General features: G+C 33.5%; 56 protein-coding genes, 2 tRNA genes, 1 rRNA gene and 1 pseudogene. 28 read left to right on the top strand and 32 right to left on the bottom strand.

What is annotated here, in order from left to right; genetic code table 11:
* Positions 1-1,387: ribosomal RNA gene (locus ACKI32_RS07685) — 16S ribosomal RNA — on the bottom strand; the annotation flags it as partial.
* 639 nt (positions 1,388-2,026) lie between these two features.
* Between ACKI32_RS07685 and mer the strand changes: the two genes are divergently transcribed.
* The 4 genes from mer to ACKI32_RS07665 all read left to right on the top strand — a co-directional run bounded on the left by mer (position 2,027) and on the right by ACKI32_RS07665 (position 6,017).
* Positions 2,027-2,986, top strand: coding sequence for a 5,10-methylenetetrahydromethanopterin reductase (mer, locus tag ACKI32_RS07680; RefSeq protein ID WP_407415111.1), 960 nt, complete (start codon positions 2,027-2,029; stop codon positions 2,984-2,986).
* Between the two features lie 137 nt (positions 2,987-3,123).
* Positions 3,124-4,206 (top strand): archaeosine biosynthesis radical SAM protein RaSEA, encoded by a 1,083-nt coding sequence (locus tag ACKI32_RS07675; protein WP_407415115.1) that lies wholly within the window; start codon positions 3,124-3,126, stop codon positions 4,204-4,206.
* Positions 4,207-4,245: 39 nt separating this feature from the next.
* Positions 4,246-4,728, top strand: coding sequence for a DUF308 domain-containing protein (locus ACKI32_RS07670; RefSeq protein ID WP_407415109.1), 483 nt, complete (start codon positions 4,246-4,248; stop codon positions 4,726-4,728).
* Between the two features lie 20 nt (positions 4,729-4,748).
* Positions 4,749-6,017, top strand: coding sequence for an adenylyltransferase/cytidyltransferase family protein (locus ACKI32_RS07665; protein ID WP_407415107.1), 1,269 nt, complete (start codon positions 4,749-4,751; stop codon positions 6,015-6,017).
* Here ACKI32_RS07665 and ACKI32_RS07660 read toward each other — a convergent pair.
* Genes ACKI32_RS07660 through ACKI32_RS07635 form a run of 6 tightly spaced genes read right to left on the bottom strand, consistent with a single transcriptional unit; the run spans position 6,007 to position 10,766 of the window.
* Positions 6,007-6,741, bottom strand: a complete 735-nt coding sequence (locus tag ACKI32_RS07660) for an NAD(P)-binding domain-containing protein (protein ID WP_407415105.1) — start codon at positions 6,739-6,741, stop codon at positions 6,007-6,009. The two genes, ACKI32_RS07665 and ACKI32_RS07660, sit on opposite strands and share 11 nt — an antisense overlap.
* A gap of 12 nt (positions 6,742-6,753) precedes the next feature.
* A complete protein-coding gene (locus tag ACKI32_RS07655) occupies positions 6,754-7,614 on the bottom strand; it encodes a damage-control phosphatase ARMT1 family protein (protein WP_407415103.1) in 861 nt (286 codons plus the stop codon).
* Between the two features lie 2 nt (positions 7,615-7,616).
* Positions 7,617-7,820: a MoaD/ThiS family protein gene (locus ACKI32_RS07650; RefSeq protein ID WP_407415101.1), complete on the bottom strand. Its 204-nt coding sequence runs from the start codon at positions 7,818-7,820 to the stop codon at positions 7,617-7,619.
* A gap of 4 nt (positions 7,821-7,824) precedes the next feature.
* Positions 7,825-8,742, bottom strand: coding sequence for a TIGR00269 family protein (locus ACKI32_RS07645; RefSeq protein WP_407415099.1), 918 nt, complete (start codon positions 8,740-8,742; stop codon positions 7,825-7,827).
* 10 nt (positions 8,743-8,752) lie between these two features.
* The gene (locus ACKI32_RS07640; protein ID WP_407415097.1) at positions 8,753-9,910 is read right to left on the bottom strand and encodes a VWA domain-containing protein; all 1,158 of its coding nucleotides are present in this window, start codon (positions 9,908-9,910) and stop codon (positions 8,753-8,755) included.
* A 1-nt stretch (position 9,911) separates the two neighbouring features.
* Entirely contained in the window at positions 9,912-10,766 is an 855-nt protein-coding gene (locus ACKI32_RS07635; protein ID WP_407415095.1) for an AAA family ATPase, read from the bottom strand.
* Between the two features lie 114 nt (positions 10,767-10,880).
* Here ACKI32_RS07635 and ACKI32_RS07630 point away from each other — a divergent pair, with 114 nt between their 5' ends.
* Complete coding sequence (locus tag ACKI32_RS07630) at positions 10,881-11,306, top strand: hypothetical protein (protein WP_407415093.1); 426 nt, start codon at positions 10,881-10,883, stop codon at positions 11,304-11,306.
* A 52-nt stretch (positions 11,307-11,358) separates the two neighbouring features.
* Here the strand turns inward: ACKI32_RS07630 and ACKI32_RS07625 are convergent, their stop codons facing one another.
* Positions 11,359-12,969 carry a dihydropteroate synthase-like protein gene (locus ACKI32_RS07625; RefSeq protein ID WP_407415091.1) on the bottom strand — a complete coding sequence of 537 codons (1,611 nt, stop codon included), beginning with the start codon at positions 12,967-12,969 and terminating at the stop codon, positions 11,359-11,361.
* A gap of 281 nt (positions 12,970-13,250) precedes the next feature.
* Between ACKI32_RS07625 and ACKI32_RS07620 the strand changes: the two genes are divergently transcribed.
* From ACKI32_RS07620 to ACKI32_RS07590, 7 genes are read left to right on the top strand one after another with little or no spacing between them, the layout of a single operon-like run.
* Positions 13,251-13,772 carry a pyruvate ferredoxin oxidoreductase subunit gamma gene (locus ACKI32_RS07620; RefSeq protein WP_407415089.1) on the top strand — a complete coding sequence of 174 codons (522 nt, stop codon included), beginning with the start codon at positions 13,251-13,253 and terminating at the stop codon, positions 13,770-13,772.
* Between the two features lie 14 nt (positions 13,773-13,786).
* Complete coding sequence (porD, locus tag ACKI32_RS07615; protein ID WP_407415087.1) at positions 13,787-14,029, top strand: pyruvate synthase subunit PorD; 243 nt, start codon at positions 13,787-13,789, stop codon at positions 14,027-14,029.
* A 13-nt stretch (positions 14,030-14,042) separates the two neighbouring features.
* The gene (gene porA, locus ACKI32_RS07610) at positions 14,043-15,188 is read left to right on the top strand and encodes a pyruvate synthase subunit PorA (RefSeq protein WP_407415085.1); all 1,146 of its coding nucleotides are present in this window, start codon (positions 14,043-14,045) and stop codon (positions 15,186-15,188) included.
* A 2-nt stretch (positions 15,189-15,190) separates the two neighbouring features.
* The gene (porB, locus tag ACKI32_RS07605; RefSeq protein ID WP_407415083.1) at positions 15,191-16,060 is read left to right on the top strand and encodes a pyruvate synthase subunit PorB; all 870 of its coding nucleotides are present in this window, start codon (positions 15,191-15,193) and stop codon (positions 16,058-16,060) included.
* A gap of 10 nt (positions 16,061-16,070) precedes the next feature.
* Positions 16,071-16,571 (top strand): 4Fe-4S dicluster domain-containing protein, encoded by a 501-nt coding sequence (locus ACKI32_RS07600; RefSeq protein WP_407415081.1) that lies wholly within the window; start codon positions 16,071-16,073, stop codon positions 16,569-16,571.
* A 9-nt stretch (positions 16,572-16,580) separates the two neighbouring features.
* The gene (locus tag ACKI32_RS07595) at positions 16,581-16,820 is read left to right on the top strand and encodes a 4Fe-4S binding protein (RefSeq protein ID WP_407415079.1); all 240 of its coding nucleotides are present in this window, start codon (positions 16,581-16,583) and stop codon (positions 16,818-16,820) included.
* Between the two features lie 51 nt (positions 16,821-16,871).
* Entirely contained in the window at positions 16,872-17,714 is an 843-nt protein-coding gene (locus ACKI32_RS07590) for a fumarate hydratase (protein WP_407415077.1), read from the top strand.
* On the opposite strand, the gene pstB is transcribed toward ACKI32_RS07590, so the two are convergent.
* The 8 genes from pstB to ACKI32_RS07550 all read right to left on the bottom strand — a co-directional run bounded on the left by pstB (position 17,711) and on the right by ACKI32_RS07550 (position 23,138).
* The gene (gene pstB / locus ACKI32_RS07585; RefSeq protein WP_407415075.1) at positions 17,711-18,460 is read right to left on the bottom strand and encodes a phosphate ABC transporter ATP-binding protein PstB; all 750 of its coding nucleotides are present in this window, start codon (positions 18,458-18,460) and stop codon (positions 17,711-17,713) included. The genes ACKI32_RS07590 and pstB overlap by 4 nt on opposite strands.
* Positions 18,457-19,299, bottom strand: coding sequence for a phosphate ABC transporter permease PstA (pstA, locus tag ACKI32_RS07580; RefSeq protein WP_407415073.1), 843 nt, complete (start codon positions 19,297-19,299; stop codon positions 18,457-18,459). Before pstA ends, pstB begins: the two co-directional genes overlap by 4 nt.
* The gene (gene pstC, locus ACKI32_RS07575; RefSeq protein ID WP_407415071.1) at positions 19,299-20,159 is read right to left on the bottom strand and encodes a phosphate ABC transporter permease subunit PstC; all 861 of its coding nucleotides are present in this window, start codon (positions 20,157-20,159) and stop codon (positions 19,299-19,301) included. Before pstC ends, pstA begins: the two co-directional genes overlap by 1 nt.
* Positions 20,160-20,164: 5 nt before the next feature.
* Positions 20,165-20,953 carry a phosphate ABC transporter substrate-binding protein gene (locus ACKI32_RS07570; protein WP_407415069.1) on the bottom strand — a complete coding sequence of 263 codons (789 nt, stop codon included), beginning with the start codon at positions 20,951-20,953 and terminating at the stop codon, positions 20,165-20,167.
* Positions 20,954-21,055: 102 nt separating this feature from the next.
* Positions 21,056-21,937 (bottom strand): PhoU domain-containing protein, encoded by an 882-nt coding sequence (locus ACKI32_RS07565; RefSeq protein ID WP_407415067.1) that lies wholly within the window; start codon positions 21,935-21,937, stop codon positions 21,056-21,058.
* 8 nt (positions 21,938-21,945) lie between these two features.
* The gene (locus ACKI32_RS07560; protein WP_407415065.1) at positions 21,946-22,821 is read right to left on the bottom strand and encodes a hypothetical protein; all 876 of its coding nucleotides are present in this window, start codon (positions 22,819-22,821) and stop codon (positions 21,946-21,948) included.
* Between the two features lie 133 nt (positions 22,822-22,954).
* Positions 22,955-23,027 (bottom strand) — tRNA-Thr (locus ACKI32_RS07555).
* A 28-nt stretch (positions 23,028-23,055) separates the two neighbouring features.
* Positions 23,056-23,138 (bottom strand) — tRNA-Leu (locus ACKI32_RS07550).
* A 177-nt stretch (positions 23,139-23,315) separates the two neighbouring features.
* On the opposite strand from ACKI32_RS07550, the gene ACKI32_RS07545 reads away from it, so the two are divergent.
* The 7 genes from ACKI32_RS07545 to ACKI32_RS07515 all read left to right on the top strand — a co-directional run bounded on the left by ACKI32_RS07545 (position 23,316) and on the right by ACKI32_RS07515 (position 28,498).
* A complete protein-coding gene (locus ACKI32_RS07545) occupies positions 23,316-23,483 on the top strand; it encodes a 4Fe-4S binding protein (protein WP_407415063.1) in 168 nt (55 codons plus the stop codon).
* 8 nt (positions 23,484-23,491) lie between these two features.
* A complete protein-coding gene (locus ACKI32_RS07540; protein ID WP_407415061.1) occupies positions 23,492-24,265 on the top strand; it encodes an adhesin in 774 nt (257 codons plus the stop codon).
* 12 nt (positions 24,266-24,277) lie between these two features.
* Positions 24,278-25,558 carry an oligosaccharide repeat unit polymerase family protein gene (locus ACKI32_RS07535; protein WP_407415059.1) on the top strand — a complete coding sequence of 427 codons (1,281 nt, stop codon included), beginning with the start codon at positions 24,278-24,280 and terminating at the stop codon, positions 25,556-25,558.
* Positions 25,559-25,819: 261 nt separating this feature from the next.
* Positions 25,820-26,452, top strand: a complete 633-nt coding sequence (gene cbiM / locus ACKI32_RS07530; protein ID WP_407415057.1) for a cobalt transporter CbiM — start codon at positions 25,820-25,822, stop codon at positions 26,450-26,452.
* A 1-nt stretch (position 26,453) separates the two neighbouring features.
* On the top strand, positions 26,454-26,759 hold the full coding sequence (locus ACKI32_RS07525; RefSeq protein WP_407415055.1) for a PDGLE domain-containing protein: 306 nt from the start codon (positions 26,454-26,456) through the stop codon (positions 26,757-26,759).
* A gap of 60 nt (positions 26,760-26,819) precedes the next feature.
* Entirely contained in the window at positions 26,820-27,650 is an 831-nt protein-coding gene (cbiQ, locus tag ACKI32_RS07520) for a cobalt ECF transporter T component CbiQ (RefSeq protein ID WP_407415053.1), read from the top strand.
* An 8-nt stretch (positions 27,651-27,658) separates the two neighbouring features.
* Positions 27,659-28,498 (top strand): energy-coupling factor ABC transporter ATP-binding protein, encoded by an 840-nt coding sequence (locus ACKI32_RS07515; protein ID WP_407415051.1) that lies wholly within the window; start codon positions 27,659-27,661, stop codon positions 28,496-28,498.
* Here ACKI32_RS07515 and ACKI32_RS07510 read toward each other — a convergent pair.
* The 4 genes from ACKI32_RS07510 to ACKI32_RS07495 all read right to left on the bottom strand — a co-directional run bounded on the left by ACKI32_RS07510 (position 28,495) and on the right by ACKI32_RS07495 (position 32,218).
* On the bottom strand, positions 28,495-28,695 hold the full coding sequence (locus tag ACKI32_RS07510) for a hypothetical protein (protein WP_407415049.1): 201 nt from the start codon (positions 28,693-28,695) through the stop codon (positions 28,495-28,497). The genes ACKI32_RS07515 and ACKI32_RS07510 overlap by 4 nt on opposite strands.
* Before the next feature lie 48 nt (positions 28,696-28,743).
* Complete coding sequence (locus ACKI32_RS07505; protein WP_407415113.1) at positions 28,744-28,974, bottom strand: ferrous iron transport protein A; 231 nt, start codon at positions 28,972-28,974, stop codon at positions 28,744-28,746.
* A gap of 179 nt (positions 28,975-29,153) precedes the next feature.
* Positions 29,154-31,172, bottom strand: a complete 2,019-nt coding sequence (gene feoB, locus ACKI32_RS07500) for a ferrous iron transport protein B (RefSeq protein WP_407415047.1) — start codon at positions 31,170-31,172, stop codon at positions 29,154-29,156.
* Positions 31,173-31,717: 545 nt separating this feature from the next.
* Positions 31,718-32,218 (bottom strand): hypothetical protein, encoded by a 501-nt coding sequence (locus ACKI32_RS07495; RefSeq protein ID WP_407415045.1) that lies wholly within the window; start codon positions 32,216-32,218, stop codon positions 31,718-31,720.
* 186 nt (positions 32,219-32,404) lie between these two features.
* On the opposite strand from ACKI32_RS07495, the gene ACKI32_RS07490 reads away from it, so the two are divergent.
* Both ACKI32_RS07490 and ACKI32_RS07485 read left to right on the top strand, forming a co-directional pair.
* Positions 32,405-33,658: a tripartite tricarboxylate transporter permease gene (locus ACKI32_RS07490; RefSeq protein WP_407415043.1), complete on the top strand. Its 1,254-nt coding sequence runs from the start codon at positions 32,405-32,407 to the stop codon at positions 33,656-33,658.
* A gap of 9 nt (positions 33,659-33,667) precedes the next feature.
* Positions 33,668-33,802, top strand: a complete 135-nt coding sequence (locus ACKI32_RS07485) for a hypothetical protein (protein WP_407415041.1) — start codon at positions 33,668-33,670, stop codon at positions 33,800-33,802.
* Here ACKI32_RS07485 and ACKI32_RS07480 read toward each other — a convergent pair whose 3' ends face one another.
* Positions 33,803-34,696, bottom strand: a complete 894-nt coding sequence (locus ACKI32_RS07480; protein ID WP_407415039.1) for a 50S ribosomal protein L11 methyltransferase — start codon at positions 34,694-34,696, stop codon at positions 33,803-33,805.
* Between the two features lie 128 nt (positions 34,697-34,824).
* Between ACKI32_RS07480 and ACKI32_RS07475 the strand changes: the two genes are divergently transcribed.
* Together ACKI32_RS07475 and ACKI32_RS07470 are read left to right on the top strand one after the other, a co-directional pair.
* A complete protein-coding gene (locus ACKI32_RS07475) occupies positions 34,825-36,228 on the top strand; it encodes a CpaF family protein (RefSeq protein WP_407415037.1) in 1,404 nt (467 codons plus the stop codon).
* 8 nt (positions 36,229-36,236) lie between these two features.
* Positions 36,237-37,148 (top strand): type II secretion system F family protein, encoded by a 912-nt coding sequence (locus tag ACKI32_RS07470; protein WP_407415035.1) that lies wholly within the window; start codon positions 36,237-36,239, stop codon positions 37,146-37,148.
* Positions 37,149-37,164: 16 nt separating this feature from the next.
* Here the strand turns inward: ACKI32_RS07470 and ACKI32_RS07465 are convergent, their stop codons facing one another.
* Positions 37,165-37,881 carry a DUF4012 domain-containing protein gene (locus ACKI32_RS07465; protein ID WP_407415033.1) on the bottom strand — a complete coding sequence of 239 codons (717 nt, stop codon included), beginning with the start codon at positions 37,879-37,881 and terminating at the stop codon, positions 37,165-37,167.
* Positions 37,882-38,633: 752 nt separating this feature from the next.
* Between ACKI32_RS07465 and ACKI32_RS07460 the strand changes: the two genes are divergently transcribed.
* Positions 38,634-42,737 carry an Ig-like domain repeat protein gene (locus ACKI32_RS07460; RefSeq protein WP_407415031.1) on the top strand — a complete coding sequence of 1,368 codons (4,104 nt, stop codon included), beginning with the start codon at positions 38,634-38,636 and terminating at the stop codon, positions 42,735-42,737.
* Between the two features lie 207 nt (positions 42,738-42,944).
* On the opposite strand, the gene ACKI32_RS07455 is transcribed toward ACKI32_RS07460, so the two are convergent.
* Genes ACKI32_RS07455 through ACKI32_RS07435 form a run of 5 tightly spaced genes read right to left on the bottom strand, consistent with a single transcriptional unit; the run spans position 42,945 to position 45,291 of the window.
* Positions 42,945-43,214 carry an elongation factor 1-beta gene (locus ACKI32_RS07455; protein WP_407415029.1) on the bottom strand — a complete coding sequence of 90 codons (270 nt, stop codon included), beginning with the start codon at positions 43,212-43,214 and terminating at the stop codon, positions 42,945-42,947.
* Between the two features lie 22 nt (positions 43,215-43,236).
* Positions 43,237-43,398 (bottom strand): zinc finger domain-containing protein, encoded by a 162-nt coding sequence (locus ACKI32_RS07450; RefSeq protein ID WP_116670085.1) that lies wholly within the window; start codon positions 43,396-43,398, stop codon positions 43,237-43,239.
* Between the two features lies 1 nt (position 43,399).
* Positions 43,400-44,068, bottom strand: coding sequence for a delta 1-pyrroline-5-carboxylate synthetase (locus ACKI32_RS07445; protein ID WP_407415027.1), 669 nt, complete (start codon positions 44,066-44,068; stop codon positions 43,400-43,402).
* 44 nt (positions 44,069-44,112) lie between these two features.
* On the bottom strand, positions 44,113-44,451 hold the full coding sequence (gene pth2, locus ACKI32_RS07440; protein WP_407415025.1) for an aminoacyl-tRNA hydrolase: 339 nt from the start codon (positions 44,449-44,451) through the stop codon (positions 44,113-44,115).
* 6 nt (positions 44,452-44,457) lie between these two features.
* Positions 44,458-45,291, bottom strand: coding sequence for a hypothetical protein (locus ACKI32_RS07435; protein WP_407415023.1), 834 nt, complete (start codon positions 45,289-45,291; stop codon positions 44,458-44,460).
* Between the two features lie 229 nt (positions 45,292-45,520).
* Between ACKI32_RS07435 and ACKI32_RS07430 the strand changes: the two genes are divergently transcribed.
* The 3 genes from ACKI32_RS07430 to ACKI32_RS07420 all read left to right on the top strand — a co-directional run bounded on the left by ACKI32_RS07430 (position 45,521) and on the right by ACKI32_RS07420 (position 48,638).
* The gene (locus tag ACKI32_RS07430; protein ID WP_407415021.1) at positions 45,521-47,299 is read left to right on the top strand and encodes a ribosome biogenesis/translation initiation ATPase RLI; all 1,779 of its coding nucleotides are present in this window, start codon (positions 45,521-45,523) and stop codon (positions 47,297-47,299) included.
* Positions 47,300-47,311: 12 nt separating this feature from the next.
* Entirely contained in the window at positions 47,312-47,626 is a 315-nt protein-coding gene (locus ACKI32_RS07425; RefSeq protein WP_407415019.1) for a hypothetical protein, read from the top strand.
* 190 nt (positions 47,627-47,816) lie between these two features.
* The gene (locus ACKI32_RS07420; protein WP_407415017.1) at positions 47,817-48,638 is read left to right on the top strand and encodes a nicotianamine synthase family protein; all 822 of its coding nucleotides are present in this window, start codon (positions 47,817-47,819) and stop codon (positions 48,636-48,638) included.
* A gap of 1,116 nt (positions 48,639-49,754) precedes the next feature.
* Here ACKI32_RS07420 and ACKI32_RS07415 read toward each other — a convergent pair.
* The 5 genes from ACKI32_RS07415 to hmdC all read right to left on the bottom strand — a co-directional run bounded on the left by ACKI32_RS07415 (position 49,755) and on the right by hmdC (position 54,646).
* Positions 49,755-50,159: a hydrogenase iron-sulfur subunit gene (locus ACKI32_RS07415; protein WP_407415014.1), complete on the bottom strand. Its 405-nt coding sequence runs from the start codon at positions 50,157-50,159 to the stop codon at positions 49,755-49,757.
* Positions 50,160-50,168: 9 nt separating this feature from the next.
* Positions 50,169-51,308: a Coenzyme F420 hydrogenase/dehydrogenase, beta subunit C-terminal domain gene (locus ACKI32_RS07410; RefSeq protein WP_407415012.1), complete on the bottom strand. Its 1,140-nt coding sequence runs from the start codon at positions 51,306-51,308 to the stop codon at positions 50,169-50,171.
* Between the two features lie 4 nt (positions 51,309-51,312).
* A complete protein-coding gene (locus ACKI32_RS07405; protein WP_407415010.1) occupies positions 51,313-52,323 on the bottom strand; it encodes a molybdopterin-dependent oxidoreductase in 1,011 nt (336 codons plus the stop codon).
* Positions 52,324-52,338: 15 nt separating this feature from the next.
* Positions 52,339-52,689 (bottom strand): pilus assembly protein, encoded by a 351-nt coding sequence (locus ACKI32_RS07400; protein ID WP_407415008.1) that lies wholly within the window; start codon positions 52,687-52,689, stop codon positions 52,339-52,341.
* Positions 52,690-53,149: 460 nt separating this feature from the next.
* Positions 53,150-54,646, bottom strand: a complete 1,497-nt coding sequence (hmdC, locus tag ACKI32_RS07395) for a 5,10-methenyltetrahydromethanopterin hydrogenase cofactor biosynthesis protein HmdC (RefSeq protein WP_407415006.1) — start codon at positions 54,644-54,646, stop codon at positions 53,150-53,152.
* A gap of 374 nt (positions 54,647-55,020) precedes the next feature.
* Here hmdC and ACKI32_RS07390 point away from each other — a divergent pair.
* Positions 55,021-55,176 (top strand): annotated as a pseudogene (locus tag ACKI32_RS07390) (5,10-methenyltetrahydromethanopterin hydrogenase); the annotation flags it as partial.

Genomic DNA, 55,176 nt, shown 5'->3' with positions numbered 1-55,176 from the left:
TACATCCTCATCCAAGCCCTTTTTGGGTGGTGTGACGGGCGGTGTGTGCAAGGAGCAGGGACGTATTCACCGCGCAATAGTGATACGCGATTACTACGCATTCCAGCTTCATGAGAACGAGTTACAGTCCTCAATCCGAACTACGACTAAGTTTAGAGGATTACCTCCACCTTTCGGTGTCGGAACCCATTGTCTCAGCCATTGTAGCCCGCGTGTTGCCCAGAGGATTCGGGGCATACGGACCTACCGTCGTCCACTCCTTCCTCCTATTTATCATAGGCGGTCCCCTTAGTGTGCCCATCATCCAAAAAAAGGATAAGCTGGTAACTAAGGGCGTGGGTCTCGCTCGTTGCCTGACTTAACAGGACGCCTCACGGTACGAGCTGACGGCGGCCATGCACCTCCTCTCAGCTAGTCAAGCAAAGTCATCAACCTGGCTATCATACAGCTGTCGCCTCTGGTGAGATGTCCGGCGTTGAATCCAATTAAACCGCAGGCTCCACGCGTTGTGGTGCTCCCCCGCCAATTCCTTTAAGTTTCAGTCTTGCGACCGTACTTCCCAGGCGGCGGACTTAACAGCTTCCCTTCGGCACTGGAGCAGCTCAAAGCCACCCCAACACCAAGTCCGCATCGTTTACAGTTAGGACTACCCGGGTATCTAATCCGGTTCGCGCCCCTAACTTTCGTCCCTCACCGTCAGAACCGTTCCAGTTAGACGCCTTCGCAACAGGCGGTCCTCCCAGGATTACAGAATTTCACCTCTACCCTGGGAGTACCTCTAACCTCTCCCGGTCTCAAGTCTAATAGTATCTCCAGCAATTCCCACAGTTAAGCTACAGGATTTCACCAGAGACTTATTAAACCGGCTACGGACGCTTTAGGCCCAATAAAAATTGCTACCACTAGAGCTGCCGGTGTTACCGCGGCGGCTGGCACCGGTCTTGCCCAGCTCTTATTCCAAAAGCTTTTTACACTAATGAAAAGCCATCCCGTTAAGAATGGCACTTGGGATCCCCCCGTCGCGATTTCTCACATTGCGGAGGTTTCGCGCCTGCTGCACCCCGTAGGGCCTGGAACCTTGTCTCAGGTTCCATCTCCGGGCTCTTGCTCTCACAACCCGTACCGATCAACGGCTTGGTAAGCCATTACCTAACCAACTACCTAATCGGCCGCAGACCCATCCTTAGGCGAAAAAACATTTAAACAAAAAACCATTACAGGAAAAATTGCCTATCCAGTATTATCCTCAGTTTCCCAAGGTTATCCCAGTCCTAAGGGTAGGTTATCCACGTGTTACTGAGCCGTACGCCACGAGCCTAAACTCGTTCGACTTGCATGGCTTAATCGAATCCCAATAGCAGTAGCATCTGCCAGGATCAAACAGAATTGAACACATAACAGAGTACTAAATTGAAGTACACATAAAAAAAATATAGACGAGTATTAATACACTATAGAATTTGATATAAAAGTTTCTATAATCAAATTTCACCACATCTACAAAACTTACATCATACCCGAAAAGCTCAGGTACTCACAAAGCACATTCATGATATTAAAATTTAATTAATACAATAAATATGAATAAATTATAGCTATATGCGGAAAAGCAGTCATCATAGTCGAAATTGTAAATACAATATGACTTAAACCAACGCCATAAAACACATAGCACATCTTATAGAGACAGAAATATTATTAACAAATTTAATTAAAATATATTGCAATTAATATTAATAATTATAAAAAAAGTATATCAATAAATATATTTTTAAAATATTGTTTATTTAAATATATTACAAAATATTACTCCCATACAATTAAAATTTATGATAAAATTTATAATGAATTATCATTATCCTAATGACGAACAATCGAGTATTACTCAAAATAAAATATTTAATACCTATTATTTTTACATAAATCTGAAAGTGACAAATCATGATTAATATATAAAACTTTCTATCTAATTCAAATAATAATTACTTTATATATTGCTAACCTAAATTTAAATTGGTGATAAAATATGAAGTTCGGTATAGAATTCGTACCAAATCAACCTTTAGATGAAATTGTAAAATTAGTAAAATTAGCAGAAGATGTCGGTTTTGAATACGCATGGATCACAGACCACTACAACAATAAAAACGTATACGAAACCTTAGCATTACTTGCAGCAAACACTGAAACCATTAAAATGGGTCCTGGTGTAACCAACCCATACGTAAGAAGTCCTGCAATTTCTGCTTCTGCAATCGCAACTATTGACGAAATCTCAAACGGAAGAGCAACTTTCGGTATCGGTCCTGGTGACAAAGCAACTTTCGACGCTTTAGGAATTGAATGGACCAAACCTGTATCCACTATTAAAGCAGCTATCGCAGATATCAACGCTTTATTAGCAGGAGACAAAACCGAAGGTGGAGCACAATTAGGTGGAGTAAAAGCTATCCAAGAACACATTCCAATCTATATGGGTGCACAAGGACCTAAAATGTTAGAAACCGCTGGAGAAATCGCTGATGGTGTATTAATTAACGCTTCCAATCCTAAAGATTACGAAGCAGCTATGCCTATGATCAAAACAGGTCTCGCAAAAGCTGGAGACAAAGATTTCGATGTTGGTGCATACACTGCAACTTCCATCGGACCTGACTCAGACGCAGCTAAAAACGCAGCTAAAATTGTAGTTGCATTTATTGCAGCAGGTTCCCCACCTCCAGTTATTGAAAGACACGGATTACCTGACGGATTCAACACTCAAATGGGTGAATTCTTAGCTAAAGGTGACTTCGGTGGAGCTATTGGTGCTGTAACCGATGAAGCACTCGACGCATTCTCCGTATGTGGTACCCCTGACGAGTTCATTCCAAAAATCGAAGGCTTAGCTGAAATGGGTGTAACTCAATACGTAGCAGGTTCCCCTGTTGGTAAAAACGTAGAAGAATCCATTAAATTATTAGGAGACGTAATTGCAAGTTTCTAAACTTGCTTACTTTTCTTTTTTTATTTTTTTAAACCATTATACACAACTTAACAACAACTATTTTTCAAGGGCAATTTTTAATTATAAAAAATATCTAATAATATAATATTACATTTATTATATTGCAGGTATTTATGATGGAAATTGAAAAATTAACAAAAGACATAAGGCAAAGAGCTTTTGAGAGAAAAGATCCAAAAACCCCAGAACAAGTTGGAGCCAGTTGGTATAACGATGATTTAACTTACGATGGTGTTTCAAAGACATTGTTCATAATCCTACCAACACCAGGCTGTGCATGGGCTCTTGGAGATAGTGGTGGATGTACAATGTGCAGTTACGTTTCAGATTGTACACTTGAACCAATAGACACAGAAACAATTTTAAAAATATTTAACGAACATCTATCAAGACATCCAATAGCTGAAGAAGATAAAATTTCAGTGAAATTATTTGCATCTGGAAGTTTTCTAAACCCCTATGAACTTCCAAAAGACGCCCGTGATGAAATACTAAAAACATTGATGAATTTAGGCAATGTAACTGAAATCATTGTTGAATCACGACCTGAATATGTGAAAGAAGAAGTATTGGATGAAATTTTTGATATAATAGGCAATACCCTATTTGAAGTTAGCATCGGTCTTGAAACATCAAATGATTACACAAGGCTTAAAAAAATCAATAAAGGGTTTACCCGTGACGATTTTGAAAATGCAGTTAAATTAATGCAAAACCTAAAAGAAACTAAAGGATACAATATTAAATCAAAGGCATATATCTTTGTAAAACCAATTCTTGTAAGTGAATCCCAAGCAATTGAAGAAGCGATTGAAACTGCAAGATACTGCGATTCAATAAATGTGGATAGGCTATCATTTTGTCCTGCAACAATACATGGTGGAACTGTAATTGAAAGATTTTGGAGAAAAGGAGCTTATCAACCGCCTTGGATTTGGTCATGTGTTGAGATAATAAATACTGTGCGTGGCGAATTAGACCTGCCTGCACTCATGGACACCTCCGGTTTTGGTTCAAGACGAGGCCCATACAACTGTAAGAAATGTAACAAAGACTTAAAGCACATGATAATAGCTAACAATTTAACTCAAAAACCAATTGAATATGAATGCGAATGTAAAGGCAAATGGTTAGCTGAAATAAACAATAGTGAAATGAATAACTCAACAGTTGAGATAAAACATATCCCATTATATTAATATAATTTAAAAACATTAATTAAATACTAGGAGGAAAATATGAAAACTAAATTCATTAGTTTATTAGCTATACTTCTTGGATTAATACTCATTATATTTCCAATATTAGGATTTATTGGCGTTAGTTCCCTGATTGGTTTGTCAGTGTTGTTGATGTCTATTTATTTACTTGTTGTTGGAGTAAGTATAATAGATTATAATGCCCGTGGAGCAATACTTGACTTGATTTTAGGAATGTTGCTATTATTCTTAAGTATTGGTTTGATATTCAATCCAGCATTACTTGGATTTTTAAGTGAAATTACCCTATATCTTGCAGGAATAATGTTAATTATTGTTTCTGTTGCTTCCCTAATCAACAACCGCAACTCAAGATATGGATTTTATGTAGGAATAGCTGGAATTATTCTAGGATTATTATATATTATTATTGGAACTTATCTCTCAAATCCAATTATTCTTGGTGCATTAATCGGAATATGGTTAGTGATAAATGGTGTTTTAAAATTAATGGATAGTTAATCTATCCCTTTCTTTTTTTGGTGTTAATATTGATTGGAATTAGTGCAGATTTTGATCCTGTGCATAAGGGTCATGAAAAATTAATTAAAGAGGCTCGAAAGTTAGCCGATAGCGAAGATAAACAGGTTGTTGTATATCTAAATAAAGGTTTCAGTGCAAACCATGCTCCATTTTTTGTTAATTTCGAAGCCCGCCGTGAAATGGCACTTGCATTAGGTGCGGATGATGTAAAATCATTTGAAGGCCTTCATCACAGATTAGTTTTATCTTATAGCGTGCCAATCAGGCTAAAACAAATGATTGATGATGGAGTGACTGATTACATTACCTCCGCCAGCATTTCCCTAGATGAGATTAAATCAAAGGCACAGAAGTTCATTGATGAAGGAAATTTCGTTGGAATGCCAAAAAGTTACACCAATAGAAATGAAATTCGTTGGTATGCCATTAATGAGTTTTTAGGCTCCAAAGTAAAATATCATGTTGTAAAAGAATTCAATAAAGAGAAATATTCCGGCAGATTAATAAGACAATCAATTATTGACAATGACATGACAATTACTCCGGAAACTGAAAAATTACTTCCAAAGACAACCGTTGAAATTTTAAATCGTGAAATTGATGCAGGCAGAGTCCCCGGAGAGAGAAACTGGGCAGATATCTATAAAAGAATGAACACCTACTCAAGAGGAAATCTTGAAAAAATAGCTTATCTTAATGGAAACACCATAAATGAAATCATTAAAAGAAGGGTTTACAGAGACCCCGAATCCATTTGGGCCGTTTTCAGAAGATCTGATTACGGGCCAGTAATGACCAGATTGGCCATAAGTGCAATCGAAATGGAAGTTACAAAAAAAGAAGTTATGGAGTTAATGAAAGGCTATGAAAGTGAAGGCGTAATTCCAGATAATCAGAAAGTTCAAAAAGTAATCGATAGGGCGTGGTATGTTGCAAGTAGCGATATGGATGCTCGTGAAGCTAATGAAATCTTTAGAAGCAAAGATATTGAAGTTGATGCTCCGCTAAGCCTTGAAGCGGGATTGAACCTAACTAAATTCGAAACCAAAATTACAAAAGAGGGCCTCGATACTGATTTATATGTTGACAAGAATGGAAAAATTTCTGTTCAATTTAAAAGTGAAGGTAAAAAAATCAAAACTAATTTAAGACTTCCTGCAGTTGAAGTCACATACTTGAGATACATTATGGATTCTCATTTTATTCCAGTTACCGGAAGTATAAAAAAAGCAAAAAAAGGTTTCAAAGTTAAAGTGGTTATCGGTTGAGCTTTTTTAATGCTGCTTTAACCATGATTAACTCTTCATCGCCAAAATAATTTATAATTTCTTCCAATTCTTCTGATTTTCTTTTAGAATTATTTATTGTGTTGGTTATTCTTGAAATAGCTTTATCTTTAAATTCACTGCCTTCAGTTAATGATAAGATATCAAAGAATTCATCTTCCAGATTGCTGTTTTTTGCGATTTCACTTGATTCTATTAATAGTGCAGATAATGTCTTTGTATATGTGCTTCTAAGCATTTTCAACTTGGATGCATCACCTATCTTATCGCTGACTTTTTTCATTTGGATAAAATCACTTAAAAATAGTAATTCGTCTGATGATTTACCTGCAAAATATAAGATTGGATTATCAGAGTCTATTTTTCCAATTATTGCTCCATCAACAAAATTATCTGTGTATTTGCTAATTTCAAAAGTGGTGTCTGGAGAAATATTGTTTAAATCAAGATAAATTCCTTTTGTGTATTTTCCATACTTTTTAGCCACATTTAATGCTGATTTTGGAGAATTGGCCGATATTAAAATATCTGATTTTTCTACAACTTGTTTAAATGTGTCCAACACATCAATATCTTCTTTTTTAATGTTTTCGATTGTTTTAGGTGACCTGCCCTCTAAAGAGGTGATGAATGCAATATCATCTGATTTGATTAATCTCATTAGATTCTTTGAAACTTTTCCAAAACCTATAAAACCAATAATCATGATACCACATAGTTATTTTTTAAATAAAAGCATATCGTGTAAATTAACACCTATGTCTCTTGAAATTGTGTTACACTTAGCACATAATAAGAAGTAAATATCTTTTTTGGATAAATCGATTTCTGTTAGGCCTTCATAATTTCCCATTCCTTTTGAGATTATGAATTTGTGATTGTTGAATATTTCTCTAAATTCGTCTGAAATTTCACTATCAACATAACCTACTGTTCCACATCCGATTTCTACAATTTCACCAAATTCATCCAAACCGGCATCTAGTGCTTCACTCATGCAGGCATCATTTAAAATTGGCTCTGATTTAACGGCAATTGTAATATCCAAATCATATTCCTTGATTTTTTCTAAAAGCAGTTTATCAAATACTATCTCGCCTGTGTTATCTACCAAGTACAATACTTTATCATTAGTTTTTAGAGAATTTTCAAATTCTTCAATGTCTTTAACGGCCAAATCTTTATTAAGTGAGCTTTTGATTACACTTTCAATATCATCATCTAGTGTAAATGCTCCAAAGTCCAAGATGTTTCCTATAATGGCTATTTTCACATGGTTTTCTAAGCTATTATCATCTTTTAAAATTTCTTTTACATCTGGAAGATATTTAAGGGCAAGTTTGTTTCCTTCAATTTTTTCCTTATAATAAGGATCCTTGCAACCTGTTTTTTCTTTAATCATCTGATGCATAATAGAACCAGTTTTATTGGAGTTGATGCCTCCTTTAAATCTGTTGCTTAGATACTGAAAGATTTCTTCCATAATCTCCATTTTTAGATTTTCATCATCTGTAGCTAAATCCAAAGCTTCTCTTGCTTGCCTTAGGTAACATGGCCCACATTCATAACTTACTTTCAAAATTAACCACCATAAATTATTTGGACTAATTGAATCTCATCGCCGTCTTGAATTACAGTATCCTCAATTACAAGTTCCCCGTTTTGTTTTGATACAATTGTTTGAGCGGACAATTCTAATTGATTAAGCAAATCTTTAATTGTATAATTATCATTAGGGATTTCTTTTTCTTCGTTTATATCTTTAAATTTCAATAAAAATGTCATTTAATCACAATCCTAATTCTTCTAAAAAGGAACATGCCTTGCATAGTTCATTTGCTGAAGGTTCACCACATCTACTACACCTTCCATGAGAATAATCTTTTTTTAGTTCCTTTTTCAATATATTTTTAACCTTATCATAGCCTCTGAGCGTAGAGTATTTTATTGTAGGGTGCTTTTCTGCAAGCTGGTTTATGACTTCTGATACTTCTCCTCTAAATGATTGCATTGCATAAGGACAGCTGTCAAAGTGAACTTCAAGTTCTTTTGCAACCACATATAATCCAATTTCACGTTCTGGAATTTCACGAAGTGGTTTGATTTTGACTGTGAATTCTTCAGCTTTAGATTCTGTTTTTGCACCTAATTTAGTTAGATTATCAGTATTTCCCTCCAAATAGTTCATCATTATTGCCTGAACTTCATCATCTAAATTGTGGCCTGTTGCAATTTTTGTTGCTCCCATTTCACGGGCAGCCTTATTAATAATCGTTCTTCTAAATACTCCGCAGTATGTGCAGGAACCCTTATGGTTATCCCTCTGCATTATCTCATCCAATGTGATGCCGTATTCATCTTTTAGTGATACTACTTTGTGCTCTATCCCTAATCGCTCAGCATGTCTTTTTGCTATATCCACACCATCTTGGCGATAATTGGCTATTCCTTCATCAACTGTTACGGCACAAATGTCAATGACATTCATTTCACGAAAAGTGTTTAACACTTCAAGAACTGTCACACTATCCTTTCCACCTGAAAGGGCAACTAAAACTTTATCTCCCTTATCAAGCAGTTTTTCTTTTCTAACTGTTTTAATAGCTTTCCTTTCAATGGATTCTATAAAGCAGTCCTTACAGAGCAATTGTCCTGATTGCTCTTTTTTAATAATAACTTTAGGATTTCCACATTTACTACATTGCATATTATACTACCTACATTTGCTCCACAAAATGAGCCAATTGGTTTAGAGTGTTCACTTCAAATACCTGTGCTCCAGCTTCTCTGTAAAGTGAAACACAACTATCTACAACATCCCACTTATTTCTATCTTCGGGATTTAAAATTATTACTTTTTTAGCATCCCTTGCCATCTCTTCAATTAAATCCACACTGGCGGGAACCCCATTTACTTTGGGACCTGCCCAGTCTCGGCAATCGGATAATATGATTATATAAGATTTATTGTTAATTCTTGCTTTTTCTTGAAACATCTTAAATGCACTATACATGTCTGATGTTCCATGCACCATCATGTTTTTAACACGCAGATCTTTTACCTTGACAAATGAATCAATAAGATACTCTTCTTTTAGTGCAGAAGTTGTTTCAATTACCTTATTGTCAAATTCAAAAGTTCTTGACTTTTTAAATGCTGTCTGGGCTGAAAACATTAACATGAAAAACCAGCTGCTAATCCATTCACATGACCCGCTTATATCATTTAAAAATAAATGTTCATTCTTATGAGGTCTTGGCTTTGATTTTACAAGTTCAAATGGAACTCCACCATATTTTAAATTAGCCCTAATAGTTCTTCTGATGTCAATCTTATTGGAGTGAGTTAAGACTTTACGTCTTGATCTTTTATTGGCTATTCTTTTACCTAATCTCTGACAAATTTCAAGCATTCTTGGGTCGAAACGATTTAATGTTGTTAAATCTTTGTTCATTAGTTCCCCATCTCTTTCGAGTTTTTTAGCTTCTTCTAAAAGAGGTTGACCTGAAAGCATTTTCAGCTTTTCATTGTCTATTTTTTCTTTCCTTATTTTGCTGGCCATGTTTGATTGCTTTTTAATAATGTATTTATTTGATTTGGGGCCAGCTCCCCTATATGCATTATTTTTATTAACTTCCTTCATTATGTCGTCTTCAGGAGTTTCTACTTTGAAAACTTCCTCAAAAACCTTATTGAATCTAGGAATATCATATCTGTCTTTAACATAAATTGCCATTAATGCAGTTTTAAGTAAGTTTCTATCCTCTTCGCCCAGAGCCATATAAATTTTTACAGCCGATTGGGTGCTTCTTATACTTACAGGTAATCCTTTTTCCCTTAGTTGAGAAGACAAAGTGGCTATTTTAGAAATCATCTTATCTTTTGTTGAAAATATCTTTTTTAACTCTTTTTTTATCACTTTCTGTTTTAATAGCTACACCAACACTTTCCTCTAGAGATTTGTCAATGTCCTTAGTTCCGAGATTAGTTACTGATTTAACCCAATCCACAGTTCCTCTGACTGACGGTTTTTTCATTAAGTTAAGGTTACGTATCTGATGAACTAATTTAACAACATAGGATACTGTCTCATCATCTGCTTCAGGGATTTTGGATTTGACAATCTGAATTTCCCTTTCAACAGTAGGATATGGAATATATAAAAACAAGCATCTGTCTTTTGTCTCATCAAGTAGTGACCTTTGTGAGTTTGATGTCAAAACAACTATCAAATCATTTTGAAGTTGGAATGTTCCCAAATCATTGATTGTGATTTCTTGTTCTCCCAATGCCTGAAGTAAAAAGCTTTCAACTTCCTCATCTGCTTTATCTATTTCATCAATTAACAATACAGAATCTTTTTCATTTAAAAATGCGTTAAGTAGTGGCCTTCTTATGAAAAATTCTTCATCAAAAATTTTATCTTCACGATTAGAATCTTGTCTGGCTGCTTCTAAGTGCAACAATTGTTTTTGATAATTCCATTCGCCAACAATTTGTTCAAATGTGATTCCTTCATAGCATTGTATCCTAAAAAAGTCCCTATCAAAAGTTTTTGCAATAACTTTTGCAAGTTCTGTTTTTCCAACACCCGGAGGACCCTCAATAAGCATTGGTTTTCCAAGTAATAAGGATAAATATAATGTTATTGATATCTCATTATTTGAAACGTATTCCCCTTTTAAAAGAACCTCATCGATATCTTTAATCGTAATATCTTCAACTTGCATTTAGTAACCTTCTCGAAATTTTGTCATTAGATTATGATTTTAACATAAATTTATATAAATTTTATGTAACAATTATAAATAAGATATGTCAATATTATAATAAGGAGGTAAATTATGGAGACTGAAGATGCAATTATTCTTGCATTGGTAATTCTTATAGTAATTGCAGGTGCAGTTGCTTTCTTTGTAACTACAAATGGAATTACATTTACACAACAAGAACCTGTGGTTAATAATACAAACAATACCACTGCTAATTTGAATGTTACTAATACAACTGATGATGACTCAGATACCAGCCATGACACTGGAATTTCCGCACCTTCCGGCAGTTCTAGTTACTCTGGTAGCAGTTATTCAAATTATAATTATAACTCAAATTCAAATAGTAACAGCAATGCTGATAGTGGTAGTACAACACCTGACAGCGGCGGTTCCACCCCAGATAGTGGTGGATCAACACCTGACAGCGGCGGTTCCACCCCAGATAGTGGTGGATCAAGCGATGGTGGCTCAAGTGAAGGTGGAAGTAACGAATAACCGCAGTTGGAAAATAAATTAAAAATATGGCTTGAATCTTAATTCAATGCCATTACTCTATTTTTTTAAATTCTTCAGGTTTTTTAAATAAGTCGAAGTCTTGAACGTAGTCTTTACCTGTAATCATAGCAATTTCTGCTTTTTGAAGTTCAGAACCCAAATATGCTGCGTGTTCCATTCTTGTAACTAATTCTTTTGTGATGATTTCCTCATAGATTTCTTTTGCAGAATTCCCCTCGATTACAAGGTCCGCTTTGTTTTTCTTAAAATGAGTGGCGATGATTTTGCTTTCACTTACTGTTGTTCCATAATCAACACTGATTTTGAAGCTGCCTGCCTTATCCCTTATGAATTTTAATGGTTTTTCAAGGGTTGTTTTTGGAACATCCCCCACATCATTTAATATTATGTCGCTTCTTTTGTGTTTATCTTTAAAGACAACCATGTTTATTCCCAAATCCTTTGGGATTGATTTTCTGTTTTTTGCAAGAAACATCATTTTAGATGCTGTTGCCAGTTCAAAAACACTGCCTCTTGTTTTTCCACTTTCTTCAGGAGTAAATAAAATACTTGCACCGAGTTCCATACCAATTCCTGCCAAGAGTACATTTACCCCACCAGAATCCGCATCCATTAACTCAGTTACGTTTCCAACACCGAAAAACATCGGCGCCGGATTGACTTCATGAAAGTCATGGCATGCTATAATGGATTCAACAATACTTGAACTGTTAACCGGATCTAAAATTAAATCCGCAACATACCTTAATCCTTCAGTATCTTTAATTAACTGATGCATTGATTCAACTCTTTCGCGTGGAGATTTAGGTGAAATACCCTGTGAAAAATTAGTTGGAAGAAGAACTGCAGGAATATCTTTTTCTTTTAGGACATCTAAAACTTCACCATGATTTCCCAAATCAAGACTCAAAACGAAATCTATTCCGTTTTCTGCTGCAACCTTAATTTCTTTTGCATTTAAGGTGTCTATACTTAATGGCCTATCACCTACAATTGGGCGTAAAGTTTCAATCAATTCCGGTATTTTGTCTGAGAAATCTTCCCCGGCAGCCATTCCAATATCAATCATATCTGCACCAGAATCAACGAAATATTGGCATTTATTAATCAATTCCTCTTTTGATAAAAATGGGGCGTTTGCTATTTCTGACAATACCCTCATTGGGAAATCTTCTCCAACTGGAAGATTTCTAATTAGAATGTTATTTGGTTTTTTGAGAAGTTCATTAATTGTTTTTGTGTCATTTTCAAAGTCTTCTATGAACTTGAAAGCTTCTTTTCTTTTTTCCTCTTCAATTAATTTATCTGCAGGTTTATCTTCTGATAACTGTATGTTTTCAATTAGGTTTAAAACCATTGCAAGGTCTGCTCCATCAGTTGAACCTTTAAAAGTAGGAATTCCAAGTTCCTTTGTGATTTCTCTTGTTCCTTTCTTAATCAATCCCGGAACTAAAATCATGTCAATTTCATCCATCTGATTTGAAAAATTAGTTTTAACTTCTTTAATAATTTGTCTTGGAGTTAAAAATGCAGCTACTTGAGTATTATCTGCAATATGGACAATAATATCTTCATTTGAATCTGCAACTACTTCCTTAATTAAAGGATATGCCAATTCACCAGTGACAATTAAAACTTTCATAATAAACCTCTCACTTATTATATTAATTTATTATATCTATTATTATATTTTATTGAAAAAAATTCGAATTTTTTAAATGCCCTAATTTTCAAAAAACTTATAATAATCGTATAATAATTGAATAGAAATATTAAAAACACTTATAAAAAAATCTACAAAAAATAAATAATTAAAACAAAATAATTTAAACAAAATTATTCAAAAACCTAAAAGCAACATAAAATTTATATATTTTGGAATTTATAATGATTATACATGATAAATATATGGAGGAAAAATTAATGATTGAAATTCGTTTTCATGGAAGAGGCGGACAAGGAGCCGTAACTGCTGCTGAAATTTTGGCAAAAGCAGCATTCAAAGACGGCAATTATTCCCAAGCTTTTCCATTCTTTGGAGTTGAACGTAGAGGAGCTCCAGTAATGGCTTTCACAAGAATTGATGATAAGCCAATTGATTTAAGATATCAAGTATATAATCCGGACTACGTATTAGTTTTAGATGATGGATTATTAAATGTAGTAGATGTATTTTCAGGAATTAAAGACAATACTGAAGTTACCATCAACACTACTGAATTCAAAGGCAGTGGAGAACATGAAGTGTACAGTATTGATGCAACTGGAATTGCATTAGATATGTTAGGCCGTAACATTGTAAATACTATTATTTTAGGATATTTTGCTAAGAAAACCCAAGCTGTAAGTATTGAATCACTTCTTGAAGTAATTAAAGAAACTTTCCCTGGAAAAGTTGGAGAGTTAAACGTGGAAGCTACTAAAAAAGCTTACGATATGGGATAAAAAGGGTGATTATAATGGTAAGTATAGGATGTGTAATTAAAACCCCAGGTAATAGTAGAAATAATAAAACTGGAAGCTGGAGAACATTCAAACCTATCTTAGATAAAGAAAAATGTATTGATTGTGATAATTGTATACTATTTTGTCCAGATGCCAGTGTAAACAAAGAACATGATATTGATTACGATTACTGTAAAGGATGTGGAATTTGTGCACACGAATGTCCTTCCGATGCAATCGAAATGGTAAAAGAATAAAGAGAGTGATTAAATGGTAAAAGAAGTAATGACCTCAAATAAAGCAGTTGCAGAAGCTGTAAGATTAGCTAAACCACAAGTTATTCCTGTTTATCCAATTACTCCACAAACCACAATTTCAGAATACTTAGCACAATATGTTGCTGATGAAAAAATTGATGCTAAATATGTTAAAGTAGAATCAGAACACAGTGCAATAAGTGCTGCTGTTGGAGCAAGTGGTGCTGGAGTAAGAGTATTTACAGCAACATCTTCACAAGGATTAATGTTAATGCACGAAATTTTATATGCCGCTGCAGGTATGAGAACCCCATTCGTTTTAGCTGATGCAAACAGAGCAATTTCAGCACCGTTAAATATTTGGAATGACCAACAAGACTCAATTGCACAAAGAGATGCTGGATGGTTACAAATTTATGTTGAAAACGCACAAGAAGCATTAGATACAACTTTAATGGCTTATAAAGTTTCAGAAAATCCTAATGTATTACTTCCATCAATGGTATGTTTAGATGGATTTATTTTAACACACACAGTTGAACCTGTAGAAATTCCAGATCAAGAAAGTGTAGACAAGTTCTTACCTCCATATGTTCCAGAACATGCATATCTTGATCCTAAAGAACCAATGTCCATTGGTAACTTTGCAGATCCAGATTATTACACTGAAGCAAGATATGCAATGGAAGTTGCAATGAATAACTCAATAGAAGTTATCCAAAAAACTTGTGATGAATTTGCAGAAATCTTTGGAAGAAAATATGGTCTTGTTGACGCATACAAAACAGAAGATGCAGAAATAATATTTGTTGCAATGGGTTCACTTTGTAGTACAATTAGAGTTATTGTAGATCAATTAAGAGAAAAAGGCGAAAAAGTAGGTTTACTTAAAATTAGAGCTTACAGACCATTCCCTGTTGAAGCAATCAAAGAAGCAGTAGCAAACTGTGATAAAATTGCAGTTATTGATAAAAACTTCTCATTCGGAATTGGTGGGGCATTATATGCTGATATGAAAGTTAAAATCGATAAAGAAATTTACGGATTTATTGCCGGTTTAGGTGGAAGAGACATTACACCAGATTCCATCATTGAAGCATATGAAAAAACAAAAGTACCTGAAAAAGATGTCACATGGATTGGACTTAAGGAGGAATAGATATGGTAGATATACCTGATAAAGATTTATTAGCACCAGGACACAGAGGTTGTGCTGGTTGTGGAGCATCTATTGCTGTAAAATTAGCTCTTAATGCATTAGGCGAAAACACTGTAGCTATTTCTGCTACCGGTTGTCTTGAAGTTATGACTACACCATACCCAGAAACTTCCTGGGAAGTTCCTTTCATACACGTTGCATTTGAAAACTCAGGAGCAGTTGCATCTGGTGTAGAAAGTGCATTAAGAATTCAAGGAAAAGATGATGTAAATGTAGTTGCTTTCGGTGGTGACGGAGGAACTGTAGATATCGGTTTACAGTCCTTATCTGGAGCTATGGAAAGAGGACATAACATGACCTACATCTGTTATGATAACGAAGCATACATGAACACTGGTATTCAAAGAAGTGGAGCAACTCCATACGGTGCAAGTACAACTACTTCACCAAAAGGTGTGGCTAGTTTCGGAGAAGACAAACCTAAAAAGAATATGCCAATGATTATGGCTGCTCACGGAATTCCTTATGTAGCTACCGCATCAATAGCATTCCCTGAAGATTATGTTAACAAAGTGAAAAAAGCAGCTGAAACCAAAGGCCCTGCTTATATCCATTTACAACAACCATGTACAACTGGTTGGGGATATCCTTCAGAAAAAACTATTGAAATGGGCAGATTAGCTGTTGAAACTGGATCTTGGATTTTATATGAAATCGTGGATGGTAAATTTGAAATCACTTACAGACCAGAGGAAAGAAAACCTGTAAAAGAATATTTAGCACCACAAAAAAGATTCAAACACTTAGATGAAGAGCACATTGAAAAAATCCAAAAATATGTCGACGCAGAATGTAAAGAATTAGGTTTATAGGAGGAAGACAATGGAAAGTATTGTTGTAAACAACAATTTATGTGATGGATGTCTTAACTGTTCAAACATGTGCGAATCCATCCATAAGTCTAGTAGAATAAAAATTATAGAACATGATTCTTCCTTTTATGCTATCGTATGTCAACATTGTGAAAGTGCACCATGTATAAAAATCTGTCCAACAGATGCAATTACCGACGATGGAGTCAATACTGAAAAATGTATTGGTTGTGGATTATGTGTAATGGTTTGTCCGTTCGGTGCAATGACTTTCCAATCAAAAGTTGCTGAAAAATGTGACCTCTGTGCCGACAGAGAAGAAGGACCTGCATGTATCAAAGCATGTACCAAAAGAGCTATCAGCGTTGCTGATCCTGAAAAAATCAGAGCTAAAAACCAAGAAAAATACTTGGCCAAAATGGCAGGATTATATGAACCTGATAGTGGTAAAGGTGGCTTTGTCCATGTAATTACAAGTCAAGCAAGAGCAAGACTTGTTTTAGACGAATGATTAAGAATTATGTATAAAACAGGAAATTGTACAACTTGTACAACCTGCGGAAGTTGTCAACAAACACCAAATGTTGACACTCCTTTTTTATTTTGTATGCACTGCCAACCATCAGATGCGCCATGTTTAGCCGCTTGTAGTGAGGGAGCTATTGAAGTTTTAGGTGGAGCCATAACTCTCAATAGTGAAAAATGCACAAAATGTGGAGACTGTGTTGAAGTCTGCCCCATCAACGTAATCAAAATTTAAATATTTTGAAATCAAAAAATAAGAATAACTAAATTTTATAAGGGTTATATTTTGATTACTAAAGATGTTATTAAAGATACTGTTTATGAACTTTACAAACAAGCCGTTATCGTTTTAGGAGACGATGTAAAAAAATCATTGGAAGATGCTCTTAAACGAGAAGAACATGAACTTGCAATATTAAATATCAAAGCTATTTTAAAAAATATTGAACTTGCAGAAGAAAAAGGTATTCCAATGTGTCAAGATACAGGTTTGCCCATTGTTTTTGTGAAATTAGGTAATGTCGAAGTTGAAAATTTACGTGAAGGAATTGAAGAGGGAATTAAAAAGGCTACAACAGACATTCCAATAAGGCCAAACATTGTAGATCCTCTAACACGTGAAAATACCAACATTAACGTTGGAGACTACATCCCTCCAATCGACATTGAACTAATTGATGAAGATTACTTGGAAATTACTATTTTACCAAAAGGATTTGGTTCAGAAAACAACAATGCAATGAAAATGGCACTTCCAGCTGAGGGAATTGAAGGAATTAAAGAGTTTGTTGTTGAATCTGTTCTTAAAGCAAAAGGAAAACCATGCCCCCCAACAGTTGTTGGAGTTGGTATTGGTGGAACCTCCGATTTGTGTTTAAAACTGGGTAAAAAAGCATTGCTTGGAAAAATAGGTGAAAGGAACCCTGACCCACAAATAGCTAAATTAGAAGAAGAAATATTGACCGAAATCAACAACTCAGGAATCGGTCCAATGGGTCTCGGTGGAAAAACAACAACATTGGATGTGAAAATCCTAAAAGCCCACACACATACTGCAGGCCTTCCAATCGGAGTTTGCATACAATGCTGGGCAGACAGGCATGCCACAACAAGGATTTATGACGATTAGCCAAATCTTCCCAAAATATAATCCCTTGTTTTTTCCATTTTTGGATTTGAAAATAGATTCTGTGTCTTTCCGCTTTCTATTACCTCACCATCTAAGAAAAATGATGTGAAATCAGATGCTCTTTTGGCCTGTTGCATATTATGAGTAACTAAAACAATCGTATAATCCTTTTTAAGGTTGTCAATTAACTCTTCGATTTTTAGGGTAGATATCGGGTCAAGTGCAGAGCATGGCTCATCCATTAAAATAATATCCGGATTGACTGCAATTGTACGGGCAATGCACAATCTCTGCTGTTGACCACCGGATAAACTTAATGCACTGGAATTTAAAATATCCTTAACTTCATCCCATAATGCCGCTTGTTTTAAACTTTTTTTAACTGTGTCAAAAATCTTCACTTTATCTTTTAGCCCATGGATTTTGAGCCCATAGGCAACATTTTCGAAAATGGACTTTGGAAAGGGATTTGCCTTTTGAAAAACCATCCCTACATTCTTTCTTAAATCAACAACATCAACATCATCTGCATAGATGTCCTCACCATCGATATAAATGGTTCCTTCTTTGTGAAATTCTTTAGAAAAATCATTCATCCGATTGATTGATTTTAAAAAAGTGGACTTACCGCATCCTGAAGGACCTATCAATGCAGTTACTGTATTTTTTGGAATTTCTATGTTTATATTTCTCAGAATTTGATTATTTAAAAAATTAACATTAAAGTCTTTAACAGATATCTTCAATTTAAGCACCCCACGGTCTTTTTTTGATAGTAGTTAACGGTGAAGTTTGATATTAATGTAATAGCCAGAACAATGACAAGCAAAACTGTTGCTGTTCCATATGCATTTGGCATGGATATGCCTTCACTTGCCAAAACATACAAATGCAAAGGTAATGGCCTTCCAGTATCCAATATGGATATCGGAATGTCAAGTGATGAACCTACAACATACATTACTGCAGCCGCTTCTGAAATTGTTCTTGTAATGGCCAAAATAATGCCAGTTAATATTCCTGGAAGAGCAATAGGCAACAATACTGTTGTAATGCATTGCCATTTACTAGCCCCTATCCCATAACATGCCTCTTCATACATCTTTGGAATTGATTGGAATGTAACCTCTGAAACTTGAAATATTGTTGGAATTGCCATTAATGACAATACTATTCCTGCAGATAGTATTGACCATCCCATTTTTAGGAAAAACACCAAAAATGCAAGGCCAAAAAGACCAAAGACTATTGATGGAACTGAAGATAAAATCTGTGATATGAACCTAATCGAATTAATTAGATTCCCATTAGATGCATATTGTGAGACATAAATCGCACACCCAAGGCCAACAGGAATTGATATTATCGAAGTTATGACAATCAGATAAATGGTTGATAAAATCATTGGAAATATTCCCCCATCACTTCCGGAATCTTGTGGCAATCCAAATACGAATTCCAAATCAACAATAGAGATGCCATTAATTAATATAAATCCTACAATAAGAGTTAAAACAGATAAAGTTATAATTGCTGATGATACAAACATGGATTTTGTTAGTTTTTGAATAAGCTTTGCACGCATCAAATTACCTCCTTTAAGGCACATTTATTTTGAACATAGGTTGAAACAATCATCAGACACATAATTACAATAAATAAAATTATTGCTGTTGCAAACAACGCATTATAATGTATTTCCGTTGCATATCCCATTTCCAAGGCTATATTTGATGTCAATGTTCTAATCGGACTAATTATTGATGAAGGCATCGACGAAACATTTCCTGCCAGCATCAAAATGGCCAATGTCTCTCCGATTGCTCTTGCAATGCCCAATATGATTGCAGTTATTATTCCAGGTAGCGCAACAGGAAAAATAATGCTTTTGATACATTGCCATTGTGTTGAGCCCAGTCCTAAAGAAGCCTCCCTATAATAGTTTGGAACGGACTTTATTGCGTCCTGAGATAGTGAGATTATTGTTGGAGTTATCATCAAAGCCAACACTATCGATGCTGTTAGAATTGAAAATCCGCTTCCTCCAAAGACGTTTCGGATAATTGGAGCTATTAATGTCAAACCAAAAAATCCATAGATTACTGATGGAATTCCTGCTAATGTTTGGATAATCGGCATAAAATAATTTTTTAATCTAACTGAAGCTATCTCTTCTAGAAATATTGCACAAAATAATGATAGTGGAACTGCAATTATCAGCGCAATAGCTGTAATGACAATAGATCCAACAATCATCGGAAATATCCCAAATTGATTATTATCCGGAGCCCAATTTGTGTTGAATATGAAATTAAAAACTCCATAATAATCAAATGCCGGAATAGCTTCAATGACGACAAATGTTACCACCAAACAGATTATCAAAACCATCAAAAGAGTTATTGAAAATAATCCCTTTTCAATCAAATATTCTTTTTTAGACATTTCAATCAAATTTTGTAAATCTTTTCTTTTTCAAATATTTCTACAGATTCATCGCTTAATGTCCAATTTATAAATTCCATTGTCTGTGTGCTCGGTGTTTTATTAGTTAAAAGCAAAAACGGTCTTTGAAGTCCATATGATCCCTCTTGAAGTGATTCTTCAGATAAGTTAACTCCATCAATACTTATCGGTTTAATGTTTTTATCCAAATGGCTAAAAGACACAAAACTTATTGCATTTTTATCTTGAATAACGCTTTGTTTAACGGCCCCGGCAGAGTTTTGAATTATTGCATCTTTTTTAATCTTTGAATTGTTCATTATTATATCTTTAAATGCATCAAGTGTTCCGGAACCTTCCTCTCTTACAATCACATTTATCTTACCAGACTGGTTTGAAATCTCATCCCAATTTTTAATTTCACCTGAAAAAATATCTTTTATCTCATCACAGGACAAATCAGTTATCTCATTGTTCGGATTGACAACGACAACTATTCCTTCAATTCCTATTTCATATACGTTTAAATCGTTGCAATTTACTTCTTTTGAAGACATTCCTATGTCTGCAAGGGAGTTTTCACTGCACTTAATTCCTAAACTAGAACCCCCACCCTGAACATTAATATCAACATTATTGTGGGTTTTTTTATATTCTTCCACTAATTCTTCACATACCGGCTGGACGGACGTTGATCCAACCACGTCCAATTGAAAATTGGCTTCTCCGGAGGGAATTAGTAAAATTAATGCAATAACCATTACTACTAAGGAAAATAAATACCTTTTTCTCATAGTATCACCGTAGAGGTTAATTGTAAAGAAGTAGTATATAAAGTTTGCTTTTTAGGAATTATATTTCATAAAAAGTGAATTAATAATTAAAAAAAAATAAAGTTATCTGAAAGACCTAGGAGTGGTAGGTCTTGGAATGTTTTCATGAAACTCGATGGCCACATCCATCATTTCAACTGAAATATCCCCCATTCTTTCAAATGCCTTAATAACCCTAAACAGGTAGATGAAATAATTTGAACGTTCCTTTTCATCGAATGAATTTTCAGCCATCTGTGTAGCAATCAAATTTATGGCCTTTCCCTGAAGAATATGAATTGACTCTTCCAGTTCCATCAAATCATCCTTCAAATCTGTTTCTCCTTCAATAAATGCTTTTATTGCCAAACGTATCATTTTTTGAGCGGTTTTATACATCTTCTTTAATTTCTTCAAGATGTCTGGCTCAATTTCATAGACATCATTAATTACAAATTTTGCAATGTGTCCGCAATAATCTCCTATACGTTCCAAATCATAAGCGATTTCATTATAAAGCAAGGATTTTGAAAATTCAGAATGTTGATTGATGTTAACTATGGTTTCGACGGAAGTTCTGATTTTTTCAACCATGTTGTTAGTGGTATAATCCATCTCCAAAGCCTTTTTAGCCATATCTTCATCATACTCCAATACAGCATTGAATGATGTTTCAAGTTGAGAGTGAACATGTTTGGCCATATTGTCCAACATATCATTTACAAAAGCGTTTCCGGTAGTGTTTCTAGCACTTGAATAATCAGATGAAGAAACAATTTCCTCATATGTTTTTAAGTCAATCATGTATGCTCTTTTAACAGTACCGTCTTTAACTAGAGGTTGTAATAGTTGAGTTACGTATCTGCGAGTAATTCCTAACTTTTCTGCGATTTCATCCTGAGTAGATGGATTTTCATATAAAATAAAATCCAAAATCTCTTTTAATGTTTTATCCTTTTTACTCATACTACCAACTATTTTTTATAATCATCTAAGATATCATTGGATTCGAAGTGAATATTTTCACTGGACTTGTTAATTCCCAATTGAGGTTTTTCCTCACTGCTCACATGATTTTTAAATTTAACTTTGGAATCGTTTTGAGGCTTTTTAACTCTTTTATGATTATTGACACGAATGTTTTGTCTTTTTTCTGCATAATCAAAATCATTGTGCTTTTTGGAGTGATAACTTTTATGGATGTTTTCTTTAGATAAGTTTTCATTAACCATTGTACTTTTAATTACTCTAAATTCTTTTTCTGATTCTCTGGCAGACTTTAAAATTCCCACAATCACAAATAAGATTAGAGCAAGTGCAACAATAGCTATTGGCAAGTCAAAATAGACAAATATAGGACTATATAAATCTGTAACTTGAGTTCCGAAATCTACAAAACCACGTGCTAGAAATATTATCCCAACAAATGCAATAATAGCACCATAAGATTTTTTAATGAAGTCTGGCTTTACAACAAATGGATATGCACTTATAACCAACATTGCAACTCCTAAAAGCTTGTATAGGTTGTTACTTGCAAAGTCTTGAAGTGAAAGATACACTGTTAGGAATTTGTCAGGCACCAAATCAAATCCAGACAATAAAGCGAAAATAAATAACAATTGAATTAAAGCTATTACTGCAAGAGGGAATATATATGCGATTTCCCACTCGAAATTAGTGCTGAAGGTCGCTTTTTCAACAGGTTTTTCTAATGCTTCAGAAAGCATATTATATAACACTGAAGAAGTAACTGAACCAATAATTGTACCTGCAACGCCTAAAACTGATGTTAAAACAGCAACGAATGCAGAAATACAACCAACAAGTATTAGCTTCTTATAATTCACATTTTCACCTTTTAAAAATTTGATATAAACACGAAATAATTCTATGAATATTATTGATTTTCAAATAATTTAAACTTTAAGGTCCAAAAAATATTATTTTAAAAAATTGTTAAAATTAGAAAAAATAATTGAGAGCCTTAGGGGGGATTCGAACCCCCGACTTCTACCTTACCAAGGTAGCGCTCTACCACCTGAGCCACTAAGGCAAAATCGGACAGAAAAATAATAATATAGTGCATGGGAAGGGATTCGAACCCTCGAAGGCCTATGCCAAAGGATCTTAAGTCCTTCCCCTTTGGCCGCTCGGGCACCCATGCATATAATAAATAATATTTAATTACATAGTATTTAAATGTTGGCATTATTGGATATATTTCTGCCAAAATACTAAAAACTATAACATTATATTTTCAAATACAACTATATAAATATTAATATAACCAAAGATAAATATAATAACAATTTTTTTAATTAAATTAAAAACGGTGTAACAATTGCAAATTGATATGGAAGAATGTGGAGTTTGTGAAGACTGTATTGATGTATGTATGGAAGAAGCAATTACAAGAAAAGCTTACACAGTAATTATAGACAATACAAAGTGCGATTCCTGTGGCGAATGTGTTGACGTCTGTCCAGTTGGCGCAATTTATGAAGATTAGGTTTGACTATGAAATTGAAATTTACATTAATTGATTATATAATTATAATTTTAGTAATATGTGCCATAGCATTTGCATTTATACATATTACAACTGATGATTCATCCGATTTACAGAAAACTGCTTTTGATGAATCTACAGTTAACAAAATACCTGACACCTATCTCAAATATTATAAAGATGGATATATCGTCAAATCAACCGTTGAGGGATATAACTCAAGCAATGGTGAGAAAGTCACAATAACCGGAGACGTTATTTGGCAAGACAATAGCGGCGGATTTGATGTTAAACTATTAATTGCCACCAATAATGGAACCTATTTAACTGGATTGTACAGATATAATCCTAATTCTGACATTTACATTGACCACATTTCACTTGAAAGCAATGGTGAGAAGTATGCTAATTTAGTTGAAATTACTGCAAAACCAAAAAAGATTAACACACTTAATGAATTGATATCTGGAATTGACAACAATACTAATTTTGAAATTACAACCAGAGTATCTTTTGATGAAATTTCTTCAAACCAACTTCAAGAAATCACAAATGCTTTAATGAATCACGGTAAAAGGGTTTCAGTTAAAAGTGAAAACAGAAATAACGGACAATTAATAATTTCACAGGCAACCAAGCAAAATATCAATGACGTCAGTTCCATCATAGGAAACATAAATGGAATAACTGATGAAATTACAATTAGGATTTATGATTCAACCGATAGCCAAATCAAAGCTATCCAAGACAATTACGATGTCATAAACATTAGAAACTTTTAAGTCGTGTAGCTTATGAGTGTGATTTATTCAACTTTAACTTCCATGATAAATAAGATTAGTGATGAATTTCACAAATCCTTCTTATTTACTTTGATATTTTCAATTTTGGAATTTATTGAAAATCAATGGGTAAATAGCTTCTTTAAGAAATTATATCCTAAAGAAGACTTTTTAGGCTTTATCGGGAACAACCAGATATTGAAAAATCACCTTTTCAATCCGTTGATTGTTCTGTTTTTGTTTGCGTTATTCTTACTCCTATCAATGAACAGGCCTTCAAATAGCCTGGTTGTGACTTTGGCAATTGCATTTATCGGATTTTTTATCGGGGCCGTGATTCTTCCGAGATATTTTTTAAATGACACAGATGGGAATCTCCTTGAATTTAAAAGAAAAGACATTTATTCAATCGGATTTTGTTTGACTATATTAAGCATTGTTTTTTTCTTTATATGCATTGCTTCTGTTGGAGGAATTCCACTTTTAAAGCCTTCAATAAGATATCTGTTAAAACCAGCATTTACCATGCCTGTATTTTTAATTATACCTGGAACCTGCCTTATTGCTAGTGCCTATCTAAAAGATTTTCAAGACGAAAAAATCACTCGATCACAGGCAAGATTCAGATTCATATTTTTGTTGGCAATGGACTGTGCATTTTTATTGCTTCTAGGCTACAGGACACCACTGCTTGCAGCATTTCTCATCATAATCATCATGGGTTTTTATGGAAATATCGTTTCCATTTGGGAAGTTGTAGTTGGAGCAGCAATTGGTGTAGGTGCAATCATCGGCATAGGCTATTTCCGCTCACTTGGCGAAATGACAATAACCACCTCAACAAATCCGTTTTATACCCTGCAATCAAGAGCTGATTTTACATTGCACGTATTAAATCTCTTAGATTTCATTGGTGGAAATTTTGGCATCACCCATGGACATTTATTGGCTAGTGCAATCCCAGGAAGTGATTTAGGACCAAGAATGATGGTTGGAAAGCTCATTGCATGGAGAACAGAAGTTACAGTAACACCAACTTTAATCGGACAGATGGTAGTTGATTTTGGAAAAGTCGGCGTGTTTTTAGAAATGTGCATTTTAGGATTTATTTTGGGAATTGGATTTAAAATAATGCAAAAAACAAAAAACTTCTTTTATATTGGAATTTACTCCCTGATTTTGACTTACTCCATTTTAGGGATAGAAACTGGAATTTTAGACATTCAAGTTTTATTATACTTTGCAATATCTATTTTAATTTATCTAATATGTATTGGAAAAGCTAGAACTTAGAATGATTTTCATTAAAAAAAAGTATTACTAAACCCCCCGAATAATACTAATTTGTATTACTTTAATAACATTTATATACATAAATTAAAGAAATATAGTAAATGTCAAGCCATGAAACGGATTTATTAACAAATATAATTAATAAAACTCTAAATGAACTTGATATTTCAAAAAAAAAATTAAAATAATACAAAATTAGTAATACTTTTTTATAAGTAAAAATTAAAAAAGTATTACTATAAGAGAAATGGAGGAATTAACTTGCACATACCTGATGGATTTATCCCTATTTCACAGTGTTTAATCTATTATGTAATATTAATTGTTGCATTATACTTCTCTGTAAAATGGGCAAGATCCAATTTAGATGAAAAACGTATCCCTCTTTTAGCTGTTCTCGCTGCAGGTATCTTTGCGATCATGTCCATGAACATGCCAATTCCATTTGGTACAAGTGGACACATGGTTGGAGGAGCACTTGTTGCTATTGTATTCCTTGCACCTGAAGCTGCTGTATTAGTATTTACTGTTGTATTACTTATCCAAGCATTAATCTTCGGAGATGGAGGAATCACCGCTCTTGGAGCAAATGTGTTAAACATGGCTATTATTGGAGGTTGCGTAGGTTTATACACCTTTAAAGGATTAAGCGGAGTAATTGGAAAATATGGTGCAGCAGGAATTGCTGCATGGTTAGCTACAGTTATTGCAGCACTTGCATGTGCTATCGAAATGGGTATTGCTGGAACATTCCCAATGAACATTGGTATCCCATCAATGGTATTATACCACTTCTTCATAGGAATTATCGAAGCAGTATTAACCGTGATTGTTCTTGTAGCTTTAGACAAATTTAGACCTGATTTACTCGCATGGAATAGTGGAGATGCATAATATGGATAAAAAAGATACTTATTTAATAGTCGTAGCAATTGTCATTTGTATCATAATCAGTTGTCTTTCACCATATATTGCATCCGGTGACCCAGACGGTCTTGAAAAATCTGCAGAAGATTCCGGACTTGCAGAAGATTTCTCAATTGAAGAAATCAGCGGAATTCCTGACGCAATCTTCCCAGATTATGCATTTGCTGATGATCCAGACAACCAAGCATTACAAATCGTAGCGCTGGTAATAGGTGCATTTGCAACCTTAGGATTAGGATACGCAGTTGCAACAATCGTAAAACGTAGAAATTAAATTTTTTTAATTTCTACCCCTTTTTCAAATATACTTATTTTATAAGATAAATGAATTAAAATGGCTGACATAACACAAATAGTAAGATTTGATGATTTGGCATCAGGGGATAGCCCCATACATAATCTAGAAGGTAGAATAAAATTAATAACAACTATTTTTATTATATTAGTTTGTGTTGTCTCAAAAGAACTTTTTATACCAATCATATTGGAAATAGTGCTGTTGGTCATATTAAAATTAGCTAAATTATCATATGTTGATTCATTCAAACGTTTATTAATGTTACTTCCATTTGGAGGAGCAATTATTGTATTTCAACCATTCATACAACCCGGAAATATAATCTGGAGTTATTCCTGGTTGCATATAACTGATTTTGGACTTAACTGGGCAATATTATTATTCACTCGTTTAATAGTATCCCTAACAGCAATCATTATCTATTCATCAACAACCCCACTTCAAGAGATGGCAAGTTCCTTTAGAAAATTGAAAATGCCAAGGGATTTAGCGATGATTTTATCAATTATGGTTCGGTTCTTATTTTTATTTGTTGATGAACTTGCAGCAATCAGGAAAAGTCAAAAATCAAGAAACTTTAACATTCATTCTAAAAATGTACCATACAAATGGGTAGTAAAACAAGTAGGTTATACCATAGGCATGATGTTTTTAAAGGCTTACGAACAAGGTGAAAGAGTTCACAAAAGCATGGTTAGCCGTGGATTTTCAGATGCCTCAGAAATGTTTAATGAAAAAAAATCCCCCGAAACTAGCGATTATTTATTCTTAATTTCAATCATAATCATCGTAATAATACTTGAAATTATAATATTCAAATATTCAGGACAATTAGGCTACTTTGGCCAAAATTTTGCAATTAATTAGGTGTAAACATGACAGATATTCATTTAGAGACAAAAAACTTATCTTTCACATATCATGATGGAACTCAGGCTTTAAAAAATGTAAATCTCCAAATTAAAAGAGGAGAAAAGATAGCTATCATGGGACCTAATGGAGCAGGTAAATCAACATTATTTTCACATTTCAACGGTTTAACAGAACCTACTTCAGGACATGTGGAAGTAGATGGTGAAAAAATCATTTTCGAAAGAGAAGAACTGCTCAAGATAAGGCAAAAAGTAGGAATAGTATTCCAAGATCCAAATGACCAGTTATTTGCACCAACAGTTAAAGAGGATGTTGCCTTTGGACCTATGAATTTAGGTCTTGAATATGATGAAGTGGAAAAAAGAATAGCTGAAGCACTTGAAATGGTTGGAATGAGTGGTTTTGAAGATAAGACACCTCACCATTTAAGTGGAGGTCAGCAAAAAAGAGTAGCCATTGCAGGTATTGTTGCAATGAGGCCAGAAATAATGATTCTTGATGAACCAACAGCAGGTCTTGACCCTGAAGGTGTTGATAAGGTATTAGATATTCTAAATAAACTCAACAAAGAGGGAATGAGCATTGTTATTTCATCACACGACATTGAAATGGTAAATGAATTTGCAGACAAGATATTTGTTTTGTATAATGGAGAAATAATAGCTTCCGGAGACAAACATCAAATATTTTCCGACAAGGAATTACTAAAAAAAGCACATTTAAAAGCACCAGTTTCAACTGAAATACTTTATAAATTAAAAGAAAAAGGACTAGACGTTAATACTGAAAAATTAAGTGTTGATGAAACTGTTGAAGAAATATTGAAAGCTACAAGAAATTAACTTGAAGCTTTTTTTCTATTTTTAATTTTATTTTTGAGTTTAACAATAAATTCAAACTCTTCATCGAGTTCTGGAGAGTTAGCAAAGCCACAGTTAGGGCAATGTATGCTATTGCAACCATGCTTACCACAACTAGAACATCCACGGTTTTCCAATTTTGTTTCATCAAACTCGAAACCGCACATACGACATTTCATAATAACACCGCACAAAAATAGTTTTTTAAAAAAAAATTAATATTGAAGTTACATTACTTCAATATTTTTTGCTTCTTCTTTGCGAAGACAAACATCATATCCTTTGATGCTCATTTCAATAGGATCGCCTAAAGTAGCTACCTTTTTAACTTTAATTTCAGCTCCTTTAACAAATCCCATACCTAATAAATGTCTTCTTAATTCAACATCCCCGGTATCGTGGTATTTAACTAATGTTACAGTTTCACCAGGTTTTGCATCTTTTAAGGTTTTCATAATATCACCGATTAAATTTTTAGGTATACTAAAAAATCTTTAATTAATATTTTGTAATAACGAATATATAAATATTTAGTTATGACTAAAAATTAAAAAAATGATAATTAGATATAACTAATCATCATCGTTTTTTGGGATTTTAACTCCCCTAATTCCACTTTTACTACGCATTTTATCACCTATCCAAATCCTGCCAATATACCTACATTGTAAATCAAGAATGAAACAACGTATGCAGTAATTAATGTAATGGCACACATGAATGCCGGCCATTTCCAACTATTGGTTTCTTGTTTTATTGCTCCGATTGCAGCAAAACACGGTGTGTATAGCAATGTAAATGCCATGAATGAGAATGCAGATAGAGGTGTGAAAGTGTCATGGATTAATTGAGTAATTCCTTCTTCATCATCCTCTTCCATTCCTGCAAGTGTACCGAATGTAGATACTACAACTTCCTTAGCACCTAAACCTGCAACAACAGCCACAGCAGCCTGCCAGGTTCCGAAACCAAGAGGTGCGAATATAGGTGCTAAAGTGGTACCGATAATACCTAAAAGACTCATTTGAGGGTCTGATCCACCATATGGGAAAATATTTTGTAAAATCCATAAAATTACGGATAATGCAAGAATAATAGTTCCTGCCTTTTTCAAGAATCCTTTTACCTTTTCCCATGTATGTAACAATACACCTTTAAGGGATGGCACTTTATAGGTTGGAAGTTCCATTACAAATGGGGCTGACATTCCCTTAAACATGGTTCTTTTAAGGATTGCTGCAACAATCAATGCAACAATAATACCTAATACATACATTAACACAGTCATGGTTGCTTTATTTTCAATGAAAAATGCCGCTGCAAAAATTCCATAAATAGGCAATCTTGCTGTACATGACATGAATGGAACAAGCATCATCGCAAGTAAACGATCAGATTCGTTTTCCATAGTTCTTGTTGCCATAATAGCAGGTACACCACATCCAAATCCTAAAATCATTGGAATGAATGCCTTACCGTGAAGACCAACTAATTTATGCATAACAATATCCAAGGTAAATGCTGCCCTTGCAAGATAACCACAATCTTCCAGGATACTTAAGAATAAAAACATCAGAATAATAATTGGCAGGAATGTAAGAACACCACCTACTCCTCCAATTATACCGCTACCGATAAGTGAAGCTAAATTTGGATCGGCAATTGCAGAAGAAACCCAATCACCCAACATTCCAAATCCTTCATCAATTGCATCTTGGAATGGGGCTCCGATTGTGAAAGTTAATTGAAACATTGCCCACATTATTCCTAGGAATATGAATGGGGCTAAAATCCTATTAGTAACAATTTTATCGATTTTATCAGTCATTGTTGGTTTTTCAACAGCCGGCCTTGAAACGGCCTCTGCCATTAAACCATCGATAAATGCATATCTTGCATTTGCAACAACCTCTTCAGCACCTTCATCAAAAATATCATAAAGGTGTTTTGATACCTTATCCACTTCAACCATGATTTTAGAGCTTATTGAAGATTGTTGGACTTTTTGAATGACAATTGAATCTTTTTCTAGTAATTTGATTGCAGTCCAAACTGAAGGCACATCCAATAAGTTATTGTCTTGTTCAATTAATTCCTGCAATTCAGCCAAGTGTTCCCTTAACTCATTACCATAAGATAATTTGGCACTTGTATCAATAGGTTTTTGAGATTGTTTTTCAACAGTTGTTAACAATTCTTCAAAACCATCTTTTGTCTTAGCATTTATTTCAACTACTGGAAAACCTAAAAGTTCACTCATCAATTCAATATTAATAATATGTTCTTTTTTCTTTGCAAAATCGTTCATGTTAAGAGCAAGAACCAAATTAGCGCCTAGCTCCATCATTTGAACGGTTAAGTATAAGTTACGTTCTAGATTAGCGGCATCAACCACATTAATGATTACATCAGAGTCATCATCTACAATGAAATCTCTTGAAACGATTTCCTCCATAGAATGAGCACTTAATGCATAGTTACCCGGCAGGTCGATGACATCATAGTCATAAGGTCCATGTGAAAAGTGACCCTCTGCCCTTTCGACAGTTTTTCCAGGCCAGTTACCTACATGTTGACGCATACCGGTTAATTGATTGAAAACAGTGGTTTTCCCCACATTGGGGTTTCCTGCTAATCCTACAATTAATTTTGTCATTGATTTTTTTTCTCCCGTTTTAATAAATATAATAGACCATATTTTATTTTGTAAAATATCATCTATTGCTAAAAAAAAATATTTTTAGTTTGAGGTCTTCTAAAATAATTAGGTTAACCTAAACCTATTACATTATTGGATTTTATCATATTTAAATATTTAGGCATGCCAAAACCTAAAGCTTTATATATAAAAAATAACTATTGTTATATAACGGCCATTATTTTTTTGATGGTTTTCATAGTAAAAATTTAGGCATGCCTAAAAAATTCGAAACCTTTATATACTATGATGACCAACTTTAATACAAGTGACATATAATTTAGGTTAACCTAAATTTTTCACTTAAACAAAACATATTATTAGTCAATAATAATACAATCTCCAAAATACATATCTGCATTGAATTAGCTTTTCACAATTTTCTAATTAGATGCAAAACGGAAAAAAATTCTGCCAAATAATTTTCCGAAAAAAACACGAATTGGTGTTTTAACTCTCCTCAAAAAAACACCAATCTACTCTCTTTTTTTAAAAAATTTAATTCAATACCCTTCGCCGTCGTAAGTGGCGGCGTCGTCGTAGATTTCTTCGTCCCAATAGTTATACTCGATGTAATCATCTATTTCCTGGTTTAAACCCCAGTTATGATCATCATAATAAGTATATGCATTGAAATTACTGCTTTTAACTGCAATCCACTTGGTTTTTTTGGCCTTTTTATAGTGTGAATCTCCGTCAAACTTGACTTTAACCTTGTACTTTCCAACGTTATATTTCAATAGGAGTTCACCATTATATGGCTTATATGCCCACTTGTAATTGCCATATTCATCAGTGATTCTATAATGAATAGTGCCTTTACTTCTTATGGCTCTTCCCTTACTGTCAACAAGTTTGATTACAATATAACCTTTGTTTTTAAATGGATGGTCTTCGGTAGTTATTTTAACTTTTACTTTTTCCTTTGCAACAACAGGACTTGCCGCAACAAGGAAAATTCCAACGATTGCTATAATGATAATGATTTTTTTAGTAGTGTTCATGGTGGATAATATATTATAATTAATATATATAATGTACCCTATTATTAAGAATCAACCTCCAGATATCTTTTTAATAACTTCTTGATGAAATCAATTTTTTTAAATCACTTAAATTTTATAAAATCAGTACAATATTGCATAATGGCTTCAACAAACTATAAATTATAGTTTAAATAACTAATAGCTATGATAGAGTTAGTGATTGCTTGTTTTATAGGCATATTAATAGGTACAACAACAGGGATGATACCTGGAATACACGTCAATACGGCAGGGGCAATAATATTCGCTTCCTCAGGACTCCTTTTAGGATTTCTATCCCCAGAATTTCTATGCGTAATGCTCGTTTCCATGTCAATAGCCCATGCACTGATTGAATTCATTCCCTCCATGTTACTTGGAGTGCCACAGGAAGGAACTGCAACATCAATTCTTCCAGGCCATAGAATGGTCCTACAAGGCAGATCAAAGGAAGTCATAAGAATCGTCAGTGTCGGCGGTTTTGGAGCAATATTGATAACGATTTTAATGCTTCCAATATTTACCATAACACTTCCAATACTTCACGATTTGACAAAACCATACACATGGATAATACTCTTATCAGCATCGATTTACCTGACACATAAACTAACAGCAAATTTCAGGGATTTCCTATGGTCCTTGTTGTTGTTTTGTTTATCTGGAATTCTAGGATGGATCTTATTTCAAACCCCTATTTCATCAGGTGTAACATTAATGTGCACTTTTTCAGGTCTTTTCGGAATAAGCACAATACTATTCAGCCTGAATGACTCATCAACAATCCCCCATCAAAACCCATTTTATGATTTAAACATTGATTTTAACAAGTTTAAAAGCATATTTGCAGGAGGAATTACAGGAGCCATTTTGGGTTTTCTTCCAGGTTTCGGACCTGCCCAGGGAACCGTGATTGCACAATCCGTAAGCGGAGCAAGTGACATAAACGATGACGATACAGTAAACTTCCTACTTGCAACTTCAGGGCTTAACATTTCCGATTGCCTGTTTTCACTCATTGCAATCTACATTATCGGAAATCCCCGAAGCGGCATTGCGGTTTACATGTCATATCTGCTTTTTGAGATGGGAGCGAACCATCTACTAATCTTTATTTTCGCATCACTTCTTGCGGTTTCCGTGTCTTTAGTATTGTCTTTAAAACTTGGCGATTCATTCTCCAAATTAATGGGTGGCGTTGATTATAGGAAATTGTCGATTGGAGTGATTATCCTTCAGATTGTTATATTATATATCTTCATTTTTTATTATCAAGCCCCTGTTTTTTACATGACATTGGCCTTGATTACCTCAACGGCAATGGGAATGCTTCCACACTACATAGGACTCGGGAAATCCCACTTGATGGGGATTTTGATTATTCCAGCCATCATAATTTACATGCAGATGTTTATTTAGGTGATTAAAATGGAAAAAACATTATTAGAACAGTTCAATGAAGAATCTAAAATTATTGACAAAAATGAATTTAAAATAATTAAATTAAATATTTATGAACAAAAAATGTTTGATATTATTTTAAAATTAAATAACAAATTATAGCTAGATAATTACCACATTATCTGCTATTTTTTCTGCTTTTTCACTTATTTCCCCAATATCTGCTCCAGGAAATGCATCTATAACACATAAATCCACATGATCAATGCTTAAATCCTCAAAAGATTCATTGAAAATCTCAAATCCACCTTCAATACCATTTAGTTCCAAGTTATTCTTTAGGGCTTCAACCATTTCTGGATTTATGTCATTGAATATTACCTTTTCAAAACCCAATTTCTGCAGATAAATTCCAAGGGCTCCCAAACCGCACATTGCATCAACAGCCACCCCTTTTTCAATGCCTTTGTTATTAATATAATTGTGAAGCCTTACCAGCTTATCTTCTGTTGTCATTGCAACTTCTATATGGTGGCGTGCCTGCTTTTTAACAAGAACTATCTTTTCACCAAGCAATGTTCTCATGACATTGATTTGTGTATCGTCACCTGCAAGGATTTCAAAGTGGTTAATCTCAGAATCCTTGTTGAATTGCCCTACGGTGTTTTGAGGACTTCCCTTCAACACGCATGCAACTTCAGGCACTTCATCCATCAATTTAGCTGCAACATCTGGTGTAAAATCTGGATGCAATAATATCAAGGTCTTTTTGCCTATGAATTGTGGGTTTAGACTGGAAAAATAAAAATTAGATAATGGAACTGGAGAGTTACGCCTCAATGTTGCCTTTTCAGGCACAATTTCTGATTCAATCATGATTTTTAAGATATGACTCATTACAATATCAAGAGGCCTTTTACCACAACTGCACCTCATGTATTCACCATTAAGCTCTTCAAAATCAATTAGGTCTTTTAGAGGTGAAAACTTTTTAATTTGTATGTCTATGCAGTTTTCACATTCTTGCAATGCATTTATTCTTCCACCAATGTCCATGATAAAATCCCCTTCACACTTATGATTTATAATTGATTTGTATTAAAAATATTGATACCATTTGTAATAAAAATTTATTAATTAGTATTACTAATCTATAAAATACGATTAAAAAATGGTGGTTTAAAATGAGCAATAATGAGATTATTCCGCAATATGATGTAGTTAAACAGGATTATACTCCAAAAGAAAAGACAATATTAGAAGAAATCCGTGAAAACCTAATAGACATAGCAATGAACTCAAATGAAAACTTTCAAGTAAGTGAAGACAAATTATTACTTGAAATCAGAAACTTCCTATCGACAAAAGAAAATATTTCAAAAGAATACTCAGACCAATTATCACAAAAACTTCTAAGAGACATTATAGGATACGGACAGATAGATCCTCTAATCCAAGATGATGATTTAGAAGAGATAATGATAATAGGCATTAATAAACCTGTTTTTGTCCACCACAGAAAGTATGGCATGATGAAGACAAACATCCGTTTCAGTAATACTTCTGAGTTAATGGATTTAATCGATACAATTGCAAGACAAATCAACAGACGAATTGACCAGGAATCCCCAATTCTAGACGGCAGATTAATTGATGGTTCAAGAATCAATGCAACAATACCTCCGGTTTCTGCTGATGGACCTTCACTTACAATACGCAAATTTAAAAGAGATCCTCTAACCATCATTGATTTGATAAAGTCCAAAACCATTTCAATTGATCTTGCCGGCTTTTTCTGGCTGTGTTTCGACGGGCTTGGAGTAAAATCTGCAAATGCAATCATATCAGGAGGAACAAGTTCAGGTAAAACAACCACATTAAATGCACTTTGCGCATTCATAAACCCAAAAGAGAGAATCATAACAATCGAAGACACTTTGGAGCTTCAAATTCCCCATGAACATGTCATCCGTATGGAAACCCGCCCCGCAAACATTGAAAACAAGGGAGAGCTGACAATGAATGATTTAGTCAAAAATTCCCTAAGGCAAAGACCCGATAGAATTATTGTTGGAGAAGTTCGGGCAGAGGAGGCAATAACCCTTTTTACAGCATTGAATACAGGACATTCCGGTTTTGGAACACTACATTCAAATAGTGCTCGTGAAACAATAACACGCCTTACAACAGAACCCATGTCAGTTCCGAAGATAATGATTCAGGCAATTGATTTTATCATAATGCAGAATAGAATTTATACCCCATCAGGAGTGTCTTATAGGCGAATCAGTGAAGTCGTTGAAGTTGTTGGAATGGAAAGTGATACGATTCAATTAAATAGGATTTTCAAATGGAATCCCAAAAGAGATGCAATTGAAAAAGTAGGGGTTTCAAGTCAAACATTAACCAACATTGCAGAGGTAAGTGGAAAATCCCTAACACAACTTTACGGTGAGATTGAAAACAGAAAATTAGTTTTACAACACATGATTAACCAGGATATTCGCTCGGTAAGTGATGTCAATCGCGTGATTGAACTGTACTATAAAAACCCAAGCAAAGTTTTAAATAGAATTCTTACCCATTAGGTGATTATATGTTAAATAACATGTTCATATTTATTGGAGGGATTGTTTTAAGCTTCATTAATTTTTTTAAGAACTTATCTTTTAAAAATTTTGAATTTAAACGGGAAAGGAAAACTAAGGAAATCAATGCAGAAATATTTTCCAGGTTAAAATTTGAAGAGGTGAAAATTCAAAAAAAGGAAAAAACACCAATGGACAATTTAAGAGAAGTTTTACTTAAATATTTAGCAAATAAACAGGCTATTTTAATTATTTTAATTATTTCTACATTATTAATGTTATTTGCCAGTTTAGAAGTTGTCGGAATGTTTTTAACAATAATTGTTATGATTTATATCTTTATTTTCGCATATCCCCAAATCAAACAAGAGCGAAGTTACTCAGATATTAATCAGGAGCTCCCATATGCTTTAAGACACATGGGAATTGAACTAAAGTCCGGAAAAGGCCTTCATGATGCATTCATTACAATTAAAAATGCCGATTACGGATCACTGTCATGGGAGTTCAGCAGAGTTTTAGAAGAAATTAAATACGGCAAGTCAACAGAAGAGTCATTACTTGACATGAGCGATAGAATAAAATCTGAAGGCCTCACAAGGTCTATCCAACAAATTGTTGGAACTTTAAGAGTTGGAGGAAATCTTGCAGGCAATCTTGAAATTATTGCAAAAGATATTTCATTTGATATGCAAATCAAATTAAAAGAGTATTCCCAAAGACTGAATTCTTTTATTTTGATTTACACTTTTATAGCCATTCTAGCTCCTGTGATTGGTTTAATTATGTTAATGGCCAGTTCAACAGTTATGGGTGATGTTATATCTGCAGATATGTTGTTAATAATATATGCATTGTTTTTCCCGATGGTGGTGTTGTTTATGGGAGTGTTTATTAAAAAATTAGAACCTAAAATATGAAAAATTAAGGAATTGGTTAAAAGAATGAATCAATTCCTTTTGATGCAAGCAATCCGGCAAATGCACCTTGTTGGTCCATTACAATATTTCCTTTTGAATATTGGTCAATTGCTGCTTTAATCATTGCTGATTTTTTATCCGGGTCTTTTGCAGAGTTTGCAGCTGCTTTTACTATTTCAAGTACTGCATCTCCCCTGGACATTCCATTACCCCAATCTTCTTCACGGATAATATCAATACCACTTGCAGTTACTTGTTCACCGTTGATGTCCAATGGACTGGCTGCTGCAAGTATTGCATCCAATGCCTGACTGTTAATTGCAACAACAGAGTCGATTTTAATGCCAGTGTTAACTTCAACGATTTCTTTTGCAAGCTGCATTGATTGGGCATTATCGGCATCCCAAAATGCATCGTGAAGCAATAGTTTTGAACCTGCACCCTGTGCTTGGGCCTCTTGAGGTTCAGCCGCAGTCGGGTGAGTCAATCCCCCAGGATAAACTGCTGAGTAATTTTTAAGGGTGCCGTTTTCCAGGTGAACAATGAATGCCATATCACATGCCCCCATTCCAGGTCTGTTTTCACTTTCATCAATAGCGCATACCAGAATGTTTTTATCACCTTGATTAAGCTCTGTAGTGTTGCCTAAAAATATTAAACTGGCAATTGTTGCAATAAACGCAACCAGAATCACAAGTAAAATCATGATAATTAATTTCTGACTTCTTTTCATAGTAATGACCTACTATAATCTAATTAGGTTAATATCTTTCAGTCATCCTATTTAAAGATATATTAAAAATAGAATTTAGTGACAGTTACATCCAAAAAAGAAACACCAAATTTTTTGAAAAATACCCTTTTCTTTTTTAGTATCTTTTTTAGTAGCTGTACAACATTTTGATTTGTTTACTTTTTCAGCCATAAATTTACAACCTTTAAAATTGAGAGATTGAAATTAAATATGAAGACATATTTAATTTCCTGAGAGTAGTTATATGTTTTTTGTTAAACTAGTAAGAGAGTTATTGACCAATCTAACAAATCGGAGTACGTACTGTCAAAGACAATACTTGCAATCAAAATTAGATTTTTTAGGTAGACCTAATTTTTCTCGCTACTAGTTATGTAGTTTAGTTTAGTATATAAATGTTTCTAATTTTTTAGGTAGGCCTAAATTTTTAGATTTAAATGAGAATTGAAAATTTTGCATCAAAGCATCAATATTTTTTAAAATGTATAAAGATTAATTAAATATTCTATTGAAAAAATTCCAATGATTTTGATTATTTTTTTAACAACACGATCATATTATTAAATTATATTTATAAAAATTATCTTTTTATATGAAAATGTTTAATTATAATAAAATTTAATGCAAAATCATATAAGCAAATTTATATATTAATTAAAATAAAATTTTATGTGCATATGTTAACAACATTATGATTTTTAATAAAAAGAATTAATTTGGAGGAAAAATTAATGAAGAAAATTAAACTTGGCATTCTTATTTCAATTGCTTTAATTTTTCTTTTAATCATTGGTGCTGCCAGTGCTGCCGATACAGTCAGTGACGATGTAGCTAGTGCCGCTGGTGATGAAAAATTATCAATTGACCAAGATGATGCCCTCGCCACAGGCGAAGAAGTCAAGTCTTTTACAGATTTAAGAACTGACATCGAAAATGGCGGTTCTGAAATTAAATTAGAACATGATTATAAATATAATGAAACTGTTGATATACTTGATGATTGGCATTCAGGTACCTGGTATGGTAAAAACAATACTGAAAGATACACTGAAGGCATATTAATTAATAAAGATTGTACTATTGATGGTCAAGGCCATTACATTGATGGTGCAAATGTTGCACGTATTTTTAAAGTTGATACTTTCCGTGATGTAACTCTTAAAAATATTGAATTTAGAAATGGAAATGCTAGTATTGGTGGTGCAATATATTCTTCTGGAAAATTAACACTTGAAAATTGTATATTCATAAATAATACTGGTGGGTCAATATATACCTTAGAAGAACAATCATTTGTATCTGTAATCAATGATGCAGCTAGTTACAATGCTCAATTAGAAAATCCAACTAGTGCATTAAACTCATATTATTATAATTGGCCAAGAGAAGATGGTGTTGATATTGATGGAAATCCTGTTCATACTGCAACCCCTAAAATCGTGGGGCACAGTTGGGAATCTGCTATATCCGCCGCTACTGATCCTTCTGAAACTTCAACATTCCCATGGGTTACTTTAAAAATGAATAATTTCACAGGTGAAATTGTATTTAGATATGATGGTGAAGTTAAATACACATGGTATGTTGTTGAAAAAAATTATGGTATTCTTTCTGTTCCTAATGATTTAGGAATGACTGATTATAGGTTAGCATGGAATACAGGTACCCCTCTAGATAAAGTATTTGATCCTTCAAAATTACAAGTATTATTTATTCCAGGTAATCTTGACGATAGCAGTAATTTTGGTTTAATCAATAATGAAACTAGTTACAATGCTCAGTTAGATGATTCATCTAGTGCTTTGAGTAAGTATTATACTGCATATCCTCGTGAAGATGCTATTGATGCTAATGGCAATCCTATTCGTGACCCAGATACTCCTGTTGCTGGCCACAGTTGGTTGTCTGCAAAATCTGCTTGGACAGTTAATCCCCACGACCCTGCTATTCAGAATTCTACTTTCCCTTGGATTACTTTAAATAATTTGAATAGATTTACTGGTGCACTTGTATTTAAATATAATGGTGCAACTAAATTTGTTTGGAATGTTGTTGAAAAGGATTGGGCTATCATTTCCGTTCCGGATGATTTAGGAATGACTGATTATAGGTTAAAATGGAACACTAGTGAAGTCATAGATGGCGGTAAAGAATTTGATTTATCACTATTACAAGTTATAATGATTCCTGCTAATATTGATACAAGTAAGGCCGCCGTTATTTCAGATGAAGCTTCTTATAATGCCCAATTAGCCGATAGCAATAGTGGTTTGAATAAGTATTATGCCGCATATCCTCGTGAGGATGCTATTGATGCTGATGGCAATCCTATTCGTGATAAAACCACCCCTGTTGCTGGTCACAGTTGGTTGTCTGCAAAGTCTGCTTGGACTGATGATTCACATGACCCTGCTAAACAGAATTCTACATTCCCATGGATTGTTTTAAACCTGAATAAGTTTAATGGTACTATTCTATTTGGATATGAAGGTAAGGCTAAATTTGCTTGGACCGTTTTTGAAAAGGATTTTGGTATTGTTTCTGTTCCTAATGATTTAGGAATGACTGATTATAGGTTAAAATGGAATTCAAGTGACGTAATAGATGGAGGCAAAGTATTTGACCCTTCAAAATTACAAGTAGCATTCTTAGCAGGTGACCTCATAACTCCTACTGATGTAAACAAAGATGCTTCATTAGATGTAACTGATTGTACATTCAAATTCCTTACTGGTACAGTTAATGCAGATAACATCACTTATGGTAGTGCTTTAAAAATTAATGGTACATTAGGCGATATTGGAGTAAATACCATCCACAATTTAAGCATATTCTTAGATTATAATAAATATGCCGATGATGTTCTTGATAACAACAATAACTTTGTTACAACAATTCCTAATGTAAATGCAGGCACTTATACAATAAAATTCGGTGACAATAAAGGAAATAGATTTTATTTAGCTGACGGAGTTACTAATAAAGTAACTGTCACAGCTAATGCTTTAAACCCTACAGTTACTATAGCAGACAGCGTTGCTTATGGTGATGACATCTGGATTAATGTCACAGTCCCTAGCGACTACATTGGTAAAATGAACTACTATGTTGACGGTGAAGACTACGGCGCTGTTTCAACACCTAGCATGACAATTTACCAATTACCAACAGGAAAACACAACGTAACCATAACATTTGCTGCTGATGGTAATTATGTTGCTTGTGAATTTAATAAGAATTTCACTATTACCCAAGCTGCTTTAAACCCTACTGTTACTCTAGCAGAAAGTATTGCTTATGGTGATGCTATTATACTTAAGGTTAGTGTTCCTAGTGATTACACTGGTAATATGAACTTATATGTTGATGGTGGATATTATGGTATTGTTTCAACTCCTAGCATGACCATTAATAAATTACCTGCAGGAAAACACAACGTAACCATAACATTTGCTGCTGACGGTAATTATGCTGCTGCTGCAGATTATAATAAGAATTTCACTATTACCCAAGCTGCTTTAAACCCTACTGTTGTTGTAGCTGACAGTATCCCATATGGTGAGGACATCTGGATTAATGTCACAGTCCCTAGCGACTACACAGGAGATATGAACTACTATATTGACGGTGAAGACTACGGCGCTGTTTCAACACCTAGCATGACAATTTACCAATTACCAACAGGAAAACACAACGTAACCATAACATTTGCCGCAGACAACAACTATGTCGCTTGCGAATTTAATAAGAATTTCACCATTACTCAAGGTCCTTTAAACCCTACTGTTGTTGTAGCTGACAGTATCCCATATGGTGAGGACATCTGGATTAATGTCACAGTCCCTAGCGACTACACAGGAGATATGAACTACTATATTGACGGTGAAGACTACGGTGCTGTTTCAACACCTAGCATGACAATTTACCAATTACCAGTAGGAAAACACAACGCAACCATAACATTTGCCGCAGACAACAACTATGTCGCTACTGAAGTTATTAAGGAATTCTATGTCACTAAAGTTGCGCCAAAATTAGATGTGACTATTGATGACATTACTACTTTAGACAATGCGCTTACTGTTAAATCTTCAGTTGATGGCAATTATAATTTGGAAGTTGGAAGCAACGTTGTTAGCTTCACTGTTGAAAATGGTATTGCTATGGTTCCTATTGTCAAGTTAACTTCTGGAGATAAAATCGCAGGAGTACTATTTAGAGGTAATGAAAACTACACTGACGAGTTAGTATATGTTAACTTTACCGTGAATAAAGTTGCTTCAAAAATTGCCTCTGCCAATGTTAATGTGGTATACTTAAACAATGGTAAGATAACTATCACTTTAACTGGTGCTGACAATGCACCAATTGAAGGTGATGTTGTTGTTGTTTTAAATGAAAAAGAATATAACGCTACTACCAATGCTAATGGTAAAGCTACAGTGACTATTGCTGCTAACCTTGTTCCTGACACATACAAGTTTACTGCAAAATTCAACGGAGATGCAATTTACAAACCTGCTTCTAAATCATATAGCTTCGTTATTACAAAAGCAACTCCAAAATTCACTGCTAAGAATAAAGCATTTAAAACTACCACATCCCCTAAAAAATACGCAGTAATATTAAAAGCAGGTAAAAATGTAGTTAAAAAAGCTAAAGTTACCTTAAGAGTTAATGGTGTGACCTATTCAGCAACTACCAATGCTAATGGTAAAGCTATCTTTAAAATTACTAAATTAAGTAAAAAAGGTACATTCACTGCTGCAATTAAATTCAAAGGTAACGATTACTTCAACAAAGCATATAAAAAAGTTAAAATTGTAACCAAGTAGATGCAATTCGCATCTACCCCATTTCTTTTTTTGAATATTATTTTCCATCACAAAATATGTAGGCAACCATTTAAGTTGCTAAAAAAACTAATTAAAATTATTCTTATAAAAAAATATCTTAAAATTAAAAAAAAGCAAGAGTTATCAATTATTGAATAACTCCATTAATTATTCTTAAAAATAAAAAAAAATTAGTGGAAAATCAATTTACATTAATCTTCCAACACCAGTAATTTCAATACTTGCAACACCATCAATAGCTGAAACCATTTCTTCAACAGGTTCAGATCCACCTTCACCATCTTCGGTGATGAAGTTTAAGATAACAGCAACTAAACCAAATGCAATTGGTTCTTCTGAAATTTCGTGGATTCTAGCGCCTTCAGGCATTGAACTTTCGATAGTTGCTTTAATAGCATCTAAATCTACTTCTGGACTGTCTGGCATGATTTTCATAGTTGTTAATACTTCACCCATTCTAATTCCTCCATTTTAATATCTATGGTCCTTCAAAACCACATTCACATTTGTAAGCGTGACCAAAGGTACGACATTTTTCACATCTTGCGATTTTTGCTCCACAAATAGGACATTCGAATTCAACGAATGGTCCGGTTAATGGAATTTCTTGTTTACATGAAATACATTCTACAGTTTTCATTTTATTCACCTATTATTTTTGTGTAATCGAAATTATAATCATTTACATTATCATCTATAAGAGATAAGACCCTTTCGGGATATTTTCCGTTTACTACATAACAATTAGTCCCAAACTCTAATAAAAGAGACGGTAACATTACATCAATCGATGACTCTTGAAAAGTTAGTAATGTTGTTGCATCGATTTTACTTATGAATGTTGAACCTGGCTCTTTCGGTTCTTGGGTATATATACCATTTACATTTGTTACTATTAAAAGCTTTGCATTTAGAAGGTGTGAAATGTATGCTGCAATCGAATCTGAAGTCACATCCCAGCTGCATTTAAATGGATTTTCTGTCTTTAAAAACTCGGAAACTACAAAAATTGGAGTGAAACCTTCATCTGCAATTTGATTTACATCATTTATTGAATATGCAAGTTTTGTTGAGTCAACCTTATCGTTGACAAGTTTGGCTATGATATCCATACAATCAATAGCTGTCCAATGGTTGGTTTCTTCTGTGAAGTTGATTTCATTATCGTATTTTCTAATTAAGTTTGCAAATTCTCCTCCACCCAAAACTATGCATGAATTGGTGTTTTCTAACCTTTTTGCCAAATCTATTGCATAATCTGGAAACAGACTTCCCCCAATCTTTACAACCTGTTTTATGATAGAAATCACGACCCTGTTTAATTAAAAGTAAGTATCATTAAATGATGGTTTGACTATAAAAGTTTCAAATCGCCAGTCACTTCATCAATAATTTTGTCCTCATCTGGACCAAGTGCCAAAACTGTAATGCTTGATGTAGGTATCTGAGTTCTTCCAGCATCAACTACCAAATAATTGACAATACCATTTTCATCGGCCAATTTTTTAAGTTCAATCAACTCTTCTTTTGTCTGGACTTTCAAAACTACCTTAGCATAAGCTTCATTTTCCCATTTTCTAATCTTTTCTGCAGGAGATTTTTTATATGCTCCAATGGATCCATGACAACATTGGGCTGCAATCTTTCCCTTGCGCATTTTCAAATCTGTTCTGACAATCATTACCTGTTTCATAATATCTCATAAGTTATGTTTTTCTTTAATTTCAAGAACTTTATCCAATGGAATTTCAGATTTTTGAGCGATACTTTCGGGATCATCTCCAGCTTTTAACAATTTAGCAATAAGCATTTCTTCACCTTGCTCAAAACCTTGCTCATATTTATTCTCACCATATTCATGCATCAAACTCATCCTATCACCTAACATATCACAAATTATATTTCTCAATAAAACATCATCAACAAATTTGTCAGTCGTTAACCACATTATTCCTAAAGCCAGATTCAGCTGAGAAATTGTTAAATTTTTTAATTTTGACATAATTTTAACAACTTTATCAATATAATCAGCAATATTAGAATCTTTTTTACTTAATGGAACTAAAGATAATAATATAATCTCTTTACTAGTGGGAGTTTCCTTATATTTAAGTTTATTTTCAACAGTATTTATAATTTCACCACTGTTTAAATCATTCAAACCAACTACAACATATCTGAATGAATTTAATTTGTTGTATTTGTATTCAACTATTTTTGAATCTTCAGCTGTGCTTAGAACTGCTAAATTTACTTCTTTATCATTTTTCTTATGTTGGTCAGTTATTGCAACATAGGAATGTGCTCTTCTTGAAAACTTATCGTCAACAAGAGTGCTTTGAAACTCGACAATTAGGTTTTCGTTGTCCAACTGAAGAATCAAATCCGGCCGGTAATTTGTCGGGTCAATGTGTCTTAACTCTTTAGTCCAAACTTTAACCTTTTCAGATTCAATCCCCAGAATCTCCAATAGAATACTTGCATCCTCATCAGAGACATTTTTGAAAATCATGTCTTCCTGAAATTCAGCCATGGAATTAACCTCCTAATTTAATTAAATATAATCTGTTAAAAACACTTAAAAAGAGTTTATATTTAAATTAAACCATTATAACTTAAATAAATTGGATTTTTCGCCTAAATTTTACAAAACAAAATCAATTTTTCAAACCCAAAACAATGCCGAAAATGGACTTTTAACTAAACTTTAATTAAATAGAACTAACAAAAATGTTAATGATTATATTTTTAAGGAGATAATAATGACTCGTATTTCAATTTTAGACAAAGACAGATGTCAACCGAAAAAATGTGACTATCTTTGTATCCATTACTGCCCCGGTGTCAGAATGGACGAGGACACCATCGTAATTGATGAAGATAGTAAAAAGCCGTTGATATCAGAAGAATTATGTGAAGGGTGCGGTATTTGTACAAATCGTTGCCCATTTGATGCTATTACAATTATTAACTTACCTGAAGCTGCCGATAATCCAATTCACAGGTTCGGCCAAAACCAGTTTGAACTGTTCGGACTTCCAAGCTTAGAAGAAGGAACAGTTTTAGGACTTTTAGGTCAAAACGGTATCGGAAAATCCACAATAATGAACATTCTGGCTGGAAACCTGATACCTAACTTTGGAGACTTTGAAAATCCTCCTGAAAACTGGGACAATGTCATTGAATACTATAAGGGTTCAGCACTTCAAAAATACTTTAGGGACTTGTCTGAAGGCAATGTGAAAACCATCCTAAAGCCACAGATGGTTGACAAGCTTCCAAAAGTTGTAAAGGGTAAAGTTAGAGACTTGCTTAACAACGTAAACGAAAGGGACAAGCTTGACTATGTTACAAAAGAACTGCAGCTTGAAAATGTCCTTGACAGGAACATGGAAAACCTGAGTGGTGGGGAACTTCAAAGGGTTGCAATAGCTGCAACCGTCTTAAGGGAAGGTGATTTCTACTACTTCGACGAACCTACATCCTGGCTTGACGTATCACAAAGGTTGAATGCAGTTAAGGTTATTCGTTCTTTGGCTGATGAAGGTAAAAGCGTTCTTGTAATCGAACACGACCTTGCAACTTTAGATGCACTTTCAGACAACATCCATATCCTATACGGTACTCCCGGAGGATACGGTGTTGTATCCGGAAGAAAAGGTGTTCGTTTAGGTATCAATGCATACATCAAAGGGTTCTTGGCAGAGGAAAACGTAAGAATCAGAAAAAATGCAATTGAATTTACAATAAGACCACCAACTCCCGAAGATGAAGGGGACGCACTTGCAAGTTATACCGATTTAAGCAAAGACTATGATGGCTTTAAGTTAACAGCCGATGAAGGTGAAATCTTTTATGATGAGATTGTAACTGCATTCGGTTCAAACGGTATCGGTAAAACCACATTTGCAAAAATGCTTGCAGGCGTTGAAGAGCCAACTACCGGTGAAGTTGATGAGGAAGTAACAATAGCATACAAGCCACAATACATTGTAACCGACTTTGAAGGAACCGTCAGTGACTTCTTATATATGAATGCACCTAGTTTCGGAAGCAAAATCTTTGAAAGTGAAATAATGAACCCATTCGCATTAAATGAAATGCTCGACAAACCTGTTAAAGGTTTAAGTGGAGGAGAACTTCAAAGATTGGCCATTGCCGCTACACTTTCAAAGGATGCTGAAATCTATCTTTTCGACGAACCTACCGCATTTTTGGATGTTGAGCAAAGGTTGATAGCTGCCCGTGTAATCCGTAAGATGGTTGAAAGCAGAAATGCCGCTTCACTTATCGTTGATCACGATATTGTCTTTATCGATTACATCTCTGATAGGGCAATGGTGTTTGACGGTGTTCCTGGTTTGAACGGTCATGCTTCAAAACCGACTGACCTTAGAAGCGCAATGAATGAGTTTTTAGGAAACCTCAACATTACATTTAGAAGAGATAAAGAAACAAAAAGGCCAAGGGTCAACAAGCTCGACAGTTATAAAGACCGTGAGCAAAAGGAAAAAGGCGAATATTACTACCTATCCGATTAAAGGAGGCAATTCATGTTTGAAAATAGAACAAAAGGTGCGCAGTTAGTTAAGAGAATTTCCTATTTCTATCTGCTGGTTGCAGTATTGGTCATTGTTGCAACAGCAATCTTTGGAATTAGCGGTTTTAGCCTGAACATCATTTTCTATATAATAATGTCCGCAGTATTATACTTGCTTTCAACCAGATTCCAGGAAAACAAGAATACATGGATTTTTGTAGTCATCTGTGCAATCATTACCATCATATGGACATTAAGCCTAATTGGGCTTGTATTGACTATACTTCTAATAGTTGCTGCAAATGACATGAGAAAAGAATTGGAATAATCAACTCCCAATTCTTTTAAAACATCCTTATATGACCAAATTTTCCCAATACCTCACTATCACCACTTAACAAAAAATATTACTCGTCATAGTAATTTTTTAAGAGTTTGTAATACTTTATTTTAAATTTAAAAAGTTTATATACTCCTTCAAATAAAACTTTAATAAAAAACAAGTTAAAGTGATTTTTATGAGTTGTTATAAATATTGGGGAAAAATAGAAGAAATCGCAGATAAACTTTCAAGCTATGGTGATTTAGACAAATATGGAGATTCTGCACTTGATGATGTTGATATCAACGAAATTATTGACATTTTAGATGAAGTGGAAATTATAGCTCACGACAGAGAAATAGATTTTGATTCTGCAAAACACATCCTTGATGATGAAAAAATGAACAGAGCATTAAAATTGATTCGTAAATTCTATGTATATGTCGGTGCGAGACTTGAAACTGAAAATGCAAGAAAAATATTGGAATCTGAAAATCCTCAAGAAACCTTAGATTCATTTCAATTTTATGAAAGATACATTGGACTTTTAAACAATGAAAGTCAACTTGCTAAATTTAATGAAAGCAAAACTTTCGTATTTTTAGGAAGCGGACCACTTCCAATCACATTAATAATGTTTAACCAGGTTTACGGCTGTAAATGTATTGGAATAGAAATTCAAGAAGAAGTTGCAGATTTATCCAGAAAAGTATTGAAAAAATTAGGTCTTGATGATGACATTAAAATCATAACTGGTGATGAACACTCAATAGAAGATCTTGATTATGATATTTTAATGGTGGCTGCACTTGCAGAGCCAAAAGACAGAGTATTTGCAAACATCTGGGAAGTGATTGATGAAGACAAACCATTGATTTACAGAACATACACTGGAATGAGAGCAATCTTATATGCTCCTGTCCTTGAAAAGGACACCAGAGGATTCCATAAAGAAGTTATGGTATTGCCAACCGGAAAAACAAACAACACTTCTGTATTAATTAGAAAAATTGTTTAAAAATTAGTTTTAAGCCTTAATAGTTATTAAAGTGAGGAGATACTTTAATAACTATAAGAGAGACTTAATTACATCAAATATGTATAGGTACATGTAATTGATTAAAAATCTTACTATAGACCTATTTAAATACAAATTGACAATTGAAAGATAATCGATTAAAACTATCTTTCTAACACAAGTAATTATTTCACTAATCTTAGAAAGACAATTGAAAGATAGAGTGTAAATAGCATGATGCTATTTACTTAAATAATATGACCTAATTTCTAAATTGAGGTTGTGGCATATTAAGATTATCAGAGAGTATCTGATAATCTATAATATAGTAAATAGTAATAATCATATAAATGTTATTAAAGTATTACTCTTTAAATTATAGGCTAAATTATTAACAGATAATCAAATATTCCTCATATAAAAATTAAACGATTAAAAATTAATTATAGTTAAAAATAAGTTCTTATTAAGCCCAATTAATAAAAATTAATAATCGCTAAACTTCCTAAAATCCGTTTAAATTTAAAAATAAATAATCAAACACATCATTTATCAAAATAATATATGAAATTAAAATATTTAATGAAATAATCTGCTATATGCTCTCAAAACAGTTGAAATTATTGGAAATTGGGAAATAAAAAAAAGTAATACTTTTTATTAAAATAATACTACATAAAATAATAAAAAATTATAAAAAAATATTATACTTTACACAATAATCCTAAGATCAACTGCCAAACACCATAATTTTATTAAAAAAATAGCTATTAAAGTCTTGAGGAGTGAAGATTGCTTTAATAGCTATTGTAGACAGTGAAAGAAACCCATATATAAATATATAAATCTCTTTTTTATTTTATTAATTAACCCAATATTGATGGAGAAAAATGAGTAAAATCAACTGGTTATGCCAACAATCAACATTACTCTAGGCTAATGATGAATTTTATCAATATCAAGATAACTAATCGAAAAATAATCAAAATATTCTCTATTTTAACTATCTTTCTAACATTAGTAATTATTATCTCACTAATCTTAGAAAGACACTTAAAGTGAAAGTAAATAGCCATTATTAAATAGCTATTTACCTATGGCTTGACTATTTTTTTACTATTTTAATTCCAATGGACCCAATTTAGAGAGAGTTTTATGGAATTCATCCATTGTTTTTTGGAATTTTTCACCTTCAGATGCGGAAATCCATTCGAAACGGAACCTTTCTTTTTCAATTCCAAATTCTTCGATAATATCTTGAACAATTTTTGCTCTTCTAGACCATTTGTAGTTACCAGCATCATAATGGCAATCACCAATATGACAACCTCCTACAAATACTCCATCAGCACCATCTTCAAATGCTTTAAAGATCATGGATGGATTAATTCTTCCAGAACACATCACACGAATGATTCTAACATTAGGCGGATATTGCATACGTGCAGTACCTGCAGTATCTGCACCACCATAACAACACCAGTTACATAATAATCCTACAATTTTTATATCATCAGACATCAAACCACCTCATAATTCAACTTTATCTGGACTATATAATGGAGGTTTAACATCATCTGAAACTCCAGCTACATAACCAGTCCTATCGTAATATTTTTTCTGCAATTTATCAAAAATCAATGAAACAGGAATATCCATCGGACAGACATCATCACATTGACCGCAGTCACAACAACTGAAACTCATGTGAGAGAGCCTAACTCCCTGAAATGCAATTGGTTCTGGTGGAATGTTAAGTTCATCTTTGAAGTATGCCTTGTTCAATTCACAATTTTCATAACACCAGCATATCGGACAGATGTCTCTGCAAGCATAGCATCCAATGCATCTTTTCCATGCTTCCATATCTTCAGCATCCCCGAATTTGGCATCTTGGGCTTTTTTAGCCATCTTAATCATGATGCCCTCTACTTTTGATCTTGCCTCGATTGATTGTTCTGATGCATTTTTGGTTTCAAGAATTCCTGCACTTTTTGCACCGTCGATTAATTCCTGACCTTTATCATCATTTATTTCAATGAAAGTCCATCCATCTTCAGCGCCCCAGTTACCGCAAGCAATGTTTGCTTTTCTAGGGATTTTTACATCACATCTTTGACAGTTGTTACGTCTTCCATATCCTTCATGTTCTAATTCGTGGATTTTAACACCTTTTTCACTGCCGTCTGCAAGTTCAACAATGAATTGGCCTTTATCAATTTCCTCACTTACAACATCATCCGGATTAATATCATAAAATAATTCAATCATTTTACGTCCAGTGACAGGAGATACGGTTCCTCCACAATTTAAACCAACTGTATAAATGTTGTCCGGGTCGATTTTATGTCTTTTAATCAATTCTTGAATGGATCTTATATCACATGGTTTAACTGCCACAGCAATTTTTTTATCAGCCAAATATTTTTGAATGATGTCGCCCACCATAGTAGGAGCACAGTGATAAGACCCTGCAGTTGAAATTAAATCTTCACAATCAGTTATAAATGTTGGAACACCATCATATATATCATCTCCAGGACGTAATGCCAAAACACCATCAACCATACCCTCATCCAATAAATATTTGAAAATACTTGTTACAGCGCCTCCACATTCACCAGCTTCATAGATTGCACTATCTTTAGATTTAGCTAAAATATAACTCATAAAATCACTCCAACTCACCATTTATTTTTTCAATGATTTCCACAATGCCCATTTTATCAGATTCACAGACTGAACTAAATTCTTGGGTTAATCCTTCAGCATTTGTAAATGATCCATCTGACTCTAACCATGATTTAATTGGAATGACAAAATCAGAAATTTCGGTTGTGTCATTATTAGATGGAGTGAATGTAATAACTTGAGATATTGATTTAAAATCGAAATCAAATTCGTTTACAACATCCTCATTGAAAACAAGTAAAACTTCAGTATTGCCCAATAATTCCAATGCATCTTCTTTTGACATGGCTTCAACTAAATCTAAAGCTCCTTTTGAATTAGATTTACTGTAAACTGGCAATAATTTAGAATTTGCACTTTCAATCAAATCCAAATCCTCAAAAGAATCAACTTTATTAAATATGATTATAGATTCATCATCAAAATCATTATTTTCTAAAAATTCTTTAACAGAACCAGACGTAAATTCATCAGAGATATTTGCGGTTGGAGTACCTTCTAAATCATCATTAACATATATTTTAGCACCATTTTCTTTAGCGCGAACAATGCGTCTTCCAATTAATGGATTTTCATATAAGATATTTCCAATTACAAAAAGTTTTGAGGCATTTTCAACATCATCATATGAAACCACAGACTCGAAATTTTTCAAATTATTATCATATGCTAAAATATTAAAACCTTTAGATTCACATAAAGATTTAATTGCCTCTAAATCTTCATTAGAATTATTTCCTGAAAAAATAACAGTGATTTTTTCATTATTGGCAGATTTTAATTTGCCAATAACATCATTTAATACTTTTAAATCAAATGAAAAGTCATCATCAACGTTTTCAACAGAAGCCCTTCCATTTGAACAATTCTTCCCTTCATTTATAGGATGTCTTTTATATGGAAATGTTCCAACAATTTCTTCATTATCTAAAATCACATTTATACCACAACCAACACTACATGATGGGCATAACGTGTGTTTAATTTCAAACATAATACATCACCAAATTTATAAAGCAGCATTTAAATTAACTGCAGAACCAATATCCTCATTTATTAGCTTATAATCTGATTGTCTAGTTAATGAAAACATCTTCATTAACAAATCACATGCATGATGGAAAATTATTTGAGAGCATTCTTGCTGAACAAAACTTTCAAAATCCCCCAATTTAACTAATCCTGCAAGTTTAAAATTTAAATTGAAGTAATTGGCTGATTTTAAAATAATGTCATATTTTATAGCTCTTTGATCAGTGTTTGTATACTCGACTGACCAATCAATATCCAAATTTAAATTTGTATTTTTAGGATTGTAATTTTCTCTAATCATAGCTATCTTTTCTACAGTAATTTCCACACTACTCTCTCCAATTATTTATTAAATAATCTCCAAATTATCAAAATTAATAAAATTAATTCAAATAATCTATACACTTGTCACAAGTAATAAGTATATAAATGTTGTTAAAGTATTACTCTTCAAATTCAACGATTTTCATAAAATTAAGCTATTATAATGATTTTAATAAAAAATAAATTGCATATATGTTGATAATAACTAAAATAAACATTATTAAGAGTTTTCTAATAATGATTAATAATTGTAAAAAATAATTAAATAAATTTAAACTGAAAAAAGAAGAATATTAATGATTATTTATCCAAACTAATGAAAATATTGGAGTAAAATTGAAAAATTAGCGTTTAAATTGTTTTAATATTTAAAAAAAATAGTGAAAGTATGAAGTAAAAAGTAGTAATACTTTTTTATAAAATAATACTACTTGAAAACATACTTTTTTATAAAAAATTATTATTTATACTATTGTCAATGCATCAGGCACATTCTTCAAAATATTCTCCTTAACTGGAATCATTGTTGAGGATGCAATTGAAAAGTCGGCACTTTCGGCAGCGACTTTATCATCACTTTCACCAATGATTGTTGCATTTAAAGCACCTTGCAAGTTATCAACAGTGTTTTTCAATACCCAATCATCAACATCTGAAATTATAATTTCATCAACATGTTTATCTAATTCATTAGCAATTACCCATGAAATAAACCTTCCGCCATGAAGTGCGATTGTATTTCCATCAGCCAAATCAACAATATCGCTTAAAGTATGTTTTAATTCAATGTTCTGATACATTCTTGAATTTACCAATGTGGCCCAATGTGCATCACCCACATGATAAGACCCTATCTTTCTTGGATAAACGTAATCGGGACCTGCAATTTTAACTGCAGTGGCCAATGATAACAAATCATGCTTTTGAACTGGAAGACCACGATTCGGGAATTCCTCATTGATAATTTGAATTACTCTTGGAAGTCCGAATTTTCCTCTTCTTGCGGTTCCAGGCTCATATCCACACATATATCCATGATGATTTTTTGGAAAACCTGTAATTATCATATTTAGGCCAGTTCTAAGACCTGCCCTTACCTCATGTTCATAAGCACCATTAGTGGCTACAACTTTTCCTGGAGACAATATTCTTGCAGCTGCAATTGTTTTTGCAAATCCTTCAGTTGCATTTTCACATCTATTAAAAGGACCTCCTTCAACTACAATCACATCAGCACCAATCTCAATAGATTTTTCAAAACCGGTGATTACCTCATCATAACCATCACCAACAAACATGATTGATTCCAAACCCCTGCCATATTTTTTAGCCAAATTTGCAATGTCTTCTGCTTCTCTTAATGGAGCTGCATGTCCATCACCTGTTTGTTCTGATGTAACGTTTACTGCAACGGATGAAGATAATTTAACCCATTGCTCCTTATCGTCTTTTTCAGCGAGTTCCTTGTCAATTAATCTTTCATGGATTCTTCCCCTTGGACATTCAGTAAATGCAGGACCTTTATTATAGCACTCCCCACCACATCCACTGATATTTTTTGGAAGTCTCATTGCACCATTTTCACCAAAGTGATCCAAATCAAGAGGCACATCAACAATTTCATGTACCTTCTGCATCACTTCAACACCACGCATCCCGAACTTTTCAGCTATATCTGAAAATGCATATGCACATATGTGAATTGGTGCTCCAATCATGTCTGCCAATCGGCAATTTCCCAATAATTCCATTAACTCCAAATCTGAAGCGCAAGTTCCTGCGACCACTTCTGTTAAGTCACATCCTAATGGAAATCTTTTGAATTGCATTCCTAACTTCATTGTTTCTTCTAGGGAAAGCTCTGAAATTGCATCAACAACAGAAGTTACATCCTTATCCATTTTTGATATTTCGATTGCTGCTTCATCATCATGAACAGCTTTTTTAATTAAATCATACATGAAAATTTACTCCAACTATAATAATAATTATTATATTTTCAGTAATAACTTTAATAAATAACTTTCTATTAAGGCGAACCTAAAACTATTTTAAGACAATATTATTAAAAAATAAAAGTATTACTAAATAAAATTAGTTTATAAATAAAGTAATACGAGTATTACTAAAAAAGAAAAAATAATATAAAAAATAATACTAAAAAAAGGACAATGTAAAGATTTAAATAATACTACTTTTTAATATAAAAATATTACTACATGGAATACTAAACCATAATTAAGTAATAAAAAATGCAATATGATGCTTTAAACCATGTGGTAAAACTTTTTTAAATAATTATTTAAAAAAAGTACATAAAAAAGGAGACAAAAAAATGAAAGTAGCAATTTTAGGTGCAGGATGTTACAGAACACATGCTGCAAGTGGAATTACCAACTTCTCAAGAGCTTGTGAAGTTGCAGAAGCAACCGGAAAAGAAAACATTTCTATGACCCACTCCACAATCGAAATGGGTGCAGAATTATTAGAA

It is taken from the genome of Methanobrevibacter sp., from assembly GCF_045611865.1.
Classification (GTDB): Archaea; Methanobacteriota; Methanobacteria; order Methanobacteriales; family Methanobacteriaceae; genus Methanocatella.
The sequence above is the reverse complement of the archived record's forward strand: the minus strand, read 5'-3'. Positions and strand labels throughout refer to the sequence as shown.

Coding starts and splice junctions, on each gene's coding strand:
- mer (WP_407415111.1), top strand. CDS start 2,027: ATGAAGTTCGGTATAGAATTCGTACCAAATCAACCTTTAGATGAAATT.
- ACKI32_RS07675 (WP_407415115.1), top strand. CDS start 3,124: ATGGAAATTGAAAAATTAACAAAAGACATAAGGCAAAGAGCTTTTGAG.
- ACKI32_RS07670 (WP_407415109.1), top strand. CDS start 4,246: ATGAAAACTAAATTCATTAGTTTATTAGCTATACTTCTTGGATTAATA.
- ACKI32_RS07660 (WP_407415105.1), bottom strand. CDS start 6,741: ATGATTATTGGTTTTATAGGTTTTGGAAAAGTTTCAAAGAATCTAATG.
- ACKI32_RS07650 (WP_407415101.1), bottom strand. CDS start 7,820: ATGACATTTTTATTGAAATTTAAAGATATAAACGAAGAAAAAGAAATC.
- ACKI32_RS07645 (WP_407415099.1), bottom strand. CDS start 8,742: ATGCAATGTAGTAAATGTGGAAATCCTAAAGTTATTATTAAAAAAGAG.
- ACKI32_RS07640 (WP_407415097.1), bottom strand. CDS start 9,910: ATGATTTCTAAAATAGCCACTTTGTCTTCTCAACTAAGGGAAAAAGGA.
- ACKI32_RS07635 (WP_407415095.1), bottom strand. CDS start 10,766: ATGCAAGTTGAAGATATTACGATTAAAGATATCGATGAGGTTCTTTTA.
- ACKI32_RS07630 (WP_407415093.1), top strand. CDS start 10,881: ATGGAGACTGAAGATGCAATTATTCTTGCATTGGTAATTCTTATAGTA.
- ACKI32_RS07625 (WP_407415091.1), bottom strand. CDS start 12,969: ATGAAAGTTTTAATTGTCACTGGTGAATTGGCATATCCTTTAATTAAG.
- ACKI32_RS07620 (WP_407415089.1), top strand. CDS start 13,251: ATGATTGAAATTCGTTTTCATGGAAGAGGCGGACAAGGAGCCGTAACT.
- porD (WP_407415087.1), top strand. CDS start 13,787: ATGGTAAGTATAGGATGTGTAATTAAAACCCCAGGTAATAGTAGAAAT.
- porA (WP_407415085.1), top strand. CDS start 14,043: ATGGTAAAAGAAGTAATGACCTCAAATAAAGCAGTTGCAGAAGCTGTA.
- porB (WP_407415083.1), top strand. CDS start 15,191: ATGGTAGATATACCTGATAAAGATTTATTAGCACCAGGACACAGAGGT.
- ACKI32_RS07600 (WP_407415081.1), top strand. CDS start 16,071: ATGGAAAGTATTGTTGTAAACAACAATTTATGTGATGGATGTCTTAAC.
- ACKI32_RS07595 (WP_407415079.1), top strand. CDS start 16,581: ATGTATAAAACAGGAAATTGTACAACTTGTACAACCTGCGGAAGTTGT.
- pstA (WP_407415073.1), bottom strand. CDS start 19,299: ATGCGTGCAAAGCTTATTCAAAAACTAACAAAATCCATGTTTGTATCA.
- pstC (WP_407415071.1), bottom strand. CDS start 20,159: ATGTCTAAAAAAGAATATTTGATTGAAAAGGGATTATTTTCAATAACT.
- ACKI32_RS07570 (WP_407415069.1), bottom strand. CDS start 20,953: ATGAGAAAAAGGTATTTATTTTCCTTAGTAGTAATGGTTATTGCATTA.
- ACKI32_RS07565 (WP_407415067.1), bottom strand. CDS start 21,937: ATGAGTAAAAAGGATAAAACATTAAAAGAGATTTTGGATTTTATTTTA.
- ACKI32_RS07540 (WP_407415061.1), top strand. CDS start 23,492: ATGAAATTGAAATTTACATTAATTGATTATATAATTATAATTTTAGTA.
- ACKI32_RS07535 (WP_407415059.1), top strand. CDS start 24,278: ATGAGTGTGATTTATTCAACTTTAACTTCCATGATAAATAAGATTAGT.
- ACKI32_RS07525 (WP_407415055.1), top strand. CDS start 26,454: ATGGATAAAAAAGATACTTATTTAATAGTCGTAGCAATTGTCATTTGT.
- cbiQ (WP_407415053.1), top strand. CDS start 26,820: ATGGCTGACATAACACAAATAGTAAGATTTGATGATTTGGCATCAGGG.
- ACKI32_RS07515 (WP_407415051.1), top strand. CDS start 27,659: ATGACAGATATTCATTTAGAGACAAAAAACTTATCTTTCACATATCAT.
- ACKI32_RS07510 (WP_407415049.1), bottom strand. CDS start 28,695: ATGAAATGTCGTATGTGCGGTTTCGAGTTTGATGAAACAAAATTGGAA.
- feoB (WP_407415047.1), bottom strand. CDS start 31,172: ATGACAAAATTAATTGTAGGATTAGCAGGAAACCCCAATGTGGGGAAA.
- ACKI32_RS07495 (WP_407415045.1), bottom strand. CDS start 32,218: ATGAACACTACTAAAAAAATCATTATCATTATAGCAATCGTTGGAATT.
- ACKI32_RS07490 (WP_407415043.1), top strand. CDS start 32,405: ATGATAGAGTTAGTGATTGCTTGTTTTATAGGCATATTAATAGGTACA.
- ACKI32_RS07485 (WP_407415041.1), top strand. CDS start 33,668: ATGGAAAAAACATTATTAGAACAGTTCAATGAAGAATCTAAAATTATT.
- ACKI32_RS07480 (WP_407415039.1), bottom strand. CDS start 34,696: ATGGACATTGGTGGAAGAATAAATGCATTGCAAGAATGTGAAAACTGC.
- ACKI32_RS07475 (WP_407415037.1), top strand. CDS start 34,825: ATGAGCAATAATGAGATTATTCCGCAATATGATGTAGTTAAACAGGAT.
- ACKI32_RS07470 (WP_407415035.1), top strand. CDS start 36,237: ATGTTAAATAACATGTTCATATTTATTGGAGGGATTGTTTTAAGCTTC.
- ACKI32_RS07465 (WP_407415033.1), bottom strand. CDS start 37,881: ATGAAAAGAAGTCAGAAATTAATTATCATGATTTTACTTGTGATTCTG.
- ACKI32_RS07460 (WP_407415031.1), top strand. CDS start 38,634: ATGAAGAAAATTAAACTTGGCATTCTTATTTCAATTGCTTTAATTTTT.
- ACKI32_RS07455 (WP_407415029.1), bottom strand. CDS start 43,214: ATGGGTGAAGTATTAACAACTATGAAAATCATGCCAGACAGTCCAGAA.
- ACKI32_RS07450 (WP_116670085.1), bottom strand. CDS start 43,398: ATGAAAACTGTAGAATGTATTTCATGTAAACAAGAAATTCCATTAACC.
- pth2 (WP_407415025.1), bottom strand. CDS start 44,451: ATGAAACAGGTAATGATTGTCAGAACAGATTTGAAAATGCGCAAGGGA.
- ACKI32_RS07435 (WP_407415023.1), bottom strand. CDS start 45,291: ATGGCTGAATTTCAGGAAGACATGATTTTCAAAAATGTCTCTGATGAG.
- ACKI32_RS07430 (WP_407415021.1), top strand. CDS start 45,521: ATGACTCGTATTTCAATTTTAGACAAAGACAGATGTCAACCGAAAAAA.
- ACKI32_RS07425 (WP_407415019.1), top strand. CDS start 47,312: ATGTTTGAAAATAGAACAAAAGGTGCGCAGTTAGTTAAGAGAATTTCC.
- ACKI32_RS07420 (WP_407415017.1), top strand. CDS start 47,817: ATGAGTTGTTATAAATATTGGGGAAAAATAGAAGAAATCGCAGATAAA.
- ACKI32_RS07415 (WP_407415014.1), bottom strand. CDS start 50,159: ATGTCTGATGATATAAAAATTGTAGGATTATTATGTAACTGGTGTTGT.
- ACKI32_RS07410 (WP_407415012.1), bottom strand. CDS start 51,308: ATGAGTTATATTTTAGCTAAATCTAAAGATAGTGCAATCTATGAAGCT.
- ACKI32_RS07405 (WP_407415010.1), bottom strand. CDS start 52,323: ATGTTTGAAATTAAACACACGTTATGCCCATCATGTAGTGTTGGTTGT.
- hmdC (WP_407415006.1), bottom strand. CDS start 54,646: ATGTATGATTTAATTAAAAAAGCTGTTCATGATGATGAAGCAGCAATC.